65 protein-coding genes, 3 tRNA genes and 1 pseudogene are annotated in these 52,842 nt (G+C 59.5%); 32 read left to right on the top strand and 37 right to left on the bottom strand.

Annotation, left to right across the window (positions count from 1 at the left end):
• Positions 1-29 precede the first annotated feature (29 nt).
• A complete protein-coding gene (gene trmFO / locus ACPYOJ_RS10285; RefSeq protein ID WP_481416156.1) occupies positions 30-1,463 on the top strand; it encodes a methylenetetrahydrofolate--tRNA-(uracil(54)-C(5))-methyltransferase (FADH(2)-oxidizing) TrmFO in 1,434 nt (477 codons plus the stop codon).
• Between the two features lie 3 nt (positions 1,464-1,466).
• Here the strand turns inward: trmFO and ACPYOJ_RS10280 are convergent, their stop codons facing one another.
• The 5 genes from ACPYOJ_RS10280 to yajC form a co-directional block, all read right to left on the bottom strand.
• The gene (locus ACPYOJ_RS10280) at positions 1,467-1,937 is read right to left on the bottom strand and encodes a hypothetical protein (RefSeq protein WP_481416155.1); all 471 of its coding nucleotides are present in this window, start codon (positions 1,935-1,937) and stop codon (positions 1,467-1,469) included.
• Positions 1,938-2,021: 84 nt separating this feature from the next.
• Positions 2,022-2,858, bottom strand: coding sequence for a phytoene/squalene synthase family protein (locus ACPYOJ_RS10275; RefSeq protein ID WP_481416154.1), 837 nt, complete (start codon positions 2,856-2,858; stop codon positions 2,022-2,024).
• 18 nt (positions 2,859-2,876) lie between these two features.
• A complete protein-coding gene (locus ACPYOJ_RS10270; protein ID WP_481416153.1) occupies positions 2,877-3,263 on the bottom strand; it encodes an Mth938-like domain-containing protein in 387 nt (128 codons plus the stop codon).
• Between the two features lie 2 nt (positions 3,264-3,265).
• Positions 3,266-5,797: a protein translocase subunit SecDF gene (gene secDF, locus ACPYOJ_RS10265; RefSeq protein WP_481416152.1), complete on the bottom strand. Its 2,532-nt coding sequence runs from the start codon at positions 5,795-5,797 to the stop codon at positions 3,266-3,268.
• Between the two features lie 42 nt (positions 5,798-5,839).
• A complete protein-coding gene (gene yajC, locus ACPYOJ_RS10260) occupies positions 5,840-6,187 on the bottom strand; it encodes a preprotein translocase subunit YajC (protein WP_168829473.1) in 348 nt (115 codons plus the stop codon).
• Between the two features lie 201 nt (positions 6,188-6,388).
• Here yajC and ACPYOJ_RS10255 point away from each other — a divergent pair, with 201 nt between their 5' ends.
• Positions 6,389-7,261: an ATP-binding protein gene (locus tag ACPYOJ_RS10255; protein ID WP_481416151.1), complete on the top strand. Its 873-nt coding sequence runs from the start codon at positions 6,389-6,391 to the stop codon at positions 7,259-7,261.
• Positions 7,262-7,338: 77 nt separating this feature from the next.
• Here ACPYOJ_RS10255 and ACPYOJ_RS10250 read toward each other — a convergent pair whose 3' ends face one another.
• The 14 genes from ACPYOJ_RS10250 to ACPYOJ_RS10185 form a co-directional block, all read right to left on the bottom strand.
• Positions 7,339-8,940: a peptidoglycan DD-metalloendopeptidase family protein gene (locus ACPYOJ_RS10250; RefSeq protein WP_481416150.1), complete on the bottom strand. Its 1,602-nt coding sequence runs from the start codon at positions 8,938-8,940 to the stop codon at positions 7,339-7,341.
• Positions 8,941-9,112: 172 nt separating this feature from the next.
• Positions 9,113-9,766: a protein-L-isoaspartate(D-aspartate) O-methyltransferase gene (locus tag ACPYOJ_RS10245; RefSeq protein WP_481416149.1), complete on the bottom strand. Its 654-nt coding sequence runs from the start codon at positions 9,764-9,766 to the stop codon at positions 9,113-9,115.
• A 4-nt stretch (positions 9,767-9,770) separates the two neighbouring features.
• Entirely contained in the window at positions 9,771-10,538 is a 768-nt protein-coding gene (gene surE, locus ACPYOJ_RS10240) for a 5'/3'-nucleotidase SurE (protein WP_481416148.1), read from the bottom strand.
• Positions 10,539-10,542: 4 nt separating this feature from the next.
• On the bottom strand, positions 10,543-11,826 hold the full coding sequence (gene serS, locus ACPYOJ_RS10235; protein ID WP_481416147.1) for a serine--tRNA ligase: 1,284 nt from the start codon (positions 11,824-11,826) through the stop codon (positions 10,543-10,545).
• A gap of 102 nt (positions 11,827-11,928) precedes the next feature.
• Complete coding sequence (gene tatC, locus ACPYOJ_RS10230) at positions 11,929-12,756, bottom strand: twin-arginine translocase subunit TatC (RefSeq protein WP_481416146.1); 828 nt, start codon at positions 12,754-12,756, stop codon at positions 11,929-11,931.
• Positions 12,753-13,397, bottom strand: coding sequence for a Sec-independent protein translocase protein TatB (gene tatB, locus ACPYOJ_RS10225; protein WP_481416145.1), 645 nt, complete (start codon positions 13,395-13,397; stop codon positions 12,753-12,755). The genes tatC and tatB overlap by 4 nt, the downstream gene beginning before the upstream one ends.
• 48 nt (positions 13,398-13,445) lie before the next feature.
• A complete protein-coding gene (locus ACPYOJ_RS10220; RefSeq protein ID WP_168829465.1) occupies positions 13,446-13,637 on the bottom strand; it encodes a twin-arginine translocase TatA/TatE family subunit in 192 nt (63 codons plus the stop codon).
• A gap of 184 nt (positions 13,638-13,821) precedes the next feature.
• Positions 13,822-14,508 carry an SMC-Scp complex subunit ScpB gene (scpB, locus tag ACPYOJ_RS10215; RefSeq protein WP_481416183.1) on the bottom strand — a complete coding sequence of 229 codons (687 nt, stop codon included), beginning with the start codon at positions 14,506-14,508 and terminating at the stop codon, positions 13,822-13,824.
• Positions 14,509-14,521: 13 nt separating this feature from the next.
• Complete coding sequence (locus ACPYOJ_RS10210; RefSeq protein WP_481416144.1) at positions 14,522-15,385, bottom strand: segregation and condensation protein A; 864 nt, start codon at positions 15,383-15,385, stop codon at positions 14,522-14,524.
• A gap of 21 nt (positions 15,386-15,406) precedes the next feature.
• Positions 15,407-16,420, bottom strand: a complete 1,014-nt coding sequence (gene nagZ / locus ACPYOJ_RS10205; protein ID WP_481416143.1) for a beta-N-acetylhexosaminidase — start codon at positions 16,418-16,420, stop codon at positions 15,407-15,409.
• A gap of 119 nt (positions 16,421-16,539) precedes the next feature.
• Positions 16,540-19,512 (bottom strand): SPOR domain-containing protein, encoded by a 2,973-nt coding sequence (locus ACPYOJ_RS10200; RefSeq protein WP_481416142.1) that lies wholly within the window; start codon positions 19,510-19,512, stop codon positions 16,540-16,542.
• 61 nt (positions 19,513-19,573) lie between these two features.
• Positions 19,574-21,331 (bottom strand): arginine--tRNA ligase, encoded by a 1,758-nt coding sequence (gene argS / locus ACPYOJ_RS10195; RefSeq protein ID WP_481416141.1) that lies wholly within the window; start codon positions 21,329-21,331, stop codon positions 19,574-19,576.
• Positions 21,332-21,384: 53 nt separating this feature from the next.
• Positions 21,385-22,602, bottom strand: coding sequence for a deoxyguanosinetriphosphate triphosphohydrolase (locus ACPYOJ_RS10190; RefSeq protein WP_481416140.1), 1,218 nt, complete (start codon positions 22,600-22,602; stop codon positions 21,385-21,387).
• A 9-nt stretch (positions 22,603-22,611) separates the two neighbouring features.
• The gene (locus ACPYOJ_RS10185; RefSeq protein WP_481416139.1) at positions 22,612-22,776 is read right to left on the bottom strand and encodes a hypothetical protein; all 165 of its coding nucleotides are present in this window, start codon (positions 22,774-22,776) and stop codon (positions 22,612-22,614) included.
• A gap of 47 nt (positions 22,777-22,823) precedes the next feature.
• Between ACPYOJ_RS10185 and erpA the strand changes: the two genes are divergently transcribed.
• Both erpA and xth read left to right on the top strand, forming a co-directional pair.
• Positions 22,824-23,156 carry an iron-sulfur cluster insertion protein ErpA gene (gene erpA, locus ACPYOJ_RS10180; RefSeq protein WP_481416138.1) on the top strand — a complete coding sequence of 111 codons (333 nt, stop codon included), beginning with the start codon at positions 22,824-22,826 and terminating at the stop codon, positions 23,154-23,156.
• A 118-nt stretch (positions 23,157-23,274) separates the two neighbouring features.
• On the top strand, positions 23,275-24,066 hold the full coding sequence (gene xth / locus ACPYOJ_RS10175; RefSeq protein ID WP_481416137.1) for an exodeoxyribonuclease III: 792 nt from the start codon (positions 23,275-23,277) through the stop codon (positions 24,064-24,066).
• A 9-nt stretch (positions 24,067-24,075) separates the two neighbouring features.
• Here xth and exoR read toward each other — a convergent pair whose 3' ends face one another.
• The 7 genes from exoR to ACPYOJ_RS10140 all read right to left on the bottom strand — a co-directional run bounded on the left by exoR (position 24,076) and on the right by ACPYOJ_RS10140 (position 33,026).
• Entirely contained in the window at positions 24,076-24,876 is an 801-nt protein-coding gene (gene exoR, locus ACPYOJ_RS10170) for an exopolysaccharide production regulator ExoR (RefSeq protein ID WP_481416136.1), read from the bottom strand.
• Positions 24,877-25,611: 735 nt separating this feature from the next.
• On the bottom strand, positions 25,612-26,853 hold the full coding sequence (locus ACPYOJ_RS10165) for an OmpP1/FadL family transporter (RefSeq protein ID WP_481416135.1): 1,242 nt from the start codon (positions 26,851-26,853) through the stop codon (positions 25,612-25,614).
• 396 nt (positions 26,854-27,249) lie between these two features.
• Positions 27,250-30,090 (bottom strand): valine--tRNA ligase, encoded by a 2,841-nt coding sequence (locus tag ACPYOJ_RS10160; protein WP_481416134.1) that lies wholly within the window; start codon positions 30,088-30,090, stop codon positions 27,250-27,252.
• A gap of 118 nt (positions 30,091-30,208) precedes the next feature.
• On the bottom strand, positions 30,209-31,027 hold the full coding sequence (locus ACPYOJ_RS10155) for a PopZ family protein (protein WP_481416133.1): 819 nt from the start codon (positions 31,025-31,027) through the stop codon (positions 30,209-30,211).
• 228 nt (positions 31,028-31,255) lie between these two features.
• Positions 31,256-31,921 (bottom strand): protein-L-isoaspartate O-methyltransferase family protein, encoded by a 666-nt coding sequence (locus ACPYOJ_RS10150; protein ID WP_481416132.1) that lies wholly within the window; start codon positions 31,919-31,921, stop codon positions 31,256-31,258.
• Positions 31,922-32,374: 453 nt separating this feature from the next.
• Positions 32,375-32,448: transfer RNA gene (locus ACPYOJ_RS10145), tRNA-Cys, on the bottom strand.
• Positions 32,449-32,729: 281 nt separating this feature from the next.
• Complete coding sequence (locus ACPYOJ_RS10140; RefSeq protein WP_481416182.1) at positions 32,730-33,026, bottom strand: hypothetical protein; 297 nt, start codon at positions 33,024-33,026, stop codon at positions 32,730-32,732.
• Between the two features lie 117 nt (positions 33,027-33,143).
• On the opposite strand from ACPYOJ_RS10140, the gene ACPYOJ_RS10135 reads away from it, so the two are divergent.
• From ACPYOJ_RS10135 to ACPYOJ_RS10110, 6 genes are all read left to right on the top strand, one after another.
• A tRNA-Asn gene (locus tag ACPYOJ_RS10135) sits at positions 33,144-33,218 on the top strand.
• Positions 33,219-33,323: 105 nt separating this feature from the next.
• The gene (locus ACPYOJ_RS10130; RefSeq protein WP_481416131.1) at positions 33,324-34,493 is read left to right on the top strand and encodes a hypothetical protein; all 1,170 of its coding nucleotides are present in this window, start codon (positions 33,324-33,326) and stop codon (positions 34,491-34,493) included.
• A gap of 294 nt (positions 34,494-34,787) precedes the next feature.
• Complete coding sequence (locus ACPYOJ_RS10125; RefSeq protein ID WP_481416130.1) at positions 34,788-35,033, top strand: hypothetical protein; 246 nt, start codon at positions 34,788-34,790, stop codon at positions 35,031-35,033.
• Between the two features lie 2 nt (positions 35,034-35,035).
• Positions 35,036-35,362, top strand: coding sequence for a DUF2934 domain-containing protein (locus ACPYOJ_RS10120; RefSeq protein ID WP_481416129.1), 327 nt, complete (start codon positions 35,036-35,038; stop codon positions 35,360-35,362).
• Between the two features lie 22 nt (positions 35,363-35,384).
• Entirely contained in the window at positions 35,385-35,540 is a 156-nt protein-coding gene (locus tag ACPYOJ_RS10115; RefSeq protein ID WP_481416128.1) for an entericidin domain-containing protein, read from the top strand.
• Between the two features lie 572 nt (positions 35,541-36,112).
• A complete protein-coding gene (locus ACPYOJ_RS10110; protein ID WP_481416127.1) occupies positions 36,113-36,298 on the top strand; it encodes a hypothetical protein in 186 nt (61 codons plus the stop codon).
• A gap of 162 nt (positions 36,299-36,460) precedes the next feature.
• On the opposite strand, the gene ACPYOJ_RS10105 is transcribed toward ACPYOJ_RS10110, so the two are convergent.
• Positions 36,461-36,537, bottom strand: a tRNA-Arg gene (locus ACPYOJ_RS10105).
• 7 nt (positions 36,538-36,544) lie between these two features.
• Positions 36,545-36,781: a hypothetical protein gene (locus tag ACPYOJ_RS10100; protein ID WP_481416126.1), complete on the bottom strand. Its 237-nt coding sequence runs from the start codon at positions 36,779-36,781 to the stop codon at positions 36,545-36,547.
• 64 nt (positions 36,782-36,845) lie between these two features.
• Between ACPYOJ_RS10100 and ACPYOJ_RS10095 the strand changes: the two genes are divergently transcribed.
• The 5 genes from ACPYOJ_RS10095 to ACPYOJ_RS10075 all read left to right on the top strand — a co-directional run bounded on the left by ACPYOJ_RS10095 (position 36,846) and on the right by ACPYOJ_RS10075 (position 39,437).
• The gene (locus tag ACPYOJ_RS10095) at positions 36,846-37,100 is read left to right on the top strand and encodes a helix-turn-helix transcriptional regulator (protein ID WP_481416125.1); all 255 of its coding nucleotides are present in this window, start codon (positions 36,846-36,848) and stop codon (positions 37,098-37,100) included.
• A 385-nt stretch (positions 37,101-37,485) separates the two neighbouring features.
• On the top strand, positions 37,486-37,839 hold the full coding sequence (locus ACPYOJ_RS10090) for a helix-turn-helix transcriptional regulator (protein ID WP_481416124.1): 354 nt from the start codon (positions 37,486-37,488) through the stop codon (positions 37,837-37,839).
• 122 nt (positions 37,840-37,961) lie between these two features.
• Entirely contained in the window at positions 37,962-38,306 is a 345-nt protein-coding gene (locus ACPYOJ_RS10085) for a hypothetical protein (RefSeq protein WP_481416123.1), read from the top strand.
• A complete protein-coding gene (locus tag ACPYOJ_RS10080; protein WP_481416122.1) occupies positions 38,282-38,830 on the top strand; it encodes a helix-turn-helix transcriptional regulator in 549 nt (182 codons plus the stop codon). Before ACPYOJ_RS10085 ends, ACPYOJ_RS10080 begins: the two co-directional genes overlap by 25 nt.
• A 304-nt stretch (positions 38,831-39,134) precedes the next feature.
• Positions 39,135-39,437 carry a hypothetical protein gene (locus ACPYOJ_RS10075; RefSeq protein WP_481416121.1) on the top strand — a complete coding sequence of 101 codons (303 nt, stop codon included), beginning with the start codon at positions 39,135-39,137 and terminating at the stop codon, positions 39,435-39,437.
• 166 nt (positions 39,438-39,603) lie between these two features.
• Here the strand turns inward: ACPYOJ_RS10075 and ACPYOJ_RS10070 are convergent, their stop codons facing one another.
• On the bottom strand, positions 39,604-39,867 hold the full coding sequence (locus tag ACPYOJ_RS10070) for a hypothetical protein (protein WP_481416120.1): 264 nt from the start codon (positions 39,865-39,867) through the stop codon (positions 39,604-39,606).
• 247 nt (positions 39,868-40,114) lie between these two features.
• Here ACPYOJ_RS10070 and ACPYOJ_RS10065 point away from each other — a divergent pair, with 247 nt between their 5' ends.
• The 5 genes from ACPYOJ_RS10065 (at position 40,115) to ACPYOJ_RS10045 (ending at position 41,855) form a co-directional block, all read left to right on the top strand.
• The gene (locus ACPYOJ_RS10065; RefSeq protein ID WP_481416119.1) at positions 40,115-40,471 is read left to right on the top strand and encodes a hypothetical protein; all 357 of its coding nucleotides are present in this window, start codon (positions 40,115-40,117) and stop codon (positions 40,469-40,471) included.
• The gene (locus tag ACPYOJ_RS10060) at positions 40,471-40,662 is read left to right on the top strand and encodes a hypothetical protein (protein ID WP_481416118.1); all 192 of its coding nucleotides are present in this window, start codon (positions 40,471-40,473) and stop codon (positions 40,660-40,662) included. The genes ACPYOJ_RS10065 and ACPYOJ_RS10060 overlap by 1 nt, the downstream gene beginning before the upstream one ends.
• 273 nt (positions 40,663-40,935) lie before the next feature.
• A complete protein-coding gene (locus ACPYOJ_RS10055; RefSeq protein WP_481416117.1) occupies positions 40,936-41,241 on the top strand; it encodes a hypothetical protein in 306 nt (101 codons plus the stop codon).
• Between the two features lie 131 nt (positions 41,242-41,372).
• The gene (locus tag ACPYOJ_RS10050) at positions 41,373-41,627 is read left to right on the top strand and encodes a hypothetical protein (RefSeq protein ID WP_481416116.1); all 255 of its coding nucleotides are present in this window, start codon (positions 41,373-41,375) and stop codon (positions 41,625-41,627) included.
• 3 nt (positions 41,628-41,630) lie between these two features.
• Complete coding sequence (locus ACPYOJ_RS10045) at positions 41,631-41,855, top strand: hypothetical protein (RefSeq protein ID WP_481416115.1); 225 nt, start codon at positions 41,631-41,633, stop codon at positions 41,853-41,855.
• A gap of 400 nt (positions 41,856-42,255) precedes the next feature.
• Here ACPYOJ_RS10045 and ACPYOJ_RS10040 read toward each other — a convergent pair whose 3' ends face one another.
• Positions 42,256-42,573, bottom strand: coding sequence for an oxidoreductase (locus ACPYOJ_RS10040; protein WP_481416114.1), 318 nt, complete (start codon positions 42,571-42,573; stop codon positions 42,256-42,258).
• 50 nt (positions 42,574-42,623) lie between these two features.
• Positions 42,624-42,836 carry a hypothetical protein gene (locus ACPYOJ_RS10035; RefSeq protein WP_481416113.1) on the bottom strand — a complete coding sequence of 71 codons (213 nt, stop codon included), beginning with the start codon at positions 42,834-42,836 and terminating at the stop codon, positions 42,624-42,626.
• A gap of 218 nt (positions 42,837-43,054) precedes the next feature.
• Here ACPYOJ_RS10035 and ACPYOJ_RS10030 point away from each other — a divergent pair, with 218 nt between their 5' ends.
• Positions 43,055-43,276, top strand: coding sequence for a hypothetical protein (locus ACPYOJ_RS10030; RefSeq protein ID WP_481416112.1), 222 nt, complete (start codon positions 43,055-43,057; stop codon positions 43,274-43,276).
• 136 nt (positions 43,277-43,412) lie between these two features.
• Here ACPYOJ_RS10030 and ACPYOJ_RS10025 read toward each other — a convergent pair whose 3' ends face one another.
• Entirely contained in the window at positions 43,413-44,378 is a 966-nt protein-coding gene (locus ACPYOJ_RS10025) for a Hint domain-containing protein (RefSeq protein ID WP_481416111.1), read from the bottom strand.
• A gap of 234 nt (positions 44,379-44,612) precedes the next feature.
• Between ACPYOJ_RS10025 and ACPYOJ_RS10020 the strand changes: the two genes are divergently transcribed.
• The 4 genes from ACPYOJ_RS10020 (at position 44,613) to ACPYOJ_RS10005 (ending at position 47,603) form a co-directional block, all read left to right on the top strand.
• A complete protein-coding gene (locus tag ACPYOJ_RS10020) occupies positions 44,613-44,936 on the top strand; it encodes a hypothetical protein (protein ID WP_481416110.1) in 324 nt (107 codons plus the stop codon).
• A gap of 434 nt (positions 44,937-45,370) precedes the next feature.
• Entirely contained in the window at positions 45,371-45,739 is a 369-nt protein-coding gene (locus ACPYOJ_RS10015; protein ID WP_481416109.1) for a DUF6894 family protein, read from the top strand.
• Positions 45,740-46,008: 269 nt separating this feature from the next.
• Positions 46,009-46,257, top strand: coding sequence for a DUF982 domain-containing protein (locus ACPYOJ_RS10010; protein ID WP_481416108.1), 249 nt, complete (start codon positions 46,009-46,011; stop codon positions 46,255-46,257).
• A gap of 905 nt (positions 46,258-47,162) precedes the next feature.
• Positions 47,163-47,603 carry a hypothetical protein gene (locus ACPYOJ_RS10005; RefSeq protein WP_481416107.1) on the top strand — a complete coding sequence of 147 codons (441 nt, stop codon included), beginning with the start codon at positions 47,163-47,165 and terminating at the stop codon, positions 47,601-47,603.
• On the opposite strand, the pseudogene ACPYOJ_RS10000 reads toward ACPYOJ_RS10005, so the two are convergent.
• From ACPYOJ_RS10000 to ACPYOJ_RS09980, 5 genes and pseudogenes are all read right to left on the bottom strand, one after another.
• Positions 47,596-47,857 (bottom strand): annotated as a pseudogene (locus ACPYOJ_RS10000) (phage holin family protein). The gene ACPYOJ_RS10005 and the pseudogene ACPYOJ_RS10000 sit on opposite strands and share 8 nt — an antisense overlap.
• A 38-nt stretch (positions 47,858-47,895) precedes the next feature.
• Positions 47,896-48,234 carry a hypothetical protein gene (locus ACPYOJ_RS09995; RefSeq protein WP_481416106.1) on the bottom strand — a complete coding sequence of 113 codons (339 nt, stop codon included), beginning with the start codon at positions 48,232-48,234 and terminating at the stop codon, positions 47,896-47,898.
• Between the two features lie 232 nt (positions 48,235-48,466).
• Positions 48,467-48,784, bottom strand: coding sequence for a hypothetical protein (locus ACPYOJ_RS09990; protein ID WP_481416105.1), 318 nt, complete (start codon positions 48,782-48,784; stop codon positions 48,467-48,469).
• A gap of 61 nt (positions 48,785-48,845) precedes the next feature.
• Entirely contained in the window at positions 48,846-49,169 is a 324-nt protein-coding gene (locus ACPYOJ_RS09985; RefSeq protein ID WP_481416104.1) for a dehydrogenase, read from the bottom strand.
• Positions 49,170-49,487: 318 nt separating this feature from the next.
• The gene (locus ACPYOJ_RS09980; protein WP_481416103.1) at positions 49,488-49,940 is read right to left on the bottom strand and encodes a lysozyme; all 453 of its coding nucleotides are present in this window, start codon (positions 49,938-49,940) and stop codon (positions 49,488-49,490) included.
• Between the two features lie 116 nt (positions 49,941-50,056).
• Here ACPYOJ_RS09980 and ACPYOJ_RS09975 point away from each other — a divergent pair, with 116 nt between their 5' ends.
• From ACPYOJ_RS09975 to ACPYOJ_RS09945, 7 genes are all read left to right on the top strand, one after another.
• On the top strand, positions 50,057-50,296 hold the full coding sequence (locus ACPYOJ_RS09975) for a hypothetical protein (protein WP_481416102.1): 240 nt from the start codon (positions 50,057-50,059) through the stop codon (positions 50,294-50,296).
• Positions 50,297-50,538: 242 nt separating this feature from the next.
• Positions 50,539-50,793: a hypothetical protein gene (locus ACPYOJ_RS09970; protein ID WP_481416101.1), complete on the top strand. Its 255-nt coding sequence runs from the start codon at positions 50,539-50,541 to the stop codon at positions 50,791-50,793.
• A 23-nt stretch (positions 50,794-50,816) separates the two neighbouring features.
• Positions 50,817-51,074 carry a hypothetical protein gene (locus ACPYOJ_RS09965; protein WP_481416100.1) on the top strand — a complete coding sequence of 86 codons (258 nt, stop codon included), beginning with the start codon at positions 50,817-50,819 and terminating at the stop codon, positions 51,072-51,074.
• Positions 51,075-51,264: 190 nt separating this feature from the next.
• Positions 51,265-51,489: a hypothetical protein gene (locus ACPYOJ_RS09960; protein ID WP_481416099.1), complete on the top strand. Its 225-nt coding sequence runs from the start codon at positions 51,265-51,267 to the stop codon at positions 51,487-51,489.
• 108 nt (positions 51,490-51,597) lie between these two features.
• Positions 51,598-51,795: a hypothetical protein gene (locus ACPYOJ_RS09955; protein ID WP_481416098.1), complete on the top strand. Its 198-nt coding sequence runs from the start codon at positions 51,598-51,600 to the stop codon at positions 51,793-51,795.
• Entirely contained in the window at positions 51,792-52,103 is a 312-nt protein-coding gene (locus ACPYOJ_RS09950; RefSeq protein ID WP_481416097.1) for a hypothetical protein, read from the top strand. Before ACPYOJ_RS09955 ends, ACPYOJ_RS09950 begins: the two co-directional genes overlap by 4 nt.
• Positions 52,100-52,792, top strand: a complete 693-nt coding sequence (locus ACPYOJ_RS09945) for a hypothetical protein (RefSeq protein WP_481416096.1) — start codon at positions 52,100-52,102, stop codon at positions 52,790-52,792. Before ACPYOJ_RS09950 ends, ACPYOJ_RS09945 begins: the two co-directional genes overlap by 4 nt.
• Positions 52,793-52,842 lie beyond the last annotated feature (50 nt).

The following is a 52,842-nucleotide window of genomic DNA, read 5'->3' as shown; positions in this document are numbered from 1 at the left end:
GTTTTCGCCAGGCGTGATATCAGCCGCGCATGAACAAGACCTCTTCCTATACTCCCATCCATGTCGTCGGCGGCGGGCTTGCCGGCTCCGAAGCTGCGTGGCAGATCGCAACGGCCGGCGTGCCGGTCATCCTGCACGAGATGCGCGGCGTGCGCGGCACGGATGCCCATAAGACCGACGGCCTTGCCGAACTCGTCTGCTCCAATTCCTTCCGCTCCGACGATGCGACGAGCAATGCCGTCGGTGTCATCCATGCGGAAATGCGCATGGCGAATTCGCTGATCATGGCGTGCGCGGACAAGCATCAGGTGCCGGCCGGCGGCGCGCTCGCCGTCGATCGCGACGGTTTTTCGGACGCGGTGACGAAGGCGATCCATGAGCATCCGCTCATCACCATCGTGCGGGAGGAGATAACGGGACTGCCGCCGAAGGAATGGGACCTGGCGATTGTTGCCACCGGGCCGCTGACGGCCCCGTCCCTCGCTGCTGCAATCCAGGAAGAAACGGGTGCGGACGCGCTTGCCTTCTTCGATGCGATCGCCCCGATCGTCTATCGCGACAGCATCGATATGGATATCTGCTGGTATCAATCGCGCTACGACAAGGTCGGTCCCGGCGGCACCGGCAAGGACTATATCAACTGCCCAATGAACGAAGAGCAGTACAACGCCTTCGTCGATGCGCTGATTGCCGGCGACACCGTGGGCTTCAAGGAATGGGAAGGCACGCCCTATTTCGACGGGTGCCTGCCTATCGAAGTGATGGCGGAACGCGGCCGTGAGACGCTGCGCCACGGCCCGATGAAGCCGATGGGACTGACGAACACGCACAATCCGGCGGTGAAGGCCTATGCGGTCGTGCAGTTGCGCCAGGACAACGCGCTCGGCACGCTCTACAACATGGTCGGCTTCCAGACGAAGCTGAAATATGGTGCCCAGGCTGAGATTTTCCGGATGATTCCGGGCCTGCAGAACGCCGAATTCGCCCGCCTCGGCGGCCTGCACCGCAATACCTACATCAACTCGCCGACGCTGCTTGATCCGTCGCTGACGCTGAAGTCCCGGCGCGGACTGCGGTTTGCAGGACAGATCACAGGCTGCGAAGGCTATGTCGAAAGCGCCAGCGTCGGACTGCTGGCCGGGCGCTTCGCCGCCGCCGAACGCAGGGGCGAGGCGGTTTCGCTGCCTCCAGCAACGACCGCTCTCGGTTCGCTGCTCGGCCACATCACCGGCGGGCATCTCGTCACCGACGAGGAACCGGGCAAGCGTTCCTTCCAGCCGATGAACATCAATTTCGGTCTCTTCCCGGAACTGCAGCCGGGCTCCATCGTCAAGCCGGAAGGCGTCAAGCGCTTCCGCGGCAAGGACAAGACCATCATGAAGCGGCAGCTGATCGCCAAGCGGGCGCTTGCCGATTGTGCCGCATGGCTCGGCCAGAGCGTGCCTGTTGCAGAGAGCGCTTGAACGTTATTGAGTGTTGGCTGCCGGCTTTTCTGCCGGCGGCAGCGCAAGATCGGCATCGGCGACGTAGTTGCCGAGCAGCCAGAGCGCCACTTCTGAGGCTTCCTTGGCGGAAGCGAATTCCAAGGCGCCGTTGTGATGCGGGTGATCGAGGAAATCGATGACCAGCCCCCTGCCCGTTTCAGAACTGACTACCCGCACCCTGCCCGGCTCGAGCACGTGGCAGGAAAAATGCCGGTGCATGTTGCGCATGAAGCCCGCCTTGTTGTCATGCAGGCGAACGAAAACCACCTGGCCGTCGGCGGTCGCCTGGAGTTGGCGGATTGCCTCGTTTGGAAAGGCGCGGTTGAACTCCAGAATGGCGAGGCCGGTGTCTCGAAAGCCCTCCTCATCCTTGTTCCGGACAGCCATTCGGGTGGCGACGAAGGCAAGGAGAACCACGAGGGCGAACAGAATGCACCAGACGATAATGCTCAACGCCGTTTCTCCAATTCCAGCTTAGCGGTCATTCACCCCTAGCACTCCAGGCTTGCGCGAGTGTGAACAGGCTAGGGCCTGACCCTAGATCTTCCTGCGCATCAGCGCCAAGGTCATGCTCAGCTGCCGGCGCCATTGCGGCGGCTGCAGCGACTGCTCGAAGACCGAGGCACCGGCCTTTTGGGCCTTCATCAGGACCGGCCCGGCAAGCGTAGCTGGCAGGAAGGCCGGGACAACGGCCGGTGGGAGCGCGACAGCGCGGGCTCTTGCCAGATGATCGCGGCCGAGACCTGCGAAGGCTTCGATCGCGGCCGAAATGCGTGCTTTATCCTTGCCTGCGAGGAAGCTGTCGCGGTCGAGCCCCGTGGCGCTCAGGATTTCGAGCGGAATGTAAAGCTGCCCCCGATGGCGGTGCAGCGGCATCAACAGCAGCATGCCGGCGACCGCCTGCGCAACGCCCGCATGGCCCGCCGCCTCGGCAGATTTCGCGGCCTCTTCCGCTGACAGGACAAGGCTCGCAAGCTGAATCAGCGCCGATGCCGTTTCCCCGGCATAGCCTTCCAGCGACGTGCGTGTTTCCATCGGGTCGTCGTAGAGATCGAAGATGCGGGCATCGACCATGTCGACCAGCGTCTGGCGTGGCAGGCGGTGTGCCTCGATCGCGCTCAACAAGGCTGCGCCGACAGGATTGGCCTGCGTGGAGCCGTGGGCGCTACCCTCCAGGAGATCGCGCCAGTATTGCATGCGGACTTCGCCGGGCAGCGGCTCGTGCACCAGATCGCGAACGCGCGCGAGTTCGGCATTGAAGGCGTACAGGGCTGCAAGCGCACCGCGCTTGTCCTCGGGAGACAGCAGGCAGGCCAGATAGCGGTCGCGATCGCTGTCTCGCAGCATTGCCAGGCAGATGTCCTGGTTGCTCATCGGCTTGTCCGTCATTGGTCAGACCGCGATCAGAGCCGCTGCGACGGCGCGGGATTCTGCAAGCATGATGTTGAAGGTGCGGACAGCTGCGCCAGTGCTCATCGGGTCGGAAGAGATGTCCAGAGCCTTCAGCCTATCCTTCAGCTCCTGCGGCAGCCGGCGGAGCTCTGTGCCCGTGCCGACCAGCAGAACTTCAATGTCTCCAGCCTCTGCCAGCACCTTCTTGAAATTCTCGACCGAAAGCGGCTTCGACATGTCCATATCCCAGCCGTAGACGCCGGAGGGAAGGCATAGGATGGAGCCGCGATGGGACATGTCGGCAAAGCGAAAGCCGCCGTTGCCGTATGCGTCGATGGGAGCGCGGCCGGGGAAATGCGCCTCGCGGATTTCTATGCCTCTAGCCATGACTACACTGGGGCCTTTCCGGATCTTTCGTCGGCTGCCGCGTCCTCATCCTCATCGAAAGCTTTCGGCCGAAGCCTGAAGAGGATCAACACCGGCGCGGCAATATAGATGGAGGAGAAGGTGCCGACGGCAACGCCGAAGAACATGACCAGCGAGAAGGATCGAATGACCTCGCCGCCGAAGAGAACAAGCGCAAGCAGCGCAAGCAGCGTCGTAGCCGCCGTCAGGATCGTGCGCGACAGCGTCTGGTTGATCGAGGCGTCGATGAGGATCGGCAGCGGCATCTGCGGGTAGCGCCTGAGGTTCTCGCGCATGCGGTCGTAAACGACGACTGTATCGTTCAGCGAGTAGCCGACGATAACAAGCAAGGCTGCGATACTTGTCAGATTGAATTCAATGCCGGTGACGACGAAGAAACCGAGTGTCAGAATGACGTCGTGCAGTGTCGCGACGATCGCACCGATCGCGAATTGCCATTCGAAACGGAGCCAAATGTAGATGACAATGGCGGCAAGCGCGGCAAGGATGCCGAGTGTTGCAGTCTTCGTCAGCTCACCGGAAACCGCGGGGCCGACAACTTCGACGCGGCGGAAATCATATTGATCCGCGAGCTCGCTGCGCACGAGTGTTATGGCCGACTGCTCGGCATTTTCGCCGCCGCCCTGCGCTTCGATACGGATCATGGCGCCTGAGGCATCGCGGAGGCGTCTGACCTGGACTTCACCGAGGTTCAGCTCGCTCAGCCGGGCACGGATATCCTCAAGATCAGCCGGCCCCTGCTTCGACTTTACCTCTATGAACGAGCCGCCGGTAAAATCGATGCCGAGATTCATGCCGATCGTGGTCACGGCCAGCATGGCCGCGAGCGAGAGAGCCGCAAGCGCGGTGAAGCTGTAGCGGCGGATGCCTATAAAGCGGATGCGCGTGCCATCGAAGACGTCCGCGTGCACGCTCTTAGGCAAATGCCTCAAACGCCGGCGGCGCACCCAGGCAAGGACCAGACGACGCGTGAAGGCGAAAGCGGTGAATGCCGTGGTCAAAATGCCGATTGCAAGCGTCACGGCGAAGCCACGGATTGCGTCACTCCCAAGGTAGAAGAGGATTGCCGCGGCCAGGAGGGTCGTGATGTTGACATCGACGACCGTCCTAAAGGCTCTCGAATACCCCACCCGAATCGCCTGATCGACGCGCGTGCCGCTTCGGGCCTCCTCGCGGATGCGCTCGTAGATCAGGACGCTGACATCGACTGCAATGCCGATCATCAGCACGATGCCCGCAACCCCGGGCAAGGTCAGCGGTGCGCCGAGCAGCGTGAGGACGGCGAAGATCATCATGAGATTGATTGCGAGAGCGGCAGCGGCAATCACGCCGAGAACGCCGTAAAGCGCCACCATCAGGCCAACGACGAGAACGGCGCCGATAATCCCGGCGATGAGACCGGAGTGAATGGACGAGGCGCTGAGACCCGGATCGATCGTCCGTTCTTCGACGATGGTCAGAGTCGCGGGAAGTGGGCCGGAACGGAGCATCGCGGCAAGGTCCTCTGCCTCCTCCGTTGAATAGTCGAGTGGTATCAGGCCGGTATCAACTGTGATGGGTTCGCGGATAACCGGTGTCGCGATCACCTGATCGTCCAATAGAACTGCCAGCGACCGCCCGGCATTGTTCTGCGTCAGTTCCGCGAATTGCTTCGCGCCCTCGGGACTGAAGCGAAAGGTGAGGTTGGAACTGTCTTCGCTGGCTCCCGGTTGGATCTGGAAATCGCGGAGATCCGCCGACGACAGGACTTGCGCGCGCTCGACCAGATACGCGTCCGGCGGGTCATCCCCCGAATAGACGATCCGCGAACGTGCCGGCATGTTGCCGCCCATCGCATCCTCGGGTGACATGCTGCTGTCGATCAGGTGAAAGGAGAGCCGGCCTTCCTGACTTAGCAGATCCTTGAACCTCTGCGGGTCGGCAAGACCCGGCACCTGAACGGTCAACCGATCCGGCCCGGGAGTTTCGATGACCGGATCAATCCCGCCGGCCTCGATGGCGCGATGGCCGACGATATCGATCGATTGCTTCAAGGCTTCCGCGAGGTTGCGGTCGATTGCTTTGCCGGTGATCTGCAGCGTCAGCTGCCCGTCATTTGCTTTCGAGAGGGTGACATCCGGATCCCCGCCGCCAGCGGCCGGACGCGTCAATGGCGTCAAGACGCCGACGGCCTGATCGAGCTGGCTCGGATCGGTGATACGGACCTGGATGGTCTGTCCGGTGCCTGCAAGACCGGTATAGCGGATCCCGGCCTCGCGCAGTTTGCCGCGCACGCTTGCTACGGTGCTTTCGAGCCGCTCCTTGACAAGATCGGAGCGCTCCACCTTCAGCACGATATGAGAGCCGCCCTGAAGGTCGAGACCAAGCGTTACCCGCTTGTGGGGCAGCCAGCTCGGAAGCGAGGCATCCGGGACAAAATTGGGGGCGGCCACGACCGCCGCCGCCAAGACAATCAGCCAGATCAGAACGATTTTCCAACGGGAAAAATGGAGCATTATGGTCTCGACACTCTGATCCGGCTTTTCTGCCTGCCGGAACTACGCGGCGTCGGCCTTTACCGGTTCGCCCTTCACGCGAACGTCGGCGATACCGCTGCGGACCACCCTGACGCGGACCCCTTCGGCGATTTCGACCTCAACTTCCTTATCGTCGACAACCTTCGTCACCTTGCCGACGAGGCCGCCGGCCGTGACAACCTGATCGCCGCGACGGATGGCGTTCAGCGTTTCCGCACGCTTCTTGGCCTGGGCTCGCTGCGGGCGGATCAGCAGGAAGTACCACACGACCATGAGCGGCACGAACAGGATGATCATTTCGAAGCCGGAGCCGAATGGCGACGCCGCGGAGTCCGTAGCGGCCTGGGCAAATGCCGGGGTGATAAACATGATAAGCTCCTCAGATGCGTGGCGAGTATATCCGCCTATTCAGGTGGCCGGACTATAGTTGCGGCAAGAACGAATGCAACAAAAACAGCCTGAAGCCGTACCGATTCCCCTGTGTCATAACCTTTCCGCTGTGGAAAGGCCATGCTACCTCGCGTCGAAACCCCAAGGCTGGCAACCGCAACGGAATTCAGGAGACATACGATGGCCGAGGAACTGAACAGCGTCATTTTGCAGGAGCTGAAGCGGCTTGCTGATTCCGTCGAGCGGCTGGCAGGTCCAAGACCTGGCATCAACGACTGGAATGCCGCCGACTGTTTCGTATGGTCCCCCGCCCGTCTCCATCTGCAGCCCGTCCCGCGGCCGAACAGAGTGGCGCTGAAGCTCATTCGCGGCGTCGACCATGTGCGCGACATTCTGCACGAAAATACCGTGCGCTTCGCGGAGGGCTTTCCAGCCAATAACGTGCTGCTCTGGGGTGCCCGCGGCATGGGCAAGTCGTCGCTGGTCAAAGCGGTGCATGAGGATGTCCGCCGGGAAAGCGGCGTTTCCCTGAAGCTTGTCGAAGTGCATCGCGAAGACATCTCAAGCCTGCCGACGCTGCTTGACCTTCTGAAGGAAACGCCGCATCGCGTCATCGTTTTCTGTGACGACCTTTCCTTCGATCATGACGATACTGCCTACAAGTCGCTGAAGGCGGCGCTCGACGGCGGCGTCGAGGGGCGGCCGGACAACGTGGTCTTCTACGCGACATCCAACCGCCGTCACCTGCTGCCGCGGCATATGATGGAAAACGAGCAATCGACGGCGATCAATCCGTCGGAGGCGGTCGAGGAGAAGGTGTCGCTTTCCGACCGTTTCGGCCTCTGGCTCGGCTTCCACAAATGCAGCCAGGAAGACTATCTCACAATGATCGACGGTTACGCCGATTACTTCAAGCTGACGCTCGATCGCGAGAAGATGCATGCAGAGGCGCTTGAATGGGCAACCACGCGTGGCGCGCGCTCCGGCCGCGTCGCCTGGCAGTACATACAGGATCTCGCTGGGCGCATGCGCATCATCCTCGCCCGCGACTAGGCAGCCGCCACAGGCGTAGCAAAACGACAAAAGCCCGGCGGCAAGCCGGGCTTTTGCATGTTCCCGAGACGCTTGACCTACTCGAGGAATGTGATCGGATTGACCGGCGATGCGTCCTTGCGGACTTCGAAGTGGACCTGCGGCTGCTTCACGCTGCCGCTCATGCCGGAGACGGCAACGGTCTGGCCGCGCTGCACCTTCTGGCCGCGAGCGACACTCAGCGTATCGGCGTTGCCGTAAACGGTGACAGTGCCGTCGTCGTGGCGAACGAGGACGGTATTGCCAAGTTGCTTCAGGCCGTTGCCGGCATAGATGACCACACCGTTTTCAGCGGCCTTGATCGGCGTGCCCTGCGGCACCGATATGTCGATGCCGTCGTTGCGGCTGCCGTTGACGTTGGCGCCGTAGGCAGCGATGACCGCGCCGCGGACCGGCCAGCGGTATTTGCCGATGCCGGTCGATTCCGGTGCGGCGGAGGCGACATCCGCCTTCTTCTCGACTTCATCGACCGTCTGCGTGGCAGCCGGGGTGTAGGAGGCGGGCTGGGCGGAAGCCGTCTCGGCCGCAGCGGATGCCGCGGGCGAAACAGGCTTCGGTTGCGCCTTGACCGGGATAGAGGCGGTTTTCGTCTGATCGGCAGATGCGGAGCCGTTCGGAATGGTCAGCGTCTGACCGATGCGGATCGAGCTTGCGGAAAGGTTGTTCGCCGCCTTGATGTCGTCGACCCTGGCGCCTGTCACCTTGGCGATCTTGGCGAGCGAGTCGCCCGGCTTTACGGTATAGGTACCGCCACCGGCATTCGGCCCCTTGCCGGCACCGGAAGCGACCTTTCCGGTCGCGGGATCCGCTCCGGTCTGCGACTTGTCGCGCGCAGAGCCTGTGCCCGGCAACACCGCAACGTTCTGTTCGGGCACCTTCGAAGGCTGCGGAAGCTTGCCGCCCTTGGAGAAATCAGCCACCTGCGCGGAAGCCTTGGCGGCGTTGCTGCCGCCATTGAAGGTCGGAATGAGGATCGTTTCGCCCGGCTTGATGGCCGCGGCCGACTTCATGTTGTTGGCGCGGAGAATTTCCTTTTCGGGAACGCCGTAACGTCTTGCAAGCGACGCGAGATTTTCTCCCGGGCGAACCATGACGGAGGGCGCATTGGACGCAGACCAGCCGGAGGCCTTCGGAGTCGTGCCTGTTGTGATCGGATCGGGCGCGGCAAGCTTCGGAGCCGGCTGAGTGCGCCGCGGCGCTTCGGTGACCGACGGAGCGGCCGGGAACGGCTGTGCCATAGCGACCTGCTTTTCCCGAGAAGGCATCGATGGCGATGCTCCCGTCGGCGGCGCAAGGTCGGAGCGCTGGACCGAGACGGGGGCCGAAGCCATTCGGGCGTTGGACTGAACCGTTCCGGTGCTCGCTGGATAGGGCTGGTTCATAGCGACATTGCTGGAATTGTAAGACGGCTGCGTCATGCCGGGTTGAAGATCAGCGGTTGGGACTGGGTCGCTCTGCAGGCCGCTCATGCTCCGGCGCGGTACCGACCCTGTCGTCATCTGATCCTGACCAGAGCCGGCGAATAGGCCGCCGAAACGTGTCACATCTGAGCTGCAGCCGGTCGCGGCGCTCGCCAGCAGGGCCACAAACATAAGATTACCGGCCGACTTTCCGAATCTCGGCGAAACGCTGTAACGCATGACACGACCCACTATTTACTCAACCATTTGTGGGTATATTAAAGCGCGTTAGTGTTACCACCCGGTTAAGGCGCTCAAATCAAGCGGATATTTTTGAGGAATTGATAACCATAGTTTTGCGGGTGAAAACTCGCAGCTGCTGACGTCCTTGGAAACGCCGGCGTGGAAGGCTTCAGAGCTGGGACGCGAGCCGTGGGACAATCGGCAGATAAGGGACCTCGAAAAGCTCTTCGCGTTCGAACCGGCTGCCGGTCTTGGTCAGCCGGACCATACGGCATTGATCCTCGGTGATCATCAGCGGCGCGATCATCGAACCGCCCGAAACCAACTGGTCCGCGTAGAAGCGGGGCATGGAATTGAAGGCGGCCGTCACGAGGATGCGGTCGAACGTCCCCTCGCCCTGCAGGCCGTTGCTGCCATCGGCGTGGCGCACGATGATGCTGCGCAGACCGAGCTGGTCCATGCGGCGCTGCGCGTTCGTCGTCAGGGTCTTGTAGCGATCAATCGTCAGGACGCGCTCGGCCATGCGGCCAATGACGGCAGCCATGAAGCCGCTGCCGGTGCCGACTTCGAGCACGCGCTGGCCGGGCTTTACCTTGAGATGATGCAGGATGCGGATGGCGAGATCGACGCCTTCCAGGAACGAGCCGCACTCGATCGGAATCGTGCGGGTGGAATAGGCATCGTCGGCAAATTGCGGCGGTACAAACAGCGCGCGCGGCGTCTGCTCGACGGCCGTCAGAAGATTAATATCGGAAATGCCTTCGGACCGCAGCCTCAAGACGAGCGCTGCGAAACCTTCCTTCTCGACCTGCCGTACTGTCAAAGCGTTACTCCGTACCAGAAAGCGCCCGCGCCACGCGGTCCCTTACGGAATAATCGGTCAGATCCAGTTTCAAAGGTGTTACCGAAATCTTGTTATGCTTGAGCGCGTGAATATCCGTGCCGTCGGAAAAGTCGCCGGCGCGCTCGCCGAACTTCAGCCAGTAGTATGGGAAGCCACGGCCGTCGGAGCGTGCATCGACCTGCAGGTTGAAGGCGAGCTTGCCCTGGGCGGTGACTTCGACGCCCTGCACGTCTTCCGGACGGCAGTTCGGGAAATTGAGATTGAAGAAGGTGCCTTCCGGCAATTCGACATGCATCAGCTTGTCGAGAAGGGCCGGCGCATGCGCTTCGGCGACTTCCCACGGCACGATGCGCGCGCCATCGGAATAGACATAGGCCTGGCTCAGCGCAAAGGAGCGCACGCCCTGCATCGTGCCTTCGATGGCGCCGGCTATGGTGCCGGAATAGGTGACGTCGTCGGCGACGTTCGAGCCGGAATTCACGCCTGACAGCACGAGGTCCGGCTTGATGTCCATGACCTGCTTGATGCCCATGATGACGCAGTCGGTCGGCGTGCCGCGCAGCGCGAAGTGTTTCTTCGAGACCTGGCGCAGGCGAAGCGGTTCGGAGAGGCTCAGCGAATGCGCCAAGCCGCTCTGGTCCGTTTCGGGCGCGACGATCCACACGTCGTCAGACAGAGTGCGCGCAATCCGCTCAAGTGCCGAGAGACCTTCGGCATGAATGCCGTCGTCATTGGTGAGCAGAATGCGCATCGCTTCAGGCCGCCCGTTCGATCTTCGTCAAACCGCCCATATAGGGCAACAGCGCGTCCGGTATAGTAACCGAGCCGTCCTCGTTCAGGTAGTTTTCGAGGACCGCGATCAGGCAGCGGCCGACGGCGACACCGGATCCGTTCAGGGTGTGAACGAACTTCGTGCCCTTGTCGTCCTTGCCGCGGTAACGCGCATTCATGCGCCGCGCCTGGAAATCGCCGCAGACGGAGCAGGACGAGATTTCGCGGTAGGTGTTCTGTCCCGGCAGCCAGACCTCGATGTCGTAGGTCTTGCGGGCGCCAAAGCCCATGTCGCCGGTGCAAAGCGTCATCGTGCGGAAATGCAGGCCGAGGCGTTTCAGCACTTCCTCGGCGCAGGCAGTCATGCGCTCATGCTCGGCGATCGAGCTTTCGGCGTCGGTGATCGACACCAGCTCGCATTTCCAAAACTGGTGCTGGCGCAGCATGCCGCGCGTGTCCCGGCCAGCGGAGCCCGCCTCCGAGCGGAAGGACGGGGTCAGCGCCGTGAAGCGAAGCGGCAGCTTTTCCTGCTCCAGGATTTCGCCGGCGACAAGGTTCGTCAGGGTTACTTCCGCTGTCGGAATCAACCAGCGGCCATCAGTCGTTTTGAAAGAGTCTTCCGCGAACTTCGGAAGCTGACCGGTGCCGAACATTGTCTCGCTGCGCACCATTAGCGGAGAGCTGACTTCGGTATAGCCGTGCTCGCCGGTGTGAAGATCGATCATGAACTGGCCAAGCGCGCGCTCCAGCCGGGCCAGCTGGCCGGTGAGCACCGTGAAACGCGAACCGGAGAGCTTGGCGGCGCGCTCGAAATCCATGTAGCCGAGCGCTTCGCCGATTTCGAAATGCTCCTTCGGCGTATGATTCCACCGCGGCTTGTCACCGATCGTGCGCGTCAGGACATTGTCGTGCTCGTCCTTGCCGACCGGCACGTCATCGAGCGGCACGTTCGGAATGCGCGACAGTGCATCGTTGAGCTCGGCCGTCAGCTGGCGCTCTTCCTCTTCGGCCGCCGGCAGCGAGACCTTCATCTCGGCCACTTCGGCCTTCAGCTTTTCGGCAAGCTCGCTGTTCTTCTGGGCCATCGCTGCGCCGATCTCCTTGGACGCGGCATTGCGGCGGGACAGCATGTCCTGGGCCTTCTGGATGGCCGAGCGGCGCCTTTCATCAAGCGCAACCAGGCTTTCGGACAAGGGCTCGGCACCGCGCTTGGCAAGGGCCGCATCGAGCGCTTCGGGATTCTCACGGATCCATTTGATATCGAGCATTGTCGTTCCGGGGTCGTTACAAAAGACATGATCCGGCCAAAGCCTGACCGGGCCTCGACCGGATATTCTACATGCGTTCAGGAGGGAATTCCGGAGAACCGTTCAGACGCTGTCCGTCTTGGCAACATCTGCGGACCCATTCGCCTCTTCGACCGCCCGCGCCGCACGTTGGCGCTCCACGAGTCGCGCCGCGTAGATGGAAATCTCGTAGAGAAGGATCGTCGGCAGTGCAAGGCCGATCTGGGACATCGGATCGGGCGGCGTCAGTACCGCGGCGACGATGAAGGCGAGCACGATCGCGAACTTGCGCTTTTCGGCGAGCCATTGCGAGGTGAGCAAGCCGACGCGGGCGAGCAGCGTCGTGACGACCGGAAGCTGGAAGACGAGGCCGAAGGAAAAGACGAGCGTCATGATGAGGCTCAGATACTCCGAGACCTTCGGCAGCAGCGAGATTGCGACATCACCCTCCCCCGGCGCCTGCTGCATGGTCAGGAAGAACCACATGACCATCGGCGTGAAGAAGAAGTAGACCAGCGCACCGCCCATCAAGAACAAGACCGGCGAAGCGATGAGGAACGGCAGGAAGGCTGCGCGCTCGTTCTTGTAGAGGCCGGGGGCGACGAACTTGTAGATCTGCGCGGCAATGATCGGGAAGGCGATCACAAGGCCGCCGAACATCGCGACCTTTACCTGCGTGAAGAAGAACTCCTGCGGAGCCGTGTAGATCAGCTGCGCCTTCGTGACATCGAGACCTGCCCACTGGACAGCCCATTTGTAGGGGTAAACCAGAGCATTGAAGAGATGCTTGGCGAAGATGAAGCAGACGATGAAGGCGACGAAAAACGCACCGATCGACCAGATCAGCCGCGTGCGCAGCTCCATCAGGTGTTCGATCAATGGCTGCGGCTTGTCTTGGATGTCACCGCTCATGCCTCGTCCTTCTTCTTGGTGGCCGTCTTCTTCGGAGCGGCTGCTGTCTTCTTTGCCGAAGCAGTCTTGGCTACCGAGGCCGGCTTTGCGGCCGCAGCGCGCTTCGGCTTTGTGACGGCTGCTGAAACGACAGCAGCGGGTGCCGGCTTTTCAGCGGCGGCAGCCGCACGCGGCTTGCGGACGGCCTTCGGCTTCTCGGCAGCAACCGGTTCTGCCGGCACAGGCGCGGCCGACGCTTCGGGTGCAGGCACGATCGGCGGAGTTTCCGGAAGGCTGAGCGATGGCGCTGGCGCCGCCACCGGCACTTCCGTCTTGTTCTCCTCCGCGGGCTTGTCGACCCTTGTCGCGTTCTGCAGGTCGGCCTTGATCTCGTTACCCATCTCGCGAAGTGGGTTCATCGCTTCGCGCAGGCTGTTGACCGGGTTGAGCCGCTGCGCGTCGCTGATCGTCTTACGCACGTCGTCAAGCTCCGCTTCCCGCAGCGCCTCGTCGAACTGGGCGCGAAACTCGCCTGCCACCTTGCGGGCACGCTGCGTCATCTTGCCGAATGCGCGGAGCATAGGCGGCAAATCCTTAGGACCGACAACCACGATCAAAACGACCGCGATGACAAGCAACTCGGTCCAGCCAATATCGAACATTCAAGGCTCCTGACGGGGAAGTGGGGCAACCACCCGTTCCCAGGCTTATTACTTGGTTTCGTCGGCCTTGTGATCGACGGTCTTTGCCGTTTCCGGGGCGTCGTCGTCGTTCATGCCCTTCTTGAAGCTTTTGATGCCCTTGGCGACGTCGCCCATCAGTTCCGGAATCTTGCCACGGCCAAACAACAACAGCACGATCGCCAGGACGATGAGCCAGTGCCACATGCTAAAGGAACCCATTCCGCATACTCCTATTGCGTTATCCGTTCGATGTAAGAGTTTCCAACACCGTTTCCAACATCGAACCTCCCTAAATTGACGCTTAATGTCATGGGTTCGCCCATGATGACAAGTCATCTGGGCCTCGAATTATGGCAATCGGCATTGTTTTCGCCCTCGGTGTCAAAACAAAGACCGAATCACATTAATCTTGAGAGGCGCCGCCAGGGGTCAGAAGGCCCAGTTCTTCAAGGTCCAACTGCGTAATCGGATCTTCGTCCTCGGCCAGTTCGTCGCTCATCAGCGGCGATGGAACATTGAAGTTTGCGGGGATACGGCCGGAGAGCAGGCCCGCCCCCTTCAGCTCTTCGAGTCCAGGCAGATCGCGAATTTCCTCGAGGCCGAAATGATCGAGGAAATCGCGCGTGGTGCCGAGCGTCACGGGCCGGCCGGGGGTGCGGCGGCGTCCGCGGAAACGCACCCAGCCTGCTTCCATCAGCACATCCAACGTGCCGCGCGAGGTCTGCACGCCCCGGATATCTTCGATCTCCGCGCGAGTCACCGGCTGGTGATACGCAATGATCGCCAGAACCTCGAGCGCGGCCCGCGACAGCTTCTTCACCTCGTTTTCGTCACGGCGAATGATGAAAGAGAGATCGGCAGAGGTGCGGAAGGCCCAGGCGTCATCCACCTGGACGAGATTGACGCCCCGCGACGCATATTGCTCCTTGAGCCTGAGCATAATGGCGCGCACGTTGAAATGCCGCGGAAGGCGATCCGCGATGAAGCCCTCCGAAACGGGCTGCGATGAAGCAAAGACCAGAGCCTCGGCGATGCGCTCCGCCTCTACCTCCGCCTGGTAATCCTCACGGGACGCGACCTCGTTGCGCATATCTTCGCTCAAATCAATCAACTGGCCTCTCCTGCTCGACCACCTGCAGGGTCGCGTGCTTCGGTCCCCGGCGCATATAGAGCGGCTCGAAGGCGCCTTCCTGGCGGATCTCCAGCTTGCCCTCGCGCGCGAGTTCAAGGGAGGCCGCAAAGGCACTGGCGATTGCGGTGACGCGCTCTTCAGGCGATGCCATGTAACGCAGCAGGTAATGCTCCAGGGCCGTCCAGCCGGCAATCTCCCCGATCATGCGTGTCAGCAGATCGCGGGCATCGGTCAGAGACCAGACATTGCGGCGCGCGATCGTCACCTGCGTCACCGCCTGGCGCTGGCGAAGCGAGGCGTAGGCGGTCAGAAGATCGTAGAGGCTCGCCTCGTAGGCGGATCGCTGCCGGTCCGGAATATGCTCGGGTGCTCCGCGGGAAAAGACATCGCGGCCGAGACGGTTGCGGTTCGTGAGCCCGCTTGCTGCCTCGCGCATGGCTTCCAGGCGCTTCAGGCGGAAAGCCAGCGTTGCGGCCATCTCCTCGCCGGAGGGGCCGTCGTCCTTGACCTGCTGCGGGATCAGCAGGCGGGACTTCAGATAGGCCAGCCACGCCGCCATCACGAGATAGTCCGCGGCAAGCTCGATACGGATGCGGCGGGCGGTTTCGACGAACTGCAGATACTGTTCGGCAAGCGCCAGCACCGAGATCCGCGACAGGTCGACCTTCTGATTGCGGGCGAGATAGAGCAGAAGGTCGAGCGGGCCTTCGAAACCGGCAACGTCGATCACCAGCGCGGGCTCATGGCTCGCGCGCTCGCCGCCGTTATCCTCCCAGAGCTTATCCATCGGCGTTGCCGCCGTCGGTGTCTGCTCCGTGCCCTTCACCGTGTTCAAGCCAGTTCCTCTTCTTCGCGCTCAGACCGATGCAAACATTCCGTCGAATTCGGCGCGGATCGCCGCCTCGTCCGCCGCATCGGCCTTGGGGAAGCCCGCCAGCACGGCATCTGCCCGTTCAAGCGAGGCGCCCACCAAGATGGGCGTGTTTGCCACGACCTGCTGCATCTCGTCCATATGGCCATTACAATGCAGCACGATATCACATCCGCCTGCAATGATATTCGCCGCCCGCTCGCCGATTGTTCCGGCCAACGCATTCATGGAGGTATCATCGGAAAGCAACAGGCCCTTGAAGCCGATGCGCCCCCGGATCACGCCGTCGATCACCTTGCGCGAGGTGGTTGCCGGATTGTCGGGATCGATCGCCGTAAAGACGACGTGGCAGGTCATCGCCATCAACTCGTCCTTCATGGCAATGAACGGCGGGAAGTCATGCGCTTCCAGCTCATTGCGCGAAGCGGCGACGACCGGCAGTTCGTGGTGGGAATCGGCGAAGCCGCGGCCATGGCCCGGCATATGCTTCATGACCGGCAGCACGCCGCCGGCCTTCAGCCCCTCAGCAGCCGCCTGCCCCATATCGGCGACGGTTTTCGGATCGCCGCCGTAGGCGCGGTTGCCGATGACGCTGCTGCTTCCCTCCACTGGCACGTCGAGAACAGGCAGGCAATCCACGTCGATGCCGAACTTGAGAAGGTCGAAAGCGTGCAGTCGCGACATCAGCCAGGCGGCGCGAAGCCCCTGCTCCCGATCCCGGCGGTAGATATCTCCGAGCGCTTCGCCAGAGGGATAATGATGCAGGATCGGCGGGCGGATGCGCTGCACGCGTCCGCCCTCCTGATCGATCAGAACGGGTGCATGCCAGCCGACGCTCTCACGCATTTCCGCGACCAGGTCGGCAATCTGCTGCGGTTCGGAGATGTTGCGCCCGAAGAGGATGAAGCCCCAGGGGCGCTCAGCCCTGTAAAAGGTCTTCTCTTCGGAGGTCAGGGACAGGCCGCTACAGCCCAGGATCATCGCTTTTGATTCGGTCATATGCGAATCATAGATGCTGGCACCGAAAAGGCGAGTAAGGTCAAGCGCCATTCACAGGAAAGCCGGCAATAAAAAACGGCGGGAGTTACCCGCCGCTTTTTTATCGAAAAGTCGACCGCTTATTTGGAAATCAGACAACTTCCACCGGCGGCACGGTACTGTCCGCAAAGAGCTGCCGCTTCGTCCTTGGAGCCGGCCGGGATACGGAGGCGGTAGAACGTCCCCTTGCCAGCTATGTCGGCCTTGCGAACTTCGAAGCTGCGGCCAGCAAGGACGCTCGAAAATTTCTTCGACAGGCTCGCAAAGGTCTTGTTTGCCTCGGCCTCGGACGGCAGCGAGGCGATCTGCATGGCGTAACCACCGCTCGGGGCGGCCTGCTGCGGCTGGGCGGCGGCAGGCTCGGCCGATGCGACCTCGGCGGGCTTCGGCTGCTGCTCGGCCGGGCGCACGTTGCCTCTCTCGGTAACGGTGCCGACAACGTTCACCGGCTGCTCGGTCGGACGGGCGGAGGGAATCGGCGCCGTATCGGCCGGCTTCTCAGCCAAAGGCGCCGACTGAGCCGGGCTGGCCGGCTGATCCTCGAAACTCGCCGCATCCGGGGCGGCAGCCTTCTGCAAACCAGACTGAGAAGCCTGCTGTTCGGGAGGCAGAGGAGCAACCGGGGTCGTCTGGACCGGGGTCGCACGGATGTCGGCAGAGGCAACCTCGTTGCTCGCCGGGAAGCTTGCCGCCGAGCCGCCAGCTGCGGCCGCAGGCGCAGGGGCCTGAGCGACGGGCTGCTCGACCGGTTCGGCAGGCTCGTCGCGAGCCACGAGCGTTCCGTCCGGCTTGACGATCATCGTGCGAACCTTGCGCGGGGCAATGGCCAGCGGCCGATCACCATTTTCCGCGCCGTCCGTCGCAGCTGTATTGTCCGCCGCGGTTTCGCTCGGCAGCAGGCGCGGATCCTGCGTATCCTCGACCGGGGTGCTCACCGCAGCATCGTCGATGACGCTGTCGTTATCTTCCGGCAGAGCGTCGGGCGCCAGCGTGCGCTGAACGACATCGACCGGCTCTTCGTCTGACGAAACCAGCGCTTTCTGCTTTGGTGCCTCGGTCGCGCCCGCAACGCGATCGTAGACCGCCTTGTCCTGGTTCGGCACAGTCTTGCCACCCGGATTTTCCGGCACGACCTTGACGGGATCCTTGTCAGCCATAATGACCGGCGGTTCTCCGCCAGCAATGCCGAGGCCGCCGTCCGTGACCATGGAATAGACGCCGTAGGCGCCACCCGCGAAGATGACGACGAGCGCTGCGACGGCAAGCAGCCGCTTCATGCTACGGGCGCGGCTCATGTCCTCGGCTTCGGTCGCCGATTGGATACGGACCTCGGCCGGCGCTTCTGTGCGGCGGATGGGCTCGCGAACGCTGCGACGGAAATCCTCCTCGAGCGCACGCTCAAATTCGTCCGGGCCACCTGCCGGCTGCGGCCTGGCCGAAGCCACCGGAGCAACAGGAGCCGCTGCGACGACCGCCGCGGCAGCGGAAGTCGTCCAAGCAGCTGCGGGAGGCGCCCAAGCCGGTGCGGCCGGCGTCGGCGCCACCGGGGCCGGCGTTTCGAACAGGCTTGCAATCTCCACATCGACATCGAAATCGAAATCATTTGCCGCAGCAACCGGCGCAGGCTGCTCCACCGGGGGCAGCGTCGGCACATGCATGTCTTCGACCGCCTCGGGATGCAGGTCAGCCTCGGCGATCATCGCCGCATCGAAGGGCAGCTCTTCGTCCGTGTCTTCCACAACGGGCAAGCTTCTCACGGCGGCAGGAGCCGGCGCTTCGTAAACCGGAGCAGCGGCCGCCTGGGGGGCGGGCCGCGCCGCAGCGGCGAACGAAGGCGCCGCAACGGCAACTGGAGCGGGCGCCGGCTCCGGCGCCTGCTGCTTTGCCGACTCGGCGAAATCGAAATCGGCGAGTTCGAGTTCGATGCCCTCAAGATCGAGTTCGAAGTCATGGCCGGCAAACGGATCTTCGCTGTCGTCCGCCTGCGATGCCACGGGCTCGGCGGCTGCTTTGAATTCGGCAGCGGGAGCGGGAGTTGCAACAGCGGCAGGTGCGGCGACCAGAGGCTCCCACCGCTCGAACGCCTCGGCGGGTTCGGCCGCAGGCTCCATGGAGCTGCGCTGAGGCACAGGGTAACGCGATACATCCGCCAGCAGGTCATCGAGATCGAAGGCGATGGACTCTTCCTCGGGAAGAGCTTCCGTCAGTGCGGCGTCCGCTTGCACGGCTCCTTCCGTGGCCGCAGCAACGAGATCGAAAGGCTCGACCTCAATGGGCGCTTCTTCGACAACGGGCGGCTCCACGGGTGCCTCGTGCGCCGCCACTTCCTCGTGGCGATCGAGTTCGGCTGGAAAGCCCTGAGTGGCCGCAGCTGCGAATTCCTCGGCGGGATCAAAGGCAACTGGCTCCGCGACGAGTTCGGGCTGGGCAACGGGCTCCGGTTGCAGCGGGGCAGCGGCAGCTGCGGGCTCCGGCTCGGGAGCTGCAAAGGCTTCCACCGAATGCGCTTCAACTGGCGCCTCGCGGCGAACCGCGTGGAAGTTTGCGAGAGGCAGCCTGATGCTGGCAGCGGCCCATTGCGGCGCCTTGGCGGAAGGCTGTGGATTTTGAACGGCAGTACCACCGATCGAAAGCTCAAGCTCCTCGATCAGATCGCGGGCACCACCGGAAACGGGTTCGGGACGCGCGGGAGCCGCCCAATCGGCAGCAGAAAGGAGGGCAGCCTCCTCCGAAACCGGCGAGGTCGCGGGCGACGGCTCGACAGGTTCCGGCTCGACGACGGCGTCAGCGGCGGGATAGTCATACTCCTCGACGGCGGGCTCAGCCGGGCGATCGAGAGCGGCGAGCGGACGGGGCGCATCGAAACGCTCGAATTCGCGAAGCAGCTCGTCCTCGAGATTGAACGCCGGCTCCTGCCGGGGCACGTCCGGAATCGTATTTGCGGCTACACGCGGCTCAAAGCCGACGATTCGCGCAAGCTCGGCAAGCGGATCATCCTCATCGAAATGATCCGTCTTCTTTCGCGCATCATACGCCAGTTGTTTGTCAGCCATACCCATCCCACTCGTAAACCAACGCGGTCAAATGCCAGCGCATTGTGGGGAAATGGTGACGTTATCGCATCTCATCCGGCGCGGCAGTGCCTGTAATGGCAAGTCCAGCCTTCAAAACCGCAGCGACAGCATACACCAGCCCAAGTCTGGCAATACTCGATTCTCGGTCCTTATCGTTAACAAATCGTAATTCCGTTTGATCTTTGCCTTTGTTCCAGTGGGCGTGGAAGAAACTGGCCAGATCATAAAGGTAAAACGCGATGCGGTGCGGCTCGTGGGATTGGGCCGCGGCTTCCACAACCCGCGGGAACTCCGCAGCCTTCGCAACAAGCTGCAATTCCGTGGGATCCGAGATTCCGGAGACTGCTTGCGCAAGTTCCGCGGGCGACACATCGAGGCCCGGAAACGCCTCTTTCGCCTGCCGGAAAACCGACATGCAGCGGGCGTGCGCATACTGCACGTAAAAGACCGGATTATCTTTGGATTGCTCCGTTACTTTGGCAAAATCGAAGTCAAGCGGCTCGGAATTCTTGCGGTAAAGCATCATGAAGCGAACCGAATCGCGGCCGACTTCTTCAACGACGTCGCGCAGGGTCACGAAGTCGCCGGAGCGCTTCGACATCTTCACCGGCTCGCCGTTGCGATAAAGCTTTACGAGCTGGCAAAGCAGTACGGTGAGCGTCGACTTGCCTTCCGAAATGGCGCGGGCGACCGCCTCCAGGCGCTTCACGTAGCCGCCGTGGTCGGCGCCGAGCACATAGATCATCTCGTCGAAGCCGCGGTCGAACTTGTTCTTGAAATAGGCCACGTCCGCGGCGAAATAAGTGTATGAGCCGTCGGACTTGATGAGCGGACGGTCCATGTCGTCGCCGACTTCCGTCGAGCGGAAGAGCGTCTGTTCGCGATCTTCCCAGTCTTCCGGCAACTGGCCTTTCGGCGGCGGGAGCGCGCCTTTGTAGACGTAACCCTTGAAGGTGAGGTCGTTGATCGCGGTGCGGATTGCCGCGGAACCGGCGTCGTGAAGCGTCCGCTCCGAAAAGAAGACGTCGTGATGCACGTTGAGTGCCGCGAGATCCTCGCGGATCATCGCCATCATCGCATCGATCGCCCGATCCTTGACGATTGTCATCCACTGGTCTTCGGGCATGTTGTGTAGCCGCACGCCATAGTCACTTGCCAGTGACTGGCCGACCGTGATCAGGTAGTCGCCCGGATAGAGGCCAGGCGGAATCTCGCCGATGTCCTCGCCAAGAGCCTCGCGGTAGCGCAGGAAGACCGAGCGCGCCAGCACATCGATCTGCGATCCGGCGTCGTTGATGTAATATTCCTTCTCGACAGCAAAACCGGCAAAGGCCAGGAGATTGGCAAGCGCGTCGCCGACAACGGCGCCGCGGCAGTGGCCGACATGCATCGGACCGGTCGGATTTGCGGAGACGTATTCGACATTGATCTTCTTGCCAGCGCCGAGTGCGGAGCGTCCGAAATCGGCTCCTGCCTCAATTATCGATGCGAGCAGGCGCTGCCAATAAGCGACCGAAAGCCTGATGTTGATGAAGCCGGGACCGGCGACGGACACCTCGGCGACGTCGGCATCTTCCTTCAATTTGGCGATGATGATTTCGGCGAGCGCCCGCGGGTTGGTGCCGAGCGGTTTTGCAAGGACCATAGCGGCATTGGTCGCAACATCGCCGTGGCTTGAATCGCGCGGCGGCTCAACGGCGATGCGGCCAAAATCGAGCTCAGATCGCTTTTCCTTGATAAGATCAATCTGTTCAAGGGCATTCTTAATCCTGGCTTCGAAATCGGTAAAAAGGTTCATCGCACTCTTCCATGCATAGGCTCTGCCGCAGGCTTGCTGCGGGCGCCCGCTGCCTATCGCAAATCCGGGGTGTGGTCAAACAAACGCCTGTGGGCGCTGATTGCATAGGTGTCCGTCATGCCGGCGAGATAATCGCCAACGTGACGGGCTTTCGGTGCATCGGCGAGGCCTGAGATGTGGTCGACCCAGTAATGGCTCTGCATCTCCTTCGGGTTAGCCACGTAGGCGGCGAAGAGATCGGTGACTATCTGGGCAGCACCTGCGCGAATCCGCATGATTTCCGGGTGACGGTAGATACGCTTGAAGAGCATCTGCTTGATCTGCTTGTCCGTTTCCGACATCTCCTTGGAAAAGGTTGCGATCGCTCCGTTCGCCGCGCGTATGTCGTCGACGCTGCGCGGCTTCAACCGTGCCAGGCGTTCTTGCGCCACGGCGATGACATCCTCGACCATTCGCGTGATCTGCCGGCGCATGATTTCATTCGTAAAGCGGCTTTCCTCAAGATTGGGATAACGGTCGCGGACCTCGGCCATCAATCCGGCTAGGAACGGGATTTCCTCCAGCATGTCGAACGTGAGGTAGCCCGCGCGAAGACCATCATCGATGTCATGCGTATTGTAGGCGATGTCATCTGCGATCGCCGCCACCTGCGCTTCGAGACTGGCGAAGGTGGCGAGTTCGAGATCATGGATTTCGCAGTAGTCGAGGATCGGCTGCGGCACCGGCCCACGCGTGCCCTGCCCGTCCTTGGTCAGCAACGGCCCGTTGTGCTTCACCAGGCCTTCGAGGCTTTCCCAGGTCAGGTTGATGCCGTCGAATTCGGCATAGCGCCGCTCGAGCTTGGTGACGATCCGGAGCGACTGGGCGTTGTGGTCGAATCCGCCATAGGGCAGAAGCACCTCGTGCAGCGCGTCTTCGCCGGTGTGGCCGAAAGGCGTGTGGCCGAAATCGTGGACGAGCGCCACGCCCTCTGCAAGATCCTCGTCGAGTCTCAAGGCACGCGCCAGCGCACGGGCGATCTGGGCGACTTCGATCGTATGCGTGAGGCGCGTGCGGTAATGATCTCCATCCTGCGCGATGAAGACCTGCGTCTTGTGCTTCAGACGACGGAAGGCCGTCGTATGCACGATGCGATCGCGGTCGCGCTGAAATTCCGATCGCGTCGGGCTGGAGCTCTCGGAGTAAAGCCTTCCACGCGACTTCCAGGCGTCAGAGGCGTAGATTGCCCTTTCGCCATTTCCGAAACCCAGTACATGCCTGTCGATCGTCATTTTTCACCGTCATTCAACATCGCGCAGCGCCAAGGCCATTGACGCCGCTTTGCGCTCTTCATACCTATAGCCGGTATAAACGGCAAAGAAGCGCTTTCTTAGCCGCCTTGCCGAAAATGCATTTCGGCAACGCATGTGATGAATTCTTTTGATATCAGCCGTTTGAAGGTTCATCGGCCAGTATCAATTCTCTCCGGATCTTGACCCCGGCAGGAGGAAACATGACGGACGTAAGTGTAACCCTTTCCGACGCGGCGGCAAAACGAATCGCGGCGATCGTCGGCGCCGAGGCCGGCAAAAACGCCCTGCGCGTTTCCGTCGAAGGCGGCGGCTGCTCGGGCTTTTCCTACAAATTCGATCTCGCCGACAGCGTGCACGACGATGACGTCGTCGTGGAAAAGGACAACGCCAAGGTCCTGATCGACAGCCTGTCGCTGGTTTACATGGCCGGCTCCGAGATCGACTTCGTCGACAACCTCCTCGGCCAGTCCTTCCAGATCAAAAACCCCAATGCGGTTGCGAGTTGCGGCTGCGGCACCAGCTTCTCGATCTAAGCTCCCTGTCTGTCCACATCGAACCGGCCGAAGAAACCTTCTCGGCCGGCTTAGTGTCTTGTCCGCATACGGTAAGCCACGGTAGAAGATCGGCTACGAAGCGGCAGAGGAAGAGCCTATGAAGATCGCGACCTGGAACATCAACGGCGTCAAGGCGCGCATCGACAACCTCATGCACTGGCTCAAGGATTCCGATCCGGACATCGTCTGCCTGCAGGAGATCAAGACAATCGACGAGGCTTTCCCGCGGCTGGAGCTCGCCGGCATGGGCTATCACGTCGAAACCCACGGTCAAAAAGGTTTCAACGGTGTTGCGATCCTATCGAAGACCAAGCCGGACGAAGTGAGCCGCGGGCTGCCTGGCGATCCGCTCGACGAGCAGGCCCGTTTTCTGGAAGCCGTATTTTCCATTCCCGGCAACCGCGCGCTGCGCGTCTGCTGCCTTTACCTGCCGAACGGCAATCCCGTCGACACGGAAAAATATCCCTACAAGCTCGCCTGGATGGAGCGCCTGCAGCAATTCGCGATCCAGCGCCTCGCCTATGAGGAGATCTTCATCCTTGCGGGCGACTACAACGTCATCCCCGAGCCGCACGACTGCTTCGATCCGAAGGTTTTGGAAAATGACGCCCTGTTCTTGCCGCAGACCCGCGAGGCTTTCCGCCGGCTGGAAAATCTCGGGCTCACCGATGCGGTTCGCGCTGCGACCGACGCCGTCCAGCTCTATTCCTTCTGGGACTACCAGGCCGGCGCCTGGCAGAAGAACAACGGCATCCGGATCGATCACCTGATGCTTTCGCCGGAGGCCGCCGATCGCATGACGTCGGCAGCAATCGAAAAGCATGTGCGCGCCTGGGAAAAACCCTCCGACCACGTCCCCGTCGTCGCCCATTTCGACTTCACGGCGTAAAACTTCAGTTCAGTCGCCGCCGGTTGCGATGTTGTGAGAGAGCGAGACGGCCGCGCGGCGATCGCTTTCGGTGGCAACGGAGAAGGCCTGCTCCTGAAGCGACTCCATCCAACTGCAATCCTTAGGCTTGCAGCGATCGAGCGCCGCCGTCATCAGAGCCAGACCACGCGCCGACTGGCCCTCCTGGAAAAGGATGTTGCCGAAGACCGACATTGCGCCGGGATGCCCGCTCTTGCGGGCCTGGTTCAGCCACTTCTTCGCCTGCTGCGGCGCGCGATTTCCGCCGTCGCCCGATAGCATCATCTGTGCGAGCTGGAACTGCGCTTCGGGAATGCCAAAGGTCGATGCCACCTGGAAATAGAGCTGGCGGGCCTGATTGAGATCGATCTTCACCGGGCTGCCCGGAATGCCGTGCTTGTAATAGTTGGCGAGCGACAACAACGCGTTGATGAAGAAGCCGGTATCTTCCGAACCGGGCTCCACGCCCTGCTGGGCAATTTCGCTGTAGATCTTGAAGGCTTCGAAATCGTCCTGAGCGACGCCATCGCCATCCGCGTACATATTGGCGAGCGCCCAGCGAGAGCCCGTATGGCCCTTTTCGGCTGCGTACTTGTAGGCTTCGACGGCCTCTTCCTTCTGACCGCTCTTATAGGCCTTGAACCCGAACTTGAAGAGATCGAAAGGCCCGGACTCCTTGGTGACGCCTGCATTGATGTCGAATGCGCATGCCGGGGAGCATACCGCCGCCGAAAGTGCGATAGACAGCCCTATAAGCGTCAACCTGAATAGTCTGAACTCGGATGTCAGCATTTCACTCGGCTTCTCTCGCTTCCATCGCAGACCGCCACGGCAGCAAATACGCTGCTGCCCGGCTTCCCGGCGTATTCCTCCAGGCGAGCGATCCCGCGGCGGGCTCAACGGCCCCTTTGCCCGCGTCGCATCCAGCCTTTGGCCCGTTCTTCGGAGCCTGAATTTCCTGCGCATCGCGATCGGCCACCCGCTTTCCGGCTCGGCCCGCCTGCAATGCCTGCGGCGTCATTCCTGCGGAGCGAACAAACGCCTTTCCGCCCCTTGAATATTCGTACTCGTAAAATGTGACCAAACCGGTAGCGGCTCGGTCGCGCTGCCGGTCACCCCCTGCAGAGGCGGCCGTCGGCGGGAAGAAAGGACAGTTCCATGAGGCGGTATTCGAATGATGGTTTCGACGGGAAAAGTATTGAGGAGCAAGCTCGATGGCGACTGAAGAAGCCGCACCGCCGAAGCTCTCGTTCACTTTGCCCGTACCGGAAAAAATCCCACCCATCGTACTTCTAAAAACGCACCTTACGCCTGCCATTTCCTCGCCCGTGAATATCGCTGCGCCCTGTTTGTGGCGGGAAATGGACAATTTCGCCCGGCGGCCACCATATGTGAACTGTCGTAAAAATCTGTTGCGGAATCGTCACAAAATGGGAGGAACTTACGCATGATTAAGTGATGATTAAATACAGTGCAGCAAACGAAAAGCCCGGCGATGTGCCGGGCCTTCTGGTTATTGGTGCAGCGTCAGAATTTGACTTTGATACTGGTCGAAAGTGCCGTCACCAGATCATTCCCAAAACTGTAGGTGACATCATTGCCATAGGTCACGCCATCTTTAGTGATGGTGCCGGACTCCCCGCTCGTCAGAACGCCGATAGCGCCAGCGACGCGCCATTCGATATTTTCGGTCGGGGTAAACGAGGCCCCGACACCGAGGGTCCAGCTATCGGTCTGGCTGCCGTAGCCGTCGCTCGTGCCACGATCCCAGGTCAAGCTCACCGCGCCCGCCCACTTGTCATTGAACTTGTGACCAACGCCACCGGTGATCGTCCAACCGTCGCGGTAGCCGAGGTCGAGGGAGGCCAAGCCGCCAGAAGGGCACACGCCGGATGTCGGGCAAAGGGGGATCGACTGCAACAGGCTCCAATTCGTCCACTTGACCGAACCAAATGCGAGCCAATCGGGGGCGATGCCGCTTTGAAGCTTCAACTCAAGCGAGTCTGGCGCCTCCGCCGAGCCGGAGACGTTTGTTACCTTTCCACCGTATCCCGGCGTCAGCGGCGCGTCGGTCAGGTCCACCGTCCCTGTCAAGTTGTCGTATTCAACGCGGCTGTTGTAGACCAAGCTAGCGCGCAGAGCATACTCCGGAATCTCGTAAGCAACGCCAGCGCGCCAACCCCATGCCTGATCTTCGAGATCGAGACGACCGGTTCCGACCGTCGAGAAGCCCGGCGGGGCGGCAGGAAGCGAATACACGAGCCTCTCCTTGAAGCCCTCGACCTCCTGATAGAACGTACCGCCGATGAGCCGCAGTTGGCCGGGACCGACATCAAATTTATAGGAGCATGTTGCTCCATAATTATGAGTCGTAATCTTCGTCTCAATATCGTTGTTGGCTCCGGCCCAGTTTATGCCCGGGTTGGTATGCGCACCAAATGGCTCCGAATAGTCGAGCAAGCAGTCGATGTCTTCGTAGCCTGCTTTCAAGCCAATGTACGGAACCGCGTAATCTTCGACAGCGTCCGCAGAATGAGAACGCCCGGTCAGGTCCCCCCCGCTCGACAGAGACGGATTGTCCTGCACATTCTTCAGCTTCCGCTGCGGCATGACATAGGTCACGCCGGACTGAAAGGAAAACGGGCTGGTATCAAACAGCTGATCAATATTATAGCCACCCCGCTCCAAGCCGCCCGCAAAGGACGGCGAAGCCAGGGTAGACAGGATGGCGAGCGACGCTACCCCTTTGGAAAACATGCGAGATACCAATGTGTCTCCCCCACTCGAACATGCTAATGATGGAGGCACTGTTAAAGCGATTGTCACAATTGGCAACTGGTGCCTTCTTGCCGCCACAATGCGTGAGAGCTGTTAAGCTGACGTAAGAAATTGACGAGCACGTCAATGTTTCCGGATTGGACAATTTTATCCTAATACCCCTAACCATTTAGGGTTATTTTTGGATCATCGTACCCTCGACCGCGCAAACTGTATCTATCGCACAACAGTCGCGTTTTTCGCCTCGGGAAAGCGGCGCATTGAAGGATTCGAGAGGCTGGATGCCTCCGGAGTTGGTGTGTTCAGCCGAGACGACCGAATCACTCCAACGCAAAAGGCGCCCGGCTGGCCCGAGCGCCTTAAGACAATCCCCGCTAGGCGAATTGCTTACGCTTCAATGACGCGCGAGAGTGCTACCTTGAGACTTGCGATCTGGCTCTGGAATTCCGCCAGCCGCTCGCGCTCTGCTTCCACCACCTCGGGGTTGGCATTGGCAACGAACTTCTCGTTGGAGAGCTTGCCGTTGATGCGCGCGATCTCCCCTTCGGTCTTTGTAATCGCCTTCTCCAGACGGGCCTTTTCCGCAGCAAGATCGATCAGGCTGCCGAGCGGCAAGCAGATGGTCGCTTCGGCGATGACAATCTGAGCCGCACCTTTCGGCGCCTCGTCAGCGAGCGAGATTCCATCCACGCGCGCGAGACGCTTGATTGCAGCATCGTGTCGAATCAGCCGTTCGCGCGTCAGGTTGTTGGCGCCGACAACGACCAGCGGAGCAACTGCAGAGGGCGGAACGTTCATCTCGGCGCGAACCGATCGAATGCCGGAAACGAGGTCGATCAGCCAGTTGATCTCGTCGGCAGCGGCGTTGTCGGCATAGGACGGCGCCGGCCATTCGGCATGGCAGACCAATGTATTGCGCTTGACGCCCTCACCCGCCGTGTGCGCCCAGAGCTCCTCGGTCATGAACGGCATGAAGGGGTGCAGCAGCTTATAGATCTCTTCGAGAACATAGGCGCTGCAGGCCTGAGCCTCCTTCTTGGCACCTTCGTCCTCGCCGCTGAAGACCGGCTTCAGCAGCTCCAGGTACCAGTCACAGACCTGGTTCCAGACAAAGCGATACAGCGCCGCCGCGGCATCGTTAAAACGGTAGGATTCAATGGCTTCCGTTACGTCACGTTCCGCACGGGCAAGTTCCGTCAGAATCCAACGGTTGATCGTCAGACCCGTCGCTTCCGGTACGAAGTGCGGATCGCTCCTGGCGCCGTTCATTTCGGCAAAGCGGGTGGCGTTCCAGAGCTTGGTGCCGAAGTTGCGGTAACCGGCGATGCGGGCCGGATCGAGCTTCACGTCGCGTCCCTGCGCCGCCATGATCGCCAGCGTAAAGCGCAACGCGTCGGCGCCGTACTCGTCGATCAGTTCGAGCGGATCGATGACGTTGCCCTTCGACTTCGACATCTTCTGGCCGTGCTTGTCGCGGACGAGCGCGTGGATGTAGACGGTGTGGAAGGGCTCCACCGGATTACCGTCCTCGTCCTTCATGAAGTGCAGTCCCATCTGCATCATGCGAACGACCCAGAACGGAATGATGTCGAAGCCGGTGACGAGGACGTTGGTCGGATAGTAGCGGGCGAGTTCCGGCGTCTTGTCCGGCCAGCCCAGCGTCGAGAACGGCCAGAGCGCCGATGAGAACCAGGTATCAAGAACGTCTTCGTCGCGCGTCAGGATCTCGCCCGGCTTGAAGTTTTCCAACTTCTCCTCGACCCATGCCTTCCAAGGCCCTTCATGCGCAAGATAATGCTGGATTGCAGCATCAAGCGCTTCCTCCTCCGTCTTTTCGACGAAGACCTGGCCGTCCGGCCCATACCAGGCAGGGATCTGGTGTCCCCACCAGAGCTGGCGCGAAATGCACCACGGCTGGATGTTCTCCATCCACTGGAAGTAGGTGTTTTCCCAGTTCTTCGGCACGAACTTGGTGCGCCCCTCTCGGACCGACGCGATGGCGGGCTTGGCAAGCGTCTTGTTGTCGACCCACCATTGCTCTGTCAAACGCGGCTCGATCGGCACGCCGCCGCGGTCGCCATGCGGGACCGCATGCGTGTGCGGCTCGATCTTGTCGAGCAGGCCGGCCTCTTCGAAGATGCGGACGATGATCTTGCGCGCCTCGAAGCGGTCCTTGCCTTCCAGCTCATCCCAGGCGCCATGGAGCGCCGCCGGATGATCCAGCCCTTCCAGGAAGTCCTCGTTGTCCTTGATGGTCACCGACGCATCGACGTTCAGGACGTTGACGGCGCGCAGGCCCGTCCGCTTGGCGACGTCGAAATCGTTGAAGTCGTGGGCGGGCGTGATCTTGACGGCGCCGGTGCCAGCCGTCGGATCGGCATAGCTGTCCGCGACGATCGGGATCTTGCGGCCGACGATCGGCAGAATGACGTGTTTGCCGATGATCGATTTGTAGCGTTCGTCTTCCGGATTGACGGCAACGCCGGTGTCACCGAGCATGGTTTCGGGGCGCGTCGTCGCGACGACAAGATAGTCGCGGGTTTCGAATTCGGTGGGCTTGCCGTCTTCGTCGAAGGCGATCGGGTATTGATAGGTGACGCCTTCCTCCAGCGGATAGCGCAGGTGCCAGAGGTTGCCCTTGACCTCGATCTGCTCGACTTCCATATCGGAAATCGCCGTCAGCAGCTTCGGGTCCCAGTTGACGAGGCGCTTATCCTTGTAGATGAGCCCCTGCTTATAAAGCGTTACAAACACTTCGAGAACAGCTCTCGAAAGGCCCTCGTCCATCGTAAACCGTTCACGCGACCAGTCGCAGGAGGCGCCGAGACGCTTCAGCTGATTGAAGATCAGGCCGCCCGATTCAGCCTTCCACTCCCAGACTTTCTCGATGAACGCGTCACGGCCCAAGTCGCGGCGGCCGGGAAGCTTCTGTTCCGCTAGCTTGCGCTCGACGACCATCTGTGTGGCAATGCCCGCGTGATCCATACCCGGCTGCCAGAGAACGTCCTTGCCGCGCATGCGCTCGAAGCGGATCATGATGTCCTGCAGCGTGTTGTTCAAAGCATGACCCATGTGCAGGGAGCCGGTCACATTCGGCGGCGGAATGACGATCGTGAAGGTCTCGGCGCCGGGCTTCTTGTTGGCACCCGCGCGGAACGCATCGGCTTCATCCCATTTCGCAGCGATTTTCGGTTCGACTGCGGCGGAATCATAGGTCTTGTCGAGCATTTTATGACCAAACTTCGGGGTTTTAGGATGAGGGTTTGTAAATAGGATGGCTGGCGTCAAGTCAATAAAAAAGCCGCCCCGGAAACCGGAGCGGCTTGCAGCGAAAAGTCGAATCCGGTTAGCGGCGCGGGCCGCGAGCCACGCGTTCGATCTCTTCGCGCACCAGTCTTTCGACAAGTGTCGGGAGATTGTCGTCCAGCCACTCGCGCAGCATCGGCCGCAGCATGTCCTCGGCGATCTCGTCCAGCGACCGCCGCTCGGCGCCGTCGATGGCGAGCGCAAGCTCCTCGAACGAGCGGGCGATCTGCAGGCCCGCGCTTTGCGAAATCAGGCCCTGGGACTCTTCGACGGCAGCTGGCTGCTTGAGGTTTACTGCCGGTTCGGCTGCCGGCTCGACGACAGGCTGCGGCGCAGGCTCGGCAGCGAGCGTCCGCGGAAGTTCGGCGGGGTTGGCCTCGGGAACGGCCGGTGCCGGCATTGCGGCGGGGGGCGGCGCTACGACAGGCGCCGAAACGGCTTCAGCTGGACGGCGGATCTCCTCCGGGCGCAAGGGCGCCTCCGCCCCGCGGAAGAGCGGCGGAGCTTCGCGCTGCGGCGGCGGGGCGCCGCGCTCGGAGGCGGCACGAACGCGGGCAGCGACATCGGCAAGCGACATGGCGCGCGCCGGCGTTTCCACTTCGGGGATTCCTGCGGAATTTGCCGCGACGAAGCGCGGATCGGACGGAGTCATCGGCTCAGGGAACTCGACGCCTGCGTAGGTCTCGTCGACCGTCAGGCGGATATTGGAGTCGCTCTCGTCATCATCGGCAGCGTAAACGGGCGGCAGCGATGGCGAAATCCCCCTGCCCGCGCCCGGCTCGTTGCTCTCGATGATCTGACGGATCGACGCCAGAATCTCTTCCATGGACGGTTCACGCACTACACTTGGCTGAGCCATATCTATCCCCGTTATTCTCAAAACAACGATCGGATTGCGTGAGCGGGCATCCGAATCACCCAGAGCTTAGAATACCCCAGGAATGAAAAAAATCATCTCGAATCAAATGAATGCGTCCATGCACAGCTTTTGTTGGCCGGTCTGTGGCGGGCCTGAAACGCGGCATTTGACAGCCGGATAACAAAACGGGCGCCCGAGGCGCCGCTGTACAAAATCCCGGAATGCGGCTCAGAAAACGAATTGGCGAGCCTTGGCAAAGCCCGGCAGCGGCTTGATGGACGCGTTGAAGAATACGTTTTCAGAAACGGCACCCTGCTCCTTCACGAAGATCGCGGCGCGGGCGGCATTGCCGTAGCCCTGGACGGTGACAAGGCGGCCACCTTCCGCGAGCTGTTCGACAAGGGCAGCCGGCACTTCCTCGACGGAACCATTGACGAAGATCAGATCGTAGGGGGCGCCAGCGGCGTGGCCGAGCTCTAGCGGCCCGGTGACGACGGAAACATTTGCGTAGCCGGAAAGGTTCTTCCTTGCCTCGGCGGCAAGTGTTTCGTCGCATTCAAGCGCCACCACCGAACCGGCAAGCATCGACAGCAGGGCCGAGGCGTAGCCCGTACCACAGCCGACGTCGAGAACGGAATCATCGTTGGTGACCGCCGCGAGCTGCAACAGCTTCGCCAGCGGCGAAGGCTCCATCAAAAAGCGGGCCGGCTTGCCGTCGGAGGCCGGAGCGATCTCGATATCATTGTCGACATAGGCGAGAGCCCTGGATTTCTCCGGCACGAAAAGCTCGCGCTGCACCGTCAGGAAGGCCGTCAGCACGGAATGGGACGTGACGTCCGTCGTGCGGATCTGGTTGTCGACCATCTTAATTCGTGCTGCTTCGCAATCCATCATACCCTCTCGCCCGTTGAACGCGACATTGTCTCCCGTCTCTTAATCTCCGCGCCGTATGCTTTCAAGGCATCGCGAGCAGCGGCGGCAAGAATCCTCCTGAGTAATGGACGACTCTGCGCGGCGCTGCAACTCTCTCGTGGATCAGCGAGGCGGCTCGTGGTATTCTTGTATCAGTGGGGAACAGAGGAGGAGCGGACGATGTCTGCCTTTTTCGAGTATTTCACGCTGTTCGACTTCTTCATCATTGTAGCGCTTGTCGGCCTGTTCTGCTGCGGGCTGCTGGATCGCGGGAAGATGCGATAGCTTTTGCGCCCACGATCAGGCCGTCGGCGCTGCCGGCAGGCGATCTCGGCTCACAGACAATTGAAACGGATACGATCGACAAATTCGCCACATCCGGGCCATCGACCCGGCGCTCGCTGGAAAGCAAAGACGTCAAAATAGAGGAGAATTTGGAGGCCTCGCCCGGAATTGAACCGGGGTACAAGGATTTGCAGTCCTCTGCGTCACCACTCCGCCACGAGGCCTCACCTGTGACCGATAGCTAAATATCGTGTGGTGGCGCGGATTTAGAATGATCCTAACGGAAGCGCAAGACCTTTCATTCTGAATTGGTCCTTTTTTCAACCTGAATAAACCGTTTTCCAAACGTTCCAGAAAAAACGACCGATCACTCCTCGATCTCGTAGATCGCCGTGTTGGCCTGCTCCTCCCGCAGGCTCCTTATACGACGCGTGCTACAGCTTCCGTCATGCGTCCAGGCGCGATAATCGATCTCGGCGATGCGCCGCTGCGCCTTCCGCGCCGATCAGCTCGCGGGATTGCGCCGTCTGTGCCACCAGACGGAGAAGCGGCGGCGCCATCTGCGCATGATGGGCAGTTCATTTGACAGAATGATGAAGCCGAGCGGCAGCATCCAGAAGCCGAGGATCGGAAGAAAACCGAGAATCCCGCATACAATCAGCAAGAAGCCAGTGAGGAGGCGGGCCAAGCGCGAGCGCGGCAGCGGGATGCGGAGCGAACCAAGAACGAGCCTTCCCGTTGTGTGATCAATGCCGAAGCGCTTTTCGCGTTGGTTTTTGCTGCTGTTTTTGCCGTCAGTCATCCACAGGAGATGGGGACAAACATCGCGAATACAAGCAGATGTCATTTTTTTGAAAAAACCCCTTGGCAAATCGAACAAGCATTTGTATTAGCCCACTCACACCGCGCCAAGCAGTGATCCCTGGTAGCTCAGCGGTAGAGCATTCGACTGTTAATCGACAGGTCGCCGGTTCGAATCCGGCCCGGGGAGCCAGTTTCAAGAATAAGTGCCTGTTTTTGTTGAGAAATTCAAAAGCAGGCACTTACTTCCCCACTTTTTCTCCCCGCTTTTGAAGTTGATATTTGACGGTTGGCTCCTGTGGATAAGTCAGAGGCCTTCGGCTGGCGCCCGACTGCGCCACCATATAATCTCGACCAAATCGAAAACGCGGAACAGTCGATGAGGCCAGATAGACTTCGCAATCTACTACAAGAGATGGAGAAGCGGCTGATTCGAGCTGAAAGGTCCTACGCACGAAGCGATAGCGTCCTCCAGCAGTTGACGTCGATCAAGTCTGAAGTCCGAAGGTATCTGAGTAAAGTCGACTCGCTTCGCATCGCTGATGTCACCGCTATCGATCAGCAGGTTCGGCGCCTACCAGACGACAGCCTTGGTCTGGCGAATTTGATTTTGGGCATGAAAATCGGCCTTAACCAACTCGGCCCAGAAGATGTGCTGGAGGCTACTCCTGGCCAAAAGCTCGCGGCCTTCTCATTCGGGTTTGAGGGTGATGTTTTAAAAGTCGTGGATCAGCCCTTGCGGGCTCATGAGCGCGAAAAGGATATTGCTCTGGCGGCCCTTGAGGCGGCAGTGGAGCACGGTGAGTACGTAAATGAGGATCTGGCAGCCACGAATGCCTCCCCTCGATTGAAGGACGCGTTTGGGCGACTGCAGGCCACAATGGTGAGCCATAACAACATTGTCCAGATCGGCGCACGTGCTCAGATCTGCAACCGACTCGTCCACGGCGATATCGATGAGCTCTCACCTACCCTCTTCAGCTTATTGATCGGCCATATCGAAAGTGTATTTTCAGCTCTTGCACAATTCGAGGACTGGCGGATTTTCTCGGAGAATGCGGCCGCCCTCAATATCGACGCCGGCTCAGTCGCCAAGTTAGTTCAAGGCACGGCGCAATTGGTGAATCAGCTCCAGAAGGAGGAAGCCGGCGACAAATCGGTAGTTGACGCGCTTGAGACCGTAAAAGATTGGGTCGAGGGCCCAAGTGCGCCGGATAAGCGAGATGTACTGTCGCTCACACGTTCACACGAAAACCTTTGGTCGATCGTTACAAAATCTATTCTTGCGATTGGCCGTGACATTATTTCAGATGGGCGAAAAAGGATTGTTTCTGGGATCCTTAGCGCGCTACTGCTTGCCGCACCAGTCATCGTGCCGATAATAGGAAAAATCCCAGGCGCCCAGTGGATCGAGACGGTCTACGAGTATTTCAAAGCCGGTGGCAGTAAGCCGCCAAGCGTTGAATAGCAGGTGTCACAAGATGCCGCCGCTTCTAGTCGCTAAGCGCCGAAATCTGATGGGCGGTCTTGAAGACTGCACAATTCAAGATGCACTTTGTCGCACTGCATTCGTCTATCTGTGCCCCGAGTGCGCTCGCTACGTACGGCCCTATAGTAGCGACGAAGGAAAGCCTAGGTTCAAGCACCTGACGACGTCGCCGACGTGCAGCTTTTCTGGTGGTCGAAATTCGCGAAAGCCAGCTTGATCGGGGAACATCCCGCCCTCCTCACCAGTTCTACCTCGCCAACAAGGAGGAAGTACATGGCAAATGATCTCGAAACCGGCTTCACCGGGACATCGACTGAGCAGCCGGAGGGTGCCCGCAAGATAGCGAAGACAGCAACTGATGCAGTAAAGCGCGAAACGAGCGCCTTGGCTGCTGGCGCCGCGGATCATCCGCAGGCCGCAAGCACACTGGTTCTCGGTATTGGAGCGCTCGCCTTCGGTATGGGCTATCTGATGGGACGCTCGTCCGCCACGACCAGAAACCGGTATTGGAGAAATTGAGCATGACAAGCGTGTTTGACGACGGCCGGATGGAAGGGATGAACGAAAATGCAGTGCGCCCTATCCCAATTCCTGAAGATGAAGTGCGGAAACGGGCTCATGCCATTTGGGAGCGAGAAGGACAGCCTGAAGGTCGTCATGAGGATCACTGGAGGGAGGCAGAGCGCGAGATCGAACGAGAGTTCGGCGATCTCGAAGGAGACGACTCTTCAAGCATGGATGCCCTAAGGGAAGCCGCGCGCGAGCATACCGACGCGTTCCTCGCTGCAGCTGACCTGGAAGATGCCAATCAGCGCGAAGCATCGCCAAGCACTCGAGAGCAGCCCTGAGCACAGAGAAAGGAGAAGGATCATGAAGACAGTCACAACAATCGCCGCCGCGTGCTGCACCCTGCTTTCACTCTCCGCTTGTGGCAATACCATCCGCGGCATGGGGCAAGACACTGCCAATACGGTTAATGCCACGCAGAACGCAGGCAATCGCGTTGGCCACGCTGCCGCACGCTAGGACAACCAAAGCCGGCGGCATATGCACCGATTGCCGCATACCTGCGCCCAACCTTGAGATACCTCTGTATAATTTCGGAGGGCGCGGTCTGATGATAAGTTTGGCCATCGCTTCAACACCCCCACCCCAGTGAGGCGATCTATCGACTCGGTGTCTCTCCCCTCACACCGGGTCAGCGGATATCGCATCCGCAATGACCGCCTCGTCTCAGCCTCGAGGCGGTCTTTCTTTGTATCGAGCCAAAAAACGGCCGCCTGGTGAGGTCGACGGCATAGTGGCGGGTCTTCCAAGGTCTCCGCATGGCGATTGGCCGCAACATGTCGATAATAGCAAACCTAGCCAGCGGGCCGGTCATTTGTAATCAGAGGCACGTACAAACCCTATACCTCTGTCCAGTTTCGGCTGGTGTGGTGCGGTGGTAGCTTTTTGTCATCGCCGCACATCCTCCTCCCAGTTCGGCGACAAGTTGACCTCGGTGCATTCCTCCCTGTCACCGATGCAACAATATTGACCGCCTCGCGTCGCCGAGGCGGTCTTTTTTCAACAACTATATTGCAGGAATAGGATGAGAGATGACCCACTTTAGGAAAATCGTAGAAGTGCGTCTGAACGATGAACATGGGCGGCGCCCGATCGGAATCATGACATTGCGCCAAGCGCTTGAATTGCCAGCAAGCTTCGAGTTTACTCATCCAGAGCCGGCAAAATTGGGTGAGTTCGTTTCCAGGCAGGCGTTGGAAGAGTTCGCGGCCGCATAGGCGGTTCATTCTGCTTTGCTCGCTCCATGATTCGTACGCCCGGCACAATGAAAAACCCACCGGCTTCCCACCGGTGGGGTCGCTGTGGTGGCATCTGGAATAACCGGCCGGCGCGCGTCTGGTGTGGGCGACGGTGGTGGTCGCGCCGGCCATTGGTGTTGATGGCGACCCCTGCAGGGCTCGAACCTGCGACATTCGACTTAGACGGTCGACGCTCTATCCATCTGAGCTAAGGGGCCAATCTTGTTAGGCATCAAATGCCTCATAGAACTTTGCGCGCAGGTCTTCTGCTCGCTGTTTGGTTTCGTACAGACCGAACATCACAGTATCAGCCTCGTTCCTACCGATGTGCCCGAGGCTGAGCTCGAAGTTGACGACACCTTCAATGTGGCTGAGGGTCATTCGCGCCTGGTGGAGAAGTCCGCAGATTTCGTCCTCCAGATCTTCAAACCTTTGCTTTCTATTAACCATGATCTGAGCCATTCCGGTGCACCTCGTTGCGTTCGCTTCGGCTTATGATACTATTGGTATCAGTTGAGGATTAATCATGTCAATACCAAAAGTATCAGTTCGTCAAATTAAGGCAGCAAGAGCGATGCTCGATTGGTCGCAGACTGACTTGGCGGAGCGATCCGGAGTGTCAGAGCCGACCATTAAGAGACTGGAGGCATCGGACGGCGAACTAGGTGGACGCACCGATACGACTCAAAAGATTGTCGACGCTCTCTACGACGCGGGAATAAACTTCATCGACGACGAGCGTGGCCATGGCGTGGTAAAGTTGCGGGAGCGGCGGGATTGACCGCTGGCGCTGGTGACAAAATGGAGCAACCACGTATCGCCGATTCTGCCATCGTCAACCGCGTCCTTAAGACGCTCTGTCGAGAGAATGGAGTCGAGCGAGATAGAAGAGCTGTTGTACAAATCGCTACGCTCTTGCTGGGCCTATGGAAAGAAGGGGTGCACGAAGAAGAGCAGCTTGAAAGTCGTGCGCGGGAAATATGGACCGAGGCTCTGGCGATCGAACCTCCGATCGTTGCCCCTTGACCGCGCCATTTCGCGACAATAGCTTCTAACTGCGGCCCACCAATCCGCGACGGCTTTCCTGCCCGCCACCACCGAAGAGGACTTGAACTGCTCTCGGCATTCGTGCCGGCTGCGACCTCTTCAGCAACCCGTGGTGGGCCATGACGAAATCAGATTCCCAATCAGCAGCCCTCGCTTACGCTCGCAGTGCCCAGCCGATCGACTCCGAAATGGGATGGCGCCGCGAGGATGTGCAAGCAGCGTTCATGGCAGGCTTGGAGGCTCGCCGTGGGCGAAAGTCTAAGAAGGCTGAAAGCATCAATGACACTCTCATCTCGATCGAAGCTGCAGCGAAGATGACATCGATGTCGCGCACGATGATTAACAAATACCGCGAGAGCGGCCGGTTTCCTCAGCATGTCGAGCTCGGCGATCGACGAGTGGCCTTCGTGAAGGCTGAAGTGACCGATTGGATCGAAGCGAAGATTGCTGCACGACAGGTTGCTGCGAAATGAGGGCTTCAATCACCCCTCGCCTCCTCACAAAAAGTCAGGTCGCGCAGTATTGCAGCCTTTCGCCGGCGACATTCGGCGCAGTGTGTCCAATACGCCCGATAGCGCTCGGCGAAGGCGTCAGGATGCATCGTTACGACGTGCACGACATCGATAAGTGGATCGATAGCTTAAAGGCTGGGCATTCAGAGAAGACAACACTGGCGCAAATGCTCGACAGACTTCACAAGCCGAGCGATCTAGACGATCGACTGATCAAGGTTATTCGCTATATGCGAGATCATCCAGACTGCGATACGGTCGCTTCTATCCGCGGCGCCGGAGAACGAACGATGGATATCCTCATAAACAAAAAGGTTGTGCGCGCTTCCGGGTGCGACGGTAACGGCGCACGCAGTTTCGCGCTGACGAAGACGGGTATGGACGAGTTGCGGGAAATTGAGGCTTGGGAACGAAAGGACCGCAGGTGACCGACTCCCCTCGCCTTATTGGCCGCAAGGAAGCGGCGGAATACTGTGGAACTGCGCCAGGCACGTTTTCCCTGTGGGTTGCGACCCACAAGATGCCGCCAGCCGTGCCGGGCACTCGAAAGTGGGACAAACGAGCGATCGACGCGAAGCTCGACGAAATCAGCGAACTGGCACCCGAACAGCAGGAAGATCCATATGAAAAGTGGATGCGAGAGAACCGCGATGGGGGAGGCTCCGAGGGTCGCGATAGCCTGCGAGAGTGGCGCGAGAAAAAGGAAAAGCGCCGAGCCAAATACCAACCTCAAATGGGTTTGGATGGAAAGCTGCAAAGGGTGTTGATCTACATGGCCAACCACATCGGCGAAATTCCGCAAGCCGGCCCTACGTCGATACAGTGTTTGATTGATAAAGGCGCCGTTCGCGCTGGTACCCACGATGCTGACGGCATGACAAGATACTCGCTCACCGCGGAGGGTAAGGCAGAGGCCGAGAGAATCATGAAGTGGTGGCAGCATGCTCCGTAAGCCTTACTTGACCGCTCGACAACTTGAGCTAAACTCAACCCATCGTGTTTCTTGCGGCTGACCACGGATGTACTGGCAGTTGTTGTTGAGACAGATCAAAAAGGTGGGCGCCGAGGGAGGTGCCTGCCTTTTTCTTTTTCCGGTTCCGATCGCCATAGAGGCCATGCCATTATTAACTCGCATTCGGTCGAAGGCGCCCCATATTAGGGATACTGGTCAGCAGGACCGGAGCCGTTGGTTTTGATCGATGCTCTCCATCACGTGCGTTCAGTTGATGAACGCATTCCTGAATTGGAAATCCATTATGGACGTCGTTGTAAGAACTTACTCAGGTAAGGGCTCGAAAGAGCTGTTCTCATTGCTGGAGACGCATAAGGCAGACGTTGAAAAGCTTATGCGCTCAGTCACCGGATTTGAAAGCTACACTCTAGCGCGTAGCAGTGAAAGCGATGGCGGCCTATCGATGACCGTCTGCCGGGACAAGGCCGGCACTGAAGAGAGTGTTCGCCTTGCGAAGGAGTGGCTCTCAAAAAATGCAGCAAACATTAGCATGGATGCGCCAAAGGTTTCCATGGGATCTATAATCATTCACGCCATAAAGCAGTAGTTTTCAATGGTTTCCCGGTCGAGCAATTCGCCGGCCGGGCTTTTCCACAAGCGATTGCCATAGAACTCCCCGGGGACGGAGAATCGCGGAGGGTTCATTCGCCCGCGTCATAGCCACAATCCCAGATCTAAATCTCATGAGCCGGGAGGACGCAGCCCCCGAGCGGTTACGATTGAACTAGAATCACCAACGTTTCGGGCAATACTCCGTCATACTCCATCGCATCCGCCGCTGGCTTGGTCTTCATAAACTCACTCAAGCGGTCCATGTCGGCAACGTCCATCACCAGGCCAACTCGGTTGGACGCTTGTGGATCGACAAACGTGCGAATGTTTGTGCAGCCGATGGGCTCGAAAACCTCTTCGCGGCGTGGTGAAGCGAGCCAATGTTTGACGTCTTTGACGTCGTGATAGGCCAATATGGTAGGCATTGCGTTCTCCTCGTGTGGCCCCGGAAATCAAAGCCAAATAGAACACTACGCCTCGCTCGAACACATTAATATCACCCGAATGGGCGGCGCTCTCCTCATCAACGGGCTACGACACCGCCGGCTTCAGCGGCAGGCGGCTGCTCGCCATCCTGAAGAAGATGTCTTGACCCTCTCTTCCGAATGAGAACATAATAAGAACAAACGGCCACGGCCGCCTGCTTGACAATTCGGTAAAAGGAGAACGGTTATGCCCCGGCAGCCGAAGGAAGAGGAATTGGAGCAAGGCACCTATTGGACACCGCCTTACGAAGCCACTATCACTGACGCGCACCCGCGTCTGATTGCTGCGCTGGAGGCAGGCGCCGATATCGAGCAGATGCACCTCTTCGTAGCCGGAGCCTACGATATGGGTTCCGGCGCGCCAATGGGTCAGTTGGAGGTCGCCGTGGATTGCAACCGCGGGGTTGCTTGCGGCGTCTTCCGATCGATCATCAACGGAGAGGATGCATCGGGCAAACCTGCTTGGTTTGCCTACGACGAGAGCCCCGATAGCGCGATCCAATTGGTTCTTGACACGGCAAGAGCCGAAGGGTTCGTTCTCTGATGCATCCGGCCACAAAGGAGGATATCGACTACGAGATCGAAGCCGCCCTCGCCTTTCACGACGACGACGCCAAGGCCACGATAGCAACGCTGTTGGCCGACATCCGTCATCTGAGGCTTCAACTCGCTTTGACGGAAAGCGCGATCAGCCGCGGTATGGTTCGGGGCTGGTCGCCGAAGTACGACCGCTAAACGTGAAAGGCGCCACTAGACCCAGGCCCGTCTTCCAGTTGATATTGCCATTCAACAGGGAGGCAAAGCGTGAAGCAGAACAGGTTTTCCACCATGCAGGAAGCCGATGGCAGTTGGACCATCATCGATCGTCGTACGGGAGAGCCGGCCGAAAAGTCAGGCTTGATCCCGTCGCATCTCTGACCGAACGCAGTTCTCGGGCTGGTGCAGATCCTCGAAATGATCGAAGACGCGCCCAAGAAAGTGCATTGAGGACTGAGAACATCAAGCGGCATGGGGTATAAGCCGCTGTACCGATGGCAGGAGACGTGGCCAGGAGAGACCGGCCTCGACGGCAAGCCATTGCAAGATTTCATTGGTCTGGATGGGGAAGTCCCGATCGGCCGCATTCGTCTTGAGGATGCCGGACCGAAGCGCGCGCAATGGCAATGGAGCGGTCAGGGCCCGAACGTCCGGGAGAGGCTGCTCCCGCATCAGGGATTTTGCCCCACGGCTCGGGAAGCCTCGCGCATGGTCGAGGACTATTATCACCGGCTGATGAGGCACAACGAGATGCGAGGAAGCAAGGATGTCGATTGAGGGAACACGAGTGCACCAGGCGTAATGGCTGCTGTCGATGCGGCCATACCGCATATTCCATTAGTTGTTCAGAAAATCTACCAAACATTTCGGGTCCGAGATAAACTCCGCTTCAGGCTGGTTCTCGGGCAATGGAATACATGCGTTCAGACAAATTCCGGTTCGGATTAGCGTCCCTTCTGGTGCGCCGTCCGCATCTCCGTTGCCATGCTAAGACCGCCCATTGGTGGGCCGAGCTTGTCGAGAGCTATGCGGATGCCGTTAGGTACCGAGATAAGCTGCGCGTCGAGGGAAACGACAAGAAGCTGATCGCGAAATACGACGCACTTTGTATTGCAATTGAAGATGAGATTGAACGCTATTTCACTGCCGCCAGGAACCGATAAACAATGAGCCGATTAAACGAAACCAAAGCCGCCATTATGAGTCACCTAAGATCCCTTGAGGCTACACCCAAGACTGTGATCAATCTGTTCACCATCGCTATCCCGCTGGACGCCGAGGGGTTTACTGAGGACGAGGTTTACATGGCCCTGCAGGATCTGGAGGGGGAACAGGTCATCGAATTGATCGAGGGCACCTCAAGGCTCCGCTTAACGAAATCCCTTGAGTGATCCCTATGCAGGGAGTATTCCGGCACCACGTGTCAAACAACAACGAGCTTCCGGAATTTTCAGATTGTATCCGATCCCTTAAGGACCCTTCAAAGTCCGCTTAAGGACCGACAATCAGACCGGCCCTGCTCGTCATAGACAACCGTCTCCCCGTCTAGGATCGCCGTATTCAGGCCGAGCTCCTTTTCAAACATTTCGGGCACGGCTAATATGCCGTCATGGCAACCGTCAGTGCGGCTTACACAGGACGCATCGCGGGGACTGAGCATCCTGTCCAGGAGGAAATCTCGAATGCCAGAGGGAGGGAGGCTTAAGGCTCTTTGGAGGCAACACTTAGGCTTCCCTTCCGCCACCCTCCGCAGGCTCTGCGCGGGGCCCCTCTCTTGGCTGACCGATCGCGTTACTGGCAGTTGCCACCGGCATCCTTGGCTGTACCAGGTACGGGCTTACCCGTCTTGTTGGTTGCTGTCTTGCCCTGAACGCAGTCCGAGGACTCCCTGATATCACCGCCGGCGGCATCAGTCCCGCCGTTGAAGTTACCGTTCGTGTTCTGATTTTGCGCGCCTTTAGAACCGCCGGTGCTGCCAGAGCCGCTCGTGCTGCCAGAACCACCAGAACCGGAACCGCCAGTCCCACCTGAGCCGCCGCTAGCCTGAGCCATGGCCGACGTTGCAAGACCGATCGAAAGAGCAGAGACCGTGATGAGCTTCAGAAGCATTGGATTCTCCTTTTTTGCTTCGGTTGAAGCCACCGAACTACGTTGCTCTTTCAGGGTTCCAAATCGGTATCCGAAATGTGATCGATGGAGGCCGCATTAAGCTGCGCGGCTATTTCATCAGCGTCCTTACGGGTCAAACCAGTGAGCTTCCGTCCCGACGCCTCGACGGGCAGACCGCTTTCCGTATCGAAAACTGACCAGGAGCCATCTATCTGTTGTAAGACCTCGGCTTTTGGTCCCTGTGTCAATTTCTCGCGTACCATCCGAACCTCCGTGTGCCCGAACTTTGGTGGGAAGGGTCGGTTCCTGACAGCTTATGTCCGGTGCCGTACCAAGCGGGTAATGCCTCGCTGTCAGATGGCTTCTAACCGTACGCCACCGTACCGGAACATAGCGCAGCCTTGGTGGTTGAACTGTTGCTACAGGCGAACTCGCCCCGCTCCGGCGGGGCTTTTTTTTGGCTTTTTGGGGAGGAGGGACCGTGAGCCGACTTGACGAAACCAAAGCTGCCATTGTGGAACGCCTACGGGCGCTTGGGGCTGCCCTTCAGTACCCAATCGATCTGTATGACATCGGCGTACCACTTAGCGCCGCTGGGTTCACACCGGACGAGCTTTACGTCGCCTTGAAAAGTCTGGAGCAGGACGGGGTCATCGAACTGATCAGGGGCAATAGGCTACTCGTAACGAACCATTTGACCTGATCTTATGGACGCTCCGGGGGCGACTTCGGCACCAGCCGCTGGCAGATGGAAACGGGCCACACTTACGCGCTTGCCGGCCTCATCGGCAGCTTGGCGGCGCCGTTCGGGCTTCTCCGTCAGGGCAAGCAGCTTGGTTTCAAGCCATCAATTGCTCGGCGCGGGCTGCAATTCTCTCATAGGCGCGATCGATTGGTTCGCGCGCGTCAGCTATTGGGCGAAAAGGATGCATCCCTAGACGCAGAAGAGCCTTCAGGTGATCCCGGCCGGACTCGAAGCCGGCGACCCGCGCAAATGGCTTCATCGTAAAGCCACCAGGATAGAGGCGGGCGAACTCAGCGAAATTCGTGAAGCCCTCGTAATTATCGCCCCAGAGAAGGAAGCTTTCGGCGGGCGCTCCTTCGGCGAAGATCACTTCATGGGTTTCGAGCACCACGTGGAAATATTCGATCACCTCGCCGTCGGCAGGAGGGACCGGCACAATAGACATTCCATTGACGAGGTCCTTCACCAAGATAAGGCTGCCATCAATGAACAGAGCATGGCCAGGTGACAGATAGAGATCCCGGTAAGGTGTCCGCTCGTTCAGCGCATGCCGTGAAATGCGGATCGGCACGATGTCGGCATTCCAGGAAGAACCGCTTCGCTTGTAGAGGCTACGACCGATCCATTTAACCGGCTTGACCGGACCGGGTTGGGATAAGACAAGGTCGCCGACCTGAAGATCCTCGACGCGTCTCTCGCCTGTCCAGGTTAGAATAGAAGTGCCACGAAGAAAGCACCGGCCGCCACCATTTCCGTTGCCGTTGCCGTTGTTGCCGTTGCCATTCCCACCGCCGTTACCATTGCCATTCCCGTTGTTCCCATTGCCGTTGCCGCGGCTCTGTGCTTGGGCGCTGAACCCCGAAAGCATAGTTGAACCGGCGATACCCATCGCCGCTACCCTGGCACCTGTTGCAGCAGCGAGACCGAGGAAATGACGCCGTGCTTGATTGAGCTGTGATGGTCGTTCTTTTGCCGACATAGCTCTCTCCTTTGACTTACATTTCGGAGATATTTGGCCCCTATTTTCTAGCGAAATGTCTATGTGGGAAAGCTGTCCCATTGGCTGCCCGCCGCAGCCATAACGACAATGGTTCAGGCAAAGGAGGGGCCTCTCAGTCTTTTGGAGGGGTGGTGTAACACCAGGAATGCCAGACGCTCGCGACCGCTGCGCTGGTAGGGGCTGTTGGCTATCTGGCAGCTATTCCAATGATCTGTAGGACCTAAGGCCGTCTTCCAGAGCTTCTAGGCTTGCGGTACGCTACCGGGCGTTTCAATGGCTGGAGGAAACGTGCCCATGATTGAATCGTGCAGCCGATTCTGGAGAGCAGCTAAAAGCCGCCTCTCTTCGGGAAGGGTTGATGTTACGGTCGTTGCAGACCCCATCCTTATCCCCTCATCCGCCGTGTCTCTTTCCACCGCAGCACTTCATGCTGCGCTGATGGAACATCTTGAGCAGAAAGGGATCATCGCCAGAGAGGAGCAAAGAGCAATATTTGAGCGCGCACTGGAGTTACTGGAGACGGATCCAGCCGACGACGGTGGCATCACCGCACTTGCGCGCGAGCTCATCGACCAGCAACTCCCACAAAAGCAAATGCCTCAACGGTTCAAGGCCTAGTACGCCTCCAAACCGGAACCTGAGCGACGTCCTATCGTTTAACTGTTGGGATCGTGGCAGGCTGATTATTTTGCCCTTCCTTGCCCTTGGAAGGCCGCGCGGTCCTCTGGATCACATTGCCCCTCTTTGGCGGGGCTTGGTTTTTGCCCGTACGGCAACGGACTGATCCTTGAAGCTGGGTCCCTGTAGGGCTAGGTTTTCAAGCAGCCCGTTTAAGAGAGTAGCCCGTTGTTAATCCTCGCCACCTCTGAATGGCCCCGTTGGTTCCCAATTAGCAACGGAGGGAGAGTTGGGACACCCATCCGCTAGTGAGCGACAAGCAAAATTCGAACACACGAATGAAGTTGCCAAGGCGATTGTCGAAGGGGAACGCCTTCAACGCGAGGCCAAGACCGCACGGTTACGTGAGGCTCGACTTGGCAGCGGGACCGGGAATGGCGCGCCGCCGCGCCCAAGTAGCGCAAGCTGAAAAGCTGCTTGCTGGCGCCATCGGCGACAGGAACAATGTGATGCGTTACCTGTTCGGTCATCAGGACACTGCAAGACGCCGTTCTCCCTCGGGGTGTTCAATGGCAAGGTATTATTTTCATATCCGCGCAGGCGATCAGACCATCGAGGACCACGAAGGTCTCGATCTGCCTGACATCGCGGCCGTCCAAGAAGAGGCGCTCCAAGCGGCGCGCGAAATAGTCGCGGGACTAGTCGTCCAAGGCCAACCTATCGGTGAAGAGCGGTTCGTAGTCGTCGATGAAAATGGGAATATCGATGCGGTTTTCCCCTTCAGGATCACGTTACCGGATTAAGATTCGGCACCAATGGCGCCTTTTCCATCTTAGCTAGCCAAGCTGCCGCGTTTGGTGGGCTCCTTTTTGATCGCTCGCCAGCATACCGGAACTGCAGCGAAACCCGGCCTGCCGGGGGCACGGCCCCCTGGGAGTCCGATGAATGATCCCGACTGCCGCTGGCCGTCGTCTTCCAAGAGTAAGCCATGGTGACAGCACGTCTTCGGCAAAGTTGGGAACTTTCCAACATGGCCTTTGTTTAGCCGCTCTCCAGTTCACGAGGAGCGGCTATGAATGACGGAGCCTGGACGACCATTGTTGAATTGCAGCTGGGGCCCGGCGCGCGGTTCGACGTAATCACAGGAACACGTGCTGCCTTGAAATTGCTGACAACCCGGTTGCCCAGGACGCCCGGTCCGGCTTTCTTTCGTGCACAAGAAGTTTGTCTCGCGGCACTCGACAATCGGATGACGCACGAGGCGGCACGAGCTGCTTTCATTGCCGCCGCCAGAGAAGCCGGGCTATGGATCCGGTACTGATCCTGCCTTTCCACCAGCGACAAAAGTCGGCCGTTGGTCTTACAGACACAGCAGAACGTGCCCTCGCTCAACCAAACCGGCGGAATCATGTTGAGGAGCCTCGACCGGAGTAAGTACGCTGTTGGACCGGAACGCGAAGCCCGTCCTCCTCGTCAATCCGCCGGATTGCGCATTGGCCCGCCCCCACCTACAGGTCCTTTTTGTCTGTACGCTAGCGGACTGGAACGTACGCTGGCGCCGATTGGTTATCGATATGGCCGTGCGGCAGCCGTCTGTTAAACGCCAGCGATGACCGACCCTTCGTCCTGGCACCGCGCGGTCACCATTCCCTGAAATCTCCCATTGCCCGTTTTTTTTGGAACCTTGTAGGGCCATCCTTGTTCTACACGCTTGAGCTGCGTGGCAGTTCCTCCTGTTCAACCGGATGACACCCCTCTCCGGGTGCCGCGTGGTCAATCCCGCGCCTAATGGCTAGGGGACTCATTAGGCGCGGCAAGGGCTCGCTTTTCCGTAGGAGCGGGCCCTTCGATCCTAACCCTAATTGATTATTGACGAGCAGGCATTACCAGAGCTTTGATTTTCGTGCTGTAGCGTCAAGCACAGCACCGCGCCACGGCATTGGGTCGGCGCCCCGACCCGGCGATGTGGTACGCGACGGGGCTCGCCATTCTGACACGTTTGGGCGAGCCCTGGTCGTACTAGCTCTCCGTAGTGCGTGCAATCGCCGGACAATATCGGCAAAGGCAACGCTCAGTGCCGCGGCCATATGCCGATGACACTGATCATGCGGATTGCCGAACATGGATCGCAAAGGATCAGGATCTCGGACTGGTTGAGCACAGCTCCAAGCAAGGCAACTGCAGCAATATGGAGTTCCCTTGCAGCAGCTTTGAACCGAGGATTTTATGGACATACCTACGCCGATCCTGAACTTGGTGGATCCAGATAAATACTCAAATGTCCAGTGGAGGAAATTACCGCCTGGTGTCGCGAAGCCGTTAACGGGGGCGCTGAAGGCAGAGTTCGATGCATTTGAGATACGTAACAAACAACTTAAGGCAGACTATGACGCGCAGACTGCGGCCAATCCAGAGTTCTTCAATCCGAAGTCCGAAAGCAACGCGATGTTTATGACCAACGTCGCGACTCTTCCTGAGACAGAGCTTCAGCCACGGATCGAATACATCACTCATCTGATTCAGAGCGGTGAAACAGACAAGTATTCTTTTCAATCTGGAAACGGCGATCAGACGACCACGTCCATTCACCAGTATCTCCATTGGCTGCAGCAGCGTTCCCAAGATCTCCAAAGCGACGGCACGTACTCACCAGAGATGTTCAAGTAGCGGTCTTACTCGCCCGATAGCTTCGCACGAACCACCTGTTGAACAATGCCTCAGTTCCGCGCGGCCCAAGATAGGCAAGAGCGGCAACGAGCCCGGTGCTCACCTGTTGCCCGACATGCAGCCAAGACGCCAGCCCATCCCCGATGAAGGCCATGCCGATCGCGATGGGGAACTTCCAAAACAACAACCTTGCCGAAGAACCGGCGACGGCCCTCACTTGGCCAGACGGTAACAAAAGCGGCGCCTCCCGTTATGGAAGACGCCGCCGATTCAGCGCGGTTTGTGCGCTCACTTAATAATTGAGGTAAAAGGTCCGGATAATCGGGCAACCGCGCTTGTTGTAAAACTCCGCACGCATGGGACCTCTACGCGTCATTCCGTCGACAGCAACAGAGTTCGACGAATAATTTACAATATGCCCACGGCGGATACCCCGATCACGCGCCTTATCCATAGCAAGGTCAGGATCACAACGGCGGCTGGCGCGGCGGTCATCATAGCGATCTCTGTCATAGATCCGTACCCCGTCTGGACCAATGCGCAACTCTTGAGCTGCAGCGATAGACGGAACGGCAGCGAACGAAGTGGCAATTGCTGAAACGATGAGAAAGGCGCTGATGGAACGACGCATTGGAATCTCCCGGATTAGGTCGGTTAGCAAACGCTTCGACAGCTAAACTGGTCCCGTGGGCTACTCAACCCGGAGAAGTGGGGATAGTGCCGCCATCAGCGGGGCGCCATTCTCTGCGGCGTCCACGGCTGCGACACACGCGACGCGCGGCGGGCATATCGATCATGCTTGATGATCTGCAGCCGCGATATAGGGTGCCGGTGGCCACAACTGAGCCAAAGAAGCCAACCGCTTAGCTTCGCGTCGTCCGTCGCGGCGGGCTTTCATAAAGTCTGTCCAGACGATCTGTCAGGCCAGCAATCCCGCTGTCGAAGCGGTTGCCGACGCCCTCGATCGCCTTCATGATCTGGCTGGTCTGTTCCTGCATGCCTGCCTTCGTCACGTAAGTTTCTGCAATGTGTAGCTTGTGGTCGGCGAGCGCCTTCTCGCCCTCATCTGCCCTTTTGTGCAGAGCTACGAATTTGCTATCGAAGAACTTGAACACACCGAATATCGTACCGAATACCGTTATCCCGAACAGGACGACGCCCATCAATTCAGCGCCCGTCATGTGTACGCCCCAAGGCCGACGGCCAAGCTAATGTGGTGCCAATGCACCCATGTTTTCAGATTCATTGTTTCTCCTTCCCGGCGTTGCCGCTTGCCGCCAATCTGCCGTCGCGATCGACATAGAAGTCGCGCAGCGCCAAATGGCGCCGGACGCAAGACAGCAGCCGCTCGCGGTCGGTGATCCAGAGTTGTTCTAGGCGGGCCTGCTCTAGCGGCTTGTCGCCTATGTCGACCGGGCCTTTGCATTTTTCCTGCAACACGCTGTCCGGCTGCGCCAATTTCGGCGGTGCCGGCGGAACGACCAGCCTATCGGACTTGGTTGATGCGGCGCACGCTGGGAGCGTCAATAGCAACGCGGCGAGCATCAGGATCTTGGTCAGCTTCATGCTGCAGCTCCTCGATTTTCTTCTGTAGGGATTCTTTTTCGGCCGCGTCGGCAACGATGCGCGCAGCCTCTCGTGCCTTGGCGGCATTGTTGGCTGCGTCCTGGCGCTCTGTTTCCTTGTCGCGGGCGACAATTGCGGCGGCCGGCCTTTAAGGCGGTAATCTCCGCGGTGTACTTGGTCGCCGCCCGCTCGTACCCGCGCTCGTATCCGCGATGGTCGATGTACCAGTACGGCCGCCGGCAAGAGCCACAGCCAGCGCAGCAACGATGGCGTAGGCGGCCAGGCTGTTGAGGCCCAAGAGTTTCGCTACGGCGCCAATCATGCGACCCCCTTTAGGCAGAGCGTCTTTTCCTGTGCTCGCCGTTTCACAAGGCCGCCAACAACGCGGCCGCCGGCCTTGTTGAACATGGTGAGCGCATCGTACGCGCCGCGGATGTCGCCGGCGTTCAGTTTGCGCGCCGCGGTGGATTTGCAGAACGCGCCGGTGCCAATGTTGTAGGTGAGCGACAGGCCTGCGACGTAGGTCTGGATCGGAAGTGCATCCGGCGCCTTAAGACAGGCGCGCATCCCCTGCTCGTGCTCAATCAGGCTGTCGACAAGCATGTTGTCGCAAGTCGCCTTGGAGAATTTCATCCCCGGCTTGATGCCCTTCGTGTCGCCGTAGCATGCCGTCCAGACGCCGATAACGTCTCGGTACGCGTAGAGCTTCAGCCCTTCGTAACCGCCGATGGTCTGGACCGCGAGAGAGCCGACGATACTCAAACCGTGCAATATCGTGAGTATCTTGAGAACGATGCTCCTCCCGGCGCAGGTGGCTGATATTGAAGACCGTATCGGCACGCGCCCCACGAGCAGACGGGTGATGTCCGCGCATAATAGGGGGCCTAGTGAATAGCATCACTGATTTAATGAAATCGGCAAAAACCGTTCACGATCGATATCGCGCTGGCCGCATGGAACGCGAAACAGTCAGAGAATGGGCATTGAGGCTGGGCGCGTATGCTTCGCCCCATGGCGACCGCGTACGAGAAGCTGCGGAATGGTTCCGCGTACACGACACAGAGCCTGTCTCGGACGAAATAAGGCTCACAGATCTCGATCGGCTCGCCGCGATATTTGCGGCGTAAGCGTCCGTCTTCTTGCCGCAACTTCAGTGTCGTCAGCTTTGGAGAACCAGCCACGGGTGATGGATGTTCGCCCCTTGCCCTTACCGCAGGATGATATAAACGCTGCGACAGGACGCGACTGCCGTTAACTTTAGAACGGGGTCGGGCGGCAGATTGACGTCACGTCGCCGCCACGAGATCACGTGGCCGTTCTGATCTTGACTGCACGACTTCGTGCAATTTCCATAGTGCTGGGGGGCACAATGATCTTTACCAAACTCGCCAGAGCCATCGCCTGGCTCACTCTGATAGGTGGCGCGTTTCAGCTACTGAACGGCTTTATCATTGCTACCGAGCTACTCGGGCCATACGAGGAGGCGCTGCGTCGTTACGGGGGTACCGCACCCAACTCCGGAGTAATCATAAATCGCGGCACGTATGCGATCATTTTTGCCGTCGCGCTCGGAACGCTGGTCGAGATCGGCTTCAGCCTGCAGAAGATTCGCGGGGAACAATGAGGTCGCCATGGAGAACCCGAAGAATGAATTCCGCCGCGCGCTTAGCTCTTTGCGTGCCGCTTATCCTGACAGCATCTTGCAGCAATGACGACAGCGACCAATACACCCTCTATCGAAACAGTTTTCTTGACGAAAACATGCGAGTGCATGTGGCGTCGTTTGATAGCGATGATGGCGAGAGGTACAACTCAGAGAACCGTCAGATAGCGGCTCACTTGTTCGCTGAGCAGCCGGGGGTAAAGGCGCGCTACTGGTGTGAGAAGGGCCACTACCGCAAATAGTCCAGCCGAAAAGGACAAACTCGATGAGCGAATCCCCCTTCCAGTCGTCCTCTGCGACCTTCTCTCCGGAAGAACTTGAGCAACATCGCCTACATCAACTTGCTGAAGCCGCTGACGATCGCGAGCTAACGATCGATGAACTCAGGGACCGCTTCGCGCCACTTTCCTTTGGGTGCCATGAGGCGCTCAAATGGCAGCGGTGTTCTTAGATTCAGTCGATCGACACCTGTGTGCCCATCCTGCCGTGCTGGCGCATGCTGACTGGTATCGGCTGGCTTCCGAGGCGCAAACGGCACTTTACAACCTATATCAGGCGATTGGGGATGTGCATCTGACGCCGGTTAATACGGAAAGTCCGGTGGATCCTGAACCGACAACAAACTTGACCGCGCCATTTCGCGACAATAGCTTCTAACCGCGGCCCCACCAATCCGCGCGCATACCACCACCACTGAGGAGACCTTGCTAGGCCTTCGGCATTCGTGCCGGCGGCAGATCTGTGTTGTTCTGTGGAGTTTGGTAAATGGGAAAAAGGGAATTCACCATTGAGGACATGGAAGCAGACATGCTCATAGCTGCGGAGCTGGTCGACAAGTACGGCCCGCCCATGCAGCCTCTGCTGGATAGGTGCGAGCGCGAGTACGAAAAGCTTCGGAAGCCAAAAGAGGTTGATCGCATCAAAGCTAAGCTCGCCGCCGATCACGCAGAGGATGGGAGGTGACTGACGCCCTCTCGAAACTGCCCCTCTTCGCCACAGACAAAGAGATTGCCATTGCTATCGTGGGCAAGGAGCGATCCACGATGTGGATCAAGACAGTTGTCCCACAACTGGAACGTAAGGGCTTTCCGCGCATCGATCCGCTTCACGACGGCCGGCCGGTGCCGTTGGTAAGTAAATTCTACGACGGATACTTTGGCATTACCGCAGGCTTTTCCGCGGCTGCGCCAGACGGCACAGAGAACCTCGGCATGTGGAAAAGGGACCGGAGCACGAGGGCCAAAGCACAGTGGGGGGATCCGCAGCCATGACCGACCAGCAGCGCCTTATGGGGCTTTCCAAGGTCAAGAAGACACTGGCGACGGGCGAGACGATTTGCTACTGCTATGCTTGGCGCTGCGGGCCCCTCTTGCGTACACCAAACGGACAGCCACTTCAGCCTGACGATCCTGCTCTGCCAGATGCTTTTGCAAAAGCTAAACAGCGCCGTCCAGCGTGCGACAATCTTACCGCTCTGATCCAAGAGTACAATGAATCTGCCGACTTTCGCACAAAGCGGCCCAGTACGCGTCGCGAATACCTACGGTATTTAGATCTTATTCGCGCCCGGTTCGGCGACACTACAATTGACGATCTTCAACAGGCACGTTCTCGCGGCAAATTCAAAGCTTGGCGCGACATGATGTCGCATCATCCAAGGGCAGCGGATTACGCCTGGTCGACGTTGGCGCGAGTCCTTTCTTTCGCCAAGGATCGTGGACGGATCTCAGTGAACATTTGTGAGCGCGGTGGTCGGCTATACAAGGTCGATAGACGGGATAGGATCTGGACGCAGGAGGATTTCGATTGTGTCGCATCGAAAGTTCCCTCGGGAATCCGGCTGGCCATGCTGATCGGTCTGTGGACGGGTCAACGCAAGGGGGACATCTTGCGGCTCACGTGGTCAGATTATGACGGCCTGAATATTCGACTAAAGCAGAACAGACCGGCGCGCGGGTAATTGTCCCAGCTTCGAAGCGTCTACGTGACGAGCTCAATGTCCTACCTCGA

It is taken from the genome of Rhizobium sp. SVR5-9E, assembly GCF_056755095.1.
The sequence above is the reverse complement of the archived record's forward strand: the minus strand, read 5'-3'. Positions and strand labels throughout refer to the sequence as shown.

Bases quoted from the DNA above. Each gene is read 5' to 3' on its own strand.
- trmFO (WP_481416156.1), top strand. From the start codon at position 30: ATGAACAAGACCTCTTCCTATACTCCCATCCATGTCGTCGGCGGCGGG.
- ACPYOJ_RS10275 (WP_481416154.1), bottom strand. From the start codon at position 2,858: ATGAGCAACCAGGACATCTGCCTGGCAATGCTGCGAGACAGCGATCGC.
- ACPYOJ_RS10270 (WP_481416153.1), bottom strand. From the start codon at position 3,263: ATGGCTAGAGGCATAGAAATCCGCGAGGCGCATTTCCCCGGCCGCGCT.
- secDF (WP_481416152.1), bottom strand. From the start codon at position 5,797: ATGCTCCATTTTTCCCGTTGGAAAATCGTTCTGATCTGGCTGATTGTC.
- yajC (WP_168829473.1), bottom strand. From the start codon at position 6,187: ATGTTTATCACCCCGGCATTTGCCCAGGCCGCTACGGACTCCGCGGCG.
- ACPYOJ_RS10255 (WP_481416151.1), top strand. From the start codon at position 6,389: ATGGCCGAGGAACTGAACAGCGTCATTTTGCAGGAGCTGAAGCGGCTT.
- ACPYOJ_RS10250 (WP_481416150.1), bottom strand. From the start codon at position 8,940: ATGCGTTACAGCGTTTCGCCGAGATTCGGAAAGTCGGCCGGTAATCTT.
- surE (WP_481416148.1), bottom strand. From the start codon at position 10,538: ATGCGCATTCTGCTCACCAATGACGACGGCATTCATGCCGAAGGTCTC.
- serS (WP_481416147.1), bottom strand. From the start codon at position 11,826: ATGCTCGATATCAAATGGATCCGTGAGAATCCCGAAGCGCTCGATGCG.
- tatC (WP_481416146.1), bottom strand. From the start codon at position 12,756: ATGAGCGGTGACATCCAAGACAAGCCGCAGCCATTGATCGAACACCTG.
- tatB (WP_481416145.1), bottom strand. From the start codon at position 13,397: ATGTTCGATATTGGCTGGACCGAGTTGCTTGTCATCGCGGTCGTTTTG.
- ACPYOJ_RS10220 (WP_168829465.1), bottom strand. From the start codon at position 13,637: ATGGGTTCCTTTAGCATGTGGCACTGGCTCATCGTCCTGGCGATCGTG.
- scpB (WP_481416183.1), bottom strand. From the start codon at position 14,508: ATGCGCAACGAGGTCGCGTCCCGTGAGGATTACCAGGCGGAGGTAGAG.
- nagZ (WP_481416143.1), bottom strand. From the start codon at position 16,420: ATGACCGAATCAAAAGCGATGATCCTGGGCTGTAGCGGCCTGTCCCTG.
- ACPYOJ_RS10200 (WP_481416142.1), bottom strand. From the start codon at position 19,512: ATGGCTGACAAACAACTGGCGTATGATGCGCGAAAGAAGACGGATCAT.
- argS (WP_481416141.1), bottom strand. From the start codon at position 21,331: ATGAACCTTTTTACCGATTTCGAAGCCAGGATTAAGAATGCCCTTGAA.
- ACPYOJ_RS10190 (WP_481416140.1), bottom strand. From the start codon at position 22,602: ATGACGATCGACAGGCATGTACTGGGTTTCGGAAATGGCGAAAGGGCA.
- ACPYOJ_RS10185 (WP_481416139.1), bottom strand. From the start codon at position 22,776: ATGAACCTTCAAACGGCTGATATCAAAAGAATTCATCACATGCGTTGC.
- erpA (WP_481416138.1), top strand. From the start codon at position 22,824: ATGACGGACGTAAGTGTAACCCTTTCCGACGCGGCGGCAAAACGAATC.
- xth (WP_481416137.1), top strand. From the start codon at position 23,275: ATGAAGATCGCGACCTGGAACATCAACGGCGTCAAGGCGCGCATCGAC.
- exoR (WP_481416136.1), bottom strand. From the start codon at position 24,876: ATGCTGACATCCGAGTTCAGACTATTCAGGTTGACGCTTATAGGGCTG.
- ACPYOJ_RS10160 (WP_481416134.1), bottom strand. From the start codon at position 30,090: ATGCTCGACAAGACCTATGATTCCGCCGCAGTCGAACCGAAAATCGCT.
- ACPYOJ_RS10155 (WP_481416133.1), bottom strand. From the start codon at position 31,027: ATGGCTCAGCCAAGTGTAGTGCGTGAACCGTCCATGGAAGAGATTCTG.
- ACPYOJ_RS10150 (WP_481416132.1), bottom strand. From the start codon at position 31,921: ATGATGGATTGCGAAGCAGCACGAATTAAGATGGTCGACAACCAGATC.
- ACPYOJ_RS10140 (WP_481416182.1), bottom strand. From the start codon at position 33,026: ATGACTGACGGCAAAAACAGCAGCAAAAACCAACGCGAAAAGCGCTTC.
- ACPYOJ_RS10125 (WP_481416130.1), top strand. From the start codon at position 34,788: ATGGCAAATGATCTCGAAACCGGCTTCACCGGGACATCGACTGAGCAG.
- ACPYOJ_RS10120 (WP_481416129.1), top strand. From the start codon at position 35,036: ATGACAAGCGTGTTTGACGACGGCCGGATGGAAGGGATGAACGAAAAT.
- ACPYOJ_RS10115 (WP_481416128.1), top strand. From the start codon at position 35,385: ATGAAGACAGTCACAACAATCGCCGCCGCGTGCTGCACCCTGCTTTCA.
- ACPYOJ_RS10110 (WP_481416127.1), top strand. From the start codon at position 36,113: ATGACCCACTTTAGGAAAATCGTAGAAGTGCGTCTGAACGATGAACAT.
- ACPYOJ_RS10100 (WP_481416126.1), bottom strand. From the start codon at position 36,781: ATGGCTCAGATCATGGTTAATAGAAAGCAAAGGTTTGAAGATCTGGAG.
- ACPYOJ_RS10095 (WP_481416125.1), top strand. From the start codon at position 36,846: ATGTCAATACCAAAAGTATCAGTTCGTCAAATTAAGGCAGCAAGAGCG.
- ACPYOJ_RS10090 (WP_481416124.1), top strand. From the start codon at position 37,486: ATGACGAAATCAGATTCCCAATCAGCAGCCCTCGCTTACGCTCGCAGT.
- ACPYOJ_RS10085 (WP_481416123.1), top strand. From the start codon at position 37,962: ATGCATCGTTACGACGTGCACGACATCGATAAGTGGATCGATAGCTTA.
- ACPYOJ_RS10075 (WP_481416121.1), top strand. From the start codon at position 39,135: ATGGACGTCGTTGTAAGAACTTACTCAGGTAAGGGCTCGAAAGAGCTG.
- ACPYOJ_RS10070 (WP_481416120.1), bottom strand. From the start codon at position 39,867: ATGCCTACCATATTGGCCTATCACGACGTCAAAGACGTCAAACATTGG.
- ACPYOJ_RS10065 (WP_481416119.1), top strand. From the start codon at position 40,115: ATGCCCCGGCAGCCGAAGGAAGAGGAATTGGAGCAAGGCACCTATTGG.
- ACPYOJ_RS10060 (WP_481416118.1), top strand. From the start codon at position 40,471: ATGCATCCGGCCACAAAGGAGGATATCGACTACGAGATCGAAGCCGCC.
- ACPYOJ_RS10055 (WP_481416117.1), top strand. From the start codon at position 40,936: ATGGGGTATAAGCCGCTGTACCGATGGCAGGAGACGTGGCCAGGAGAG.
- ACPYOJ_RS10050 (WP_481416116.1), top strand. From the start codon at position 41,373: ATGGAATACATGCGTTCAGACAAATTCCGGTTCGGATTAGCGTCCCTT.
- ACPYOJ_RS10045 (WP_481416115.1), top strand. From the start codon at position 41,631: ATGAGCCGATTAAACGAAACCAAAGCCGCCATTATGAGTCACCTAAGA.
- ACPYOJ_RS10040 (WP_481416114.1), bottom strand. From the start codon at position 42,573: ATGCTTCTGAAGCTCATCACGGTCTCTGCTCTTTCGATCGGTCTTGCA.
- ACPYOJ_RS10035 (WP_481416113.1), bottom strand. From the start codon at position 42,836: ATGGTACGCGAGAAATTGACACAGGGACCAAAAGCCGAGGTCTTACAA.
- ACPYOJ_RS10025 (WP_481416111.1), bottom strand. From the start codon at position 44,378: ATGGGACAGCTTTCCCACATAGACATTTCGCTAGAAAATAGGGGCCAA.
- ACPYOJ_RS10020 (WP_481416110.1), top strand. From the start codon at position 44,613: ATGATTGAATCGTGCAGCCGATTCTGGAGAGCAGCTAAAAGCCGCCTC.
- ACPYOJ_RS10015 (WP_481416109.1), top strand. From the start codon at position 45,371: ATGGCGCGCCGCCGCGCCCAAGTAGCGCAAGCTGAAAAGCTGCTTGCT.
- ACPYOJ_RS10010 (WP_481416108.1), top strand. From the start codon at position 46,009: ATGAATGACGGAGCCTGGACGACCATTGTTGAATTGCAGCTGGGGCCC.
- ACPYOJ_RS10005 (WP_481416107.1), top strand. From the start codon at position 47,163: ATGGACATACCTACGCCGATCCTGAACTTGGTGGATCCAGATAAATAC.
- ACPYOJ_RS09995 (WP_481416106.1), bottom strand. From the start codon at position 48,234: ATGCGTCGTTCCATCAGCGCCTTTCTCATCGTTTCAGCAATTGCCACT.
- ACPYOJ_RS09990 (WP_481416105.1), bottom strand. From the start codon at position 48,784: ATGACGGGCGCTGAATTGATGGGCGTCGTCCTGTTCGGGATAACGGTA.
- ACPYOJ_RS09985 (WP_481416104.1), bottom strand. From the start codon at position 49,169: ATGAAGCTGACCAAGATCCTGATGCTCGCCGCGTTGCTATTGACGCTC.
- ACPYOJ_RS09970 (WP_481416101.1), top strand. From the start codon at position 50,539: ATGATCTTTACCAAACTCGCCAGAGCCATCGCCTGGCTCACTCTGATA.
- ACPYOJ_RS09965 (WP_481416100.1), top strand. From the start codon at position 50,817: ATGAATTCCGCCGCGCGCTTAGCTCTTTGCGTGCCGCTTATCCTGACA.
- ACPYOJ_RS09960 (WP_481416099.1), top strand. From the start codon at position 51,265: ATGGCAGCGGTGTTCTTAGATTCAGTCGATCGACACCTGTGTGCCCAT.
- ACPYOJ_RS09955 (WP_481416098.1), top strand. From the start codon at position 51,598: ATGGGAAAAAGGGAATTCACCATTGAGGACATGGAAGCAGACATGCTC.
- ACPYOJ_RS09945 (WP_481416096.1), top strand. From the start codon at position 52,100: ATGACCGACCAGCAGCGCCTTATGGGGCTTTCCAAGGTCAAGAAGACA.